The sequence below is a fragment of the Mesorhizobium erdmanii USDA 3471 genome, assembly GCF_000472705.1.
In the GTDB taxonomy this organism is placed as follows: domain Bacteria; phylum Pseudomonadota; class Alphaproteobacteria; order Rhizobiales; family Rhizobiaceae; genus Mesorhizobium; species Mesorhizobium erdmanii.
The window spans coordinates 1-57,671 of sequence record NZ_AXAE01000033.1 but is presented as its reverse complement, the minus strand read 5'-3'; the positions used below and the strand labels follow the sequence as shown (position 1 = coordinate 57,671).

The 57,671-nt window shown below is 58.0% G+C and carries 43 protein-coding genes and 5 pseudogenes (1 of these 48 running past the window's edge); 16 read left to right on the top strand and 32 right to left on the bottom strand.

Annotated features, from left to right (window positions below):
• Positions 1-124: the 3' end of a hypothetical protein gene (locus tag A3AU_RS1000000139100; protein WP_154674654.1), read on the top strand. It extends 332 nt beyond the left edge of the window; 124 of the gene's 456 nt are visible here — the last part of the coding sequence; the start codon falls outside the window, past its left edge; the stop codon is at positions 122-124.
• Positions 125-186: 62 nt separating this feature from the next.
• Here A3AU_RS1000000139100 and A3AU_RS01000000136020 read toward each other — a convergent pair whose 3' ends face one another.
• Together A3AU_RS01000000136020 and A3AU_RS0124515 are read right to left on the bottom strand one after the other, a co-directional pair.
• A complete protein-coding gene (locus A3AU_RS01000000136020) occupies positions 187-867 on the bottom strand; it encodes a response regulator transcription factor (RefSeq protein ID WP_154674653.1) in 681 nt (226 codons plus the stop codon).
• Positions 868-1,217: 350 nt separating this feature from the next.
• Positions 1,218-4,070: an ATP-binding protein gene (locus A3AU_RS0124515; RefSeq protein ID WP_245235560.1), complete on the bottom strand. Its 2,853-nt coding sequence runs from the start codon at positions 4,068-4,070 to the stop codon at positions 1,218-1,220.
• 375 nt (positions 4,071-4,445) lie between these two features.
• Here A3AU_RS0124515 and A3AU_RS1000000137335 point away from each other — a divergent pair, with 375 nt between their 5' ends.
• The 4 genes from A3AU_RS1000000137335 to A3AU_RS01000000135990 all read left to right on the top strand — a co-directional run bounded on the left by A3AU_RS1000000137335 (position 4,446) and on the right by A3AU_RS01000000135990 (position 12,634).
• A complete protein-coding gene (locus A3AU_RS1000000137335) occupies positions 4,446-6,788 on the top strand; it encodes a PAS domain-containing sensor histidine kinase (protein WP_051355452.1) in 2,343 nt (780 codons plus the stop codon).
• Positions 6,789-7,364: 576 nt separating this feature from the next.
• Positions 7,365-10,190, top strand: a complete 2,826-nt coding sequence (locus tag A3AU_RS1000000137330) for an ATP-binding protein (protein ID WP_027055234.1) — start codon at positions 7,365-7,367, stop codon at positions 10,188-10,190.
• The gene (locus A3AU_RS01000000135995) at positions 10,180-11,526 is read left to right on the top strand and encodes a spinster family MFS transporter (RefSeq protein WP_032918040.1); all 1,347 of its coding nucleotides are present in this window, start codon (positions 10,180-10,182) and stop codon (positions 11,524-11,526) included. The genes A3AU_RS1000000137330 and A3AU_RS01000000135995 overlap by 11 nt, the downstream gene beginning before the upstream one ends.
• A gap of 265 nt (positions 11,527-11,791) precedes the next feature.
• Positions 11,792-12,634: a sensor histidine kinase gene (locus tag A3AU_RS01000000135990; RefSeq protein WP_051355451.1), complete on the top strand. Its 843-nt coding sequence runs from the start codon at positions 11,792-11,794 to the stop codon at positions 12,632-12,634.
• A 57-nt stretch (positions 12,635-12,691) separates the two neighbouring features.
• On the opposite strand, the gene A3AU_RS1000000137325 is transcribed toward A3AU_RS01000000135990, so the two are convergent.
• From A3AU_RS1000000137325 to A3AU_RS0124400, 18 genes are all read right to left on the bottom strand, one after another.
• Positions 12,692-13,669, bottom strand: a complete 978-nt coding sequence (locus tag A3AU_RS1000000137325; RefSeq protein WP_051355450.1) for a helix-turn-helix domain-containing protein — start codon at positions 13,667-13,669, stop codon at positions 12,692-12,694.
• A 10-nt stretch (positions 13,670-13,679) separates the two neighbouring features.
• Positions 13,680-14,699, bottom strand: a complete 1,020-nt coding sequence (locus A3AU_RS0124480) for an NADP-dependent oxidoreductase (protein ID WP_027055233.1) — start codon at positions 14,697-14,699, stop codon at positions 13,680-13,682.
• 57 nt (positions 14,700-14,756) lie between these two features.
• Positions 14,757-15,179 carry an organic hydroperoxide resistance protein gene (locus A3AU_RS0124475; protein WP_027055232.1) on the bottom strand — a complete coding sequence of 141 codons (423 nt, stop codon included), beginning with the start codon at positions 15,177-15,179 and terminating at the stop codon, positions 14,757-14,759.
• Between the two features lie 119 nt (positions 15,180-15,298).
• Positions 15,299-15,949, bottom strand: a complete 651-nt coding sequence (locus A3AU_RS0124470; RefSeq protein ID WP_027055231.1) for a cysteine hydrolase family protein — start codon at positions 15,947-15,949, stop codon at positions 15,299-15,301.
• A gap of 18 nt (positions 15,950-15,967) precedes the next feature.
• Positions 15,968-16,513, bottom strand: a complete 546-nt coding sequence (locus A3AU_RS0124465) for a hypothetical protein (protein ID WP_032918038.1) — start codon at positions 16,511-16,513, stop codon at positions 15,968-15,970.
• A 77-nt stretch (positions 16,514-16,590) separates the two neighbouring features.
• Positions 16,591-17,886: an epoxide hydrolase family protein gene (locus A3AU_RS0124460; protein WP_027055229.1), complete on the bottom strand. Its 1,296-nt coding sequence runs from the start codon at positions 17,884-17,886 to the stop codon at positions 16,591-16,593.
• Between the two features lie 330 nt (positions 17,887-18,216).
• Positions 18,217-19,038, bottom strand: coding sequence for an enoyl-CoA hydratase/isomerase family protein (locus tag A3AU_RS0124455; protein WP_027055228.1), 822 nt, complete (start codon positions 19,036-19,038; stop codon positions 18,217-18,219).
• 135 nt (positions 19,039-19,173) lie between these two features.
• Positions 19,174-19,548 (bottom strand): response regulator, encoded by a 375-nt coding sequence (locus A3AU_RS0124450; protein WP_027055227.1) that lies wholly within the window; start codon positions 19,546-19,548, stop codon positions 19,174-19,176.
• Complete coding sequence (locus A3AU_RS01000000135980; RefSeq protein ID WP_081709650.1) at positions 19,545-22,247, bottom strand: PAS domain-containing protein; 2,703 nt, start codon at positions 22,245-22,247, stop codon at positions 19,545-19,547. The genes A3AU_RS0124450 and A3AU_RS01000000135980 overlap by 4 nt, the downstream gene beginning before the upstream one ends.
• 223 nt (positions 22,248-22,470) lie before the next feature.
• The gene (locus tag A3AU_RS0124440) at positions 22,471-23,127 is read right to left on the bottom strand and encodes a response regulator transcription factor (RefSeq protein WP_027055226.1); all 657 of its coding nucleotides are present in this window, start codon (positions 23,125-23,127) and stop codon (positions 22,471-22,473) included.
• Positions 23,128-23,315: 188 nt separating this feature from the next.
• Positions 23,316-24,353: an alpha/beta fold hydrolase gene (locus A3AU_RS0124435; protein WP_027055225.1), complete on the bottom strand. Its 1,038-nt coding sequence runs from the start codon at positions 24,351-24,353 to the stop codon at positions 23,316-23,318.
• Between the two features lie 315 nt (positions 24,354-24,668).
• A complete protein-coding gene (locus tag A3AU_RS0124425) occupies positions 24,669-26,960 on the bottom strand; it encodes an FdhF/YdeP family oxidoreductase (RefSeq protein WP_027055224.1) in 2,292 nt (763 codons plus the stop codon).
• Between the two features lie 536 nt (positions 26,961-27,496).
• The gene (locus A3AU_RS1000000136950; protein WP_245235558.1) at positions 27,497-28,162 is read right to left on the bottom strand and encodes an alpha/beta hydrolase; all 666 of its coding nucleotides are present in this window, start codon (positions 28,160-28,162) and stop codon (positions 27,497-27,499) included.
• Positions 28,163-28,481: 319 nt separating this feature from the next.
• Positions 28,482-28,715 carry a DUF680 domain-containing protein gene (locus tag A3AU_RS1000000138275; RefSeq protein WP_081709649.1) on the bottom strand — a complete coding sequence of 78 codons (234 nt, stop codon included), beginning with the start codon at positions 28,713-28,715 and terminating at the stop codon, positions 28,482-28,484.
• 357 nt (positions 28,716-29,072) lie between these two features.
• Positions 29,073-29,642 (bottom strand): YkgB family protein, encoded by a 570-nt coding sequence (locus A3AU_RS0124415; protein WP_245235557.1) that lies wholly within the window; start codon positions 29,640-29,642, stop codon positions 29,073-29,075.
• 265 nt (positions 29,643-29,907) lie between these two features.
• Positions 29,908-31,446, bottom strand: a complete 1,539-nt coding sequence (locus tag A3AU_RS0124410) for a DHA2 family efflux MFS transporter permease subunit (protein WP_032918054.1) — start codon at positions 31,444-31,446, stop codon at positions 29,908-29,910.
• Between the two features lie 97 nt (positions 31,447-31,543).
• The gene (locus A3AU_RS0124405; protein ID WP_032918035.1) at positions 31,544-32,719 is read right to left on the bottom strand and encodes an HlyD family secretion protein; all 1,176 of its coding nucleotides are present in this window, start codon (positions 32,717-32,719) and stop codon (positions 31,544-31,546) included.
• A gap of 186 nt (positions 32,720-32,905) precedes the next feature.
• Positions 32,906-33,382 carry a hypothetical protein gene (locus A3AU_RS0124400; RefSeq protein ID WP_027055220.1) on the bottom strand — a complete coding sequence of 159 codons (477 nt, stop codon included), beginning with the start codon at positions 33,380-33,382 and terminating at the stop codon, positions 32,906-32,908.
• A 649-nt stretch (positions 33,383-34,031) separates the two neighbouring features.
• Between A3AU_RS0124400 and A3AU_RS01000000135970 the strand changes: the two genes are divergently transcribed.
• Both A3AU_RS01000000135970 and A3AU_RS01000000135965 read left to right on the top strand, forming a co-directional pair.
• Entirely contained in the window at positions 34,032-35,276 is a 1,245-nt protein-coding gene (locus A3AU_RS01000000135970) for an epoxide hydrolase family protein (RefSeq protein WP_081709656.1), read from the top strand.
• 270 nt (positions 35,277-35,546) lie between these two features.
• Positions 35,547-36,662, top strand: coding sequence for a thioredoxin family protein (locus A3AU_RS01000000135965; RefSeq protein ID WP_051355449.1), 1,116 nt, complete (start codon positions 35,547-35,549; stop codon positions 36,660-36,662).
• 384 nt (positions 36,663-37,046) lie between these two features.
• Here A3AU_RS01000000135965 and A3AU_RS0124385 read toward each other — a convergent pair whose 3' ends face one another.
• Together A3AU_RS0124385 and terL are read right to left on the bottom strand one after the other, a co-directional pair.
• Positions 37,047-37,319, bottom strand: a complete 273-nt coding sequence (locus A3AU_RS0124385; RefSeq protein WP_032918034.1) for a hypothetical protein — start codon at positions 37,317-37,319, stop codon at positions 37,047-37,049.
• A 180-nt stretch (positions 37,320-37,499) separates the two neighbouring features.
• The gene (terL, locus tag A3AU_RS01000000135960) at positions 37,500-38,045 is read right to left on the bottom strand and encodes a phage terminase large subunit (RefSeq protein ID WP_027055218.1); all 546 of its coding nucleotides are present in this window, start codon (positions 38,043-38,045) and stop codon (positions 37,500-37,502) included.
• Between the two features lie 6 nt (positions 38,046-38,051).
• Between terL and A3AU_RS1000000139575 the strand changes: the two are divergent.
• The 5 genes and pseudogenes from A3AU_RS1000000139575 to A3AU_RS0124355 form a co-directional block, all read left to right on the top strand.
• Positions 38,052-38,261, top strand: a pseudogene (locus A3AU_RS1000000139575) (plasmid partitioning protein RepA); the annotation flags it as partial.
• Between the two features lie 76 nt (positions 38,262-38,337).
• Positions 38,338-39,303, top strand: a complete 966-nt coding sequence (gene repB / locus A3AU_RS0124370) for a plasmid partitioning protein RepB (RefSeq protein ID WP_027055216.1) — start codon at positions 38,338-38,340, stop codon at positions 39,301-39,303.
• A gap of 154 nt (positions 39,304-39,457) precedes the next feature.
• A pseudogene (gene repC, locus A3AU_RS1000000136945) lies at positions 39,458-40,664 on the top strand (plasmid replication protein RepC).
• A 160-nt stretch (positions 40,665-40,824) separates the two neighbouring features.
• Entirely contained in the window at positions 40,825-41,214 is a 390-nt protein-coding gene (locus tag A3AU_RS0124360) for an MbcA/ParS/Xre antitoxin family protein (RefSeq protein WP_027055215.1), read from the top strand.
• Positions 41,211-41,729: an RES family NAD+ phosphorylase gene (locus A3AU_RS0124355; RefSeq protein WP_027055214.1), complete on the top strand. Its 519-nt coding sequence runs from the start codon at positions 41,211-41,213 to the stop codon at positions 41,727-41,729. The genes A3AU_RS0124360 and A3AU_RS0124355 overlap by 4 nt, the downstream gene beginning before the upstream one ends.
• A gap of 39 nt (positions 41,730-41,768) precedes the next feature.
• Here A3AU_RS0124355 and A3AU_RS01000000135950 read toward each other — a convergent pair.
• Positions 41,769-42,311 (bottom strand): annotated as a pseudogene (locus A3AU_RS01000000135950) (tyrosine-type recombinase/integrase); the annotation flags it as partial.
• 236 nt (positions 42,312-42,547) lie between these two features.
• Here A3AU_RS01000000135950 and A3AU_RS1000000140470 point away from each other — a divergent pair.
• From A3AU_RS1000000140470 to A3AU_RS1000000140465, 3 genes and pseudogenes are all read left to right on the top strand, one after another.
• Complete coding sequence (locus tag A3AU_RS1000000140470) at positions 42,548-42,985, top strand: phosphoenolpyruvate carboxylase (protein ID WP_027055212.1); 438 nt, start codon at positions 42,548-42,550, stop codon at positions 42,983-42,985.
• Positions 42,940-43,041 (top strand): annotated as a pseudogene (locus A3AU_RS1000000140795) (phosphoenolpyruvate carboxylase); the annotation flags it as partial. The gene A3AU_RS1000000140470 and the pseudogene A3AU_RS1000000140795, both read left to right, overlap by 46 nt.
• Positions 43,042-43,080: 39 nt before the next feature.
• A pseudogene (locus A3AU_RS1000000140465) lies at positions 43,081-43,309 on the top strand (plasmid partitioning protein); the annotation flags it as partial.
• A gap of 292 nt (positions 43,310-43,601) precedes the next feature.
• Here the strand turns inward: A3AU_RS1000000140465 and A3AU_RS0124335 are convergent.
• From A3AU_RS0124335 to A3AU_RS0124295, 9 genes are all read right to left on the bottom strand, one after another.
• On the bottom strand, positions 43,602-44,186 hold the full coding sequence (locus A3AU_RS0124335; protein ID WP_027055211.1) for an OmpA family protein: 585 nt from the start codon (positions 44,184-44,186) through the stop codon (positions 43,602-43,604).
• A gap of 40 nt (positions 44,187-44,226) precedes the next feature.
• On the bottom strand, positions 44,227-44,679 hold the full coding sequence (locus A3AU_RS1000000139090) for a hypothetical protein (RefSeq protein WP_154674652.1): 453 nt from the start codon (positions 44,677-44,679) through the stop codon (positions 44,227-44,229).
• Positions 44,680-45,086: 407 nt separating this feature from the next.
• The gene (locus A3AU_RS0124330; protein ID WP_245235559.1) at positions 45,087-45,356 is read right to left on the bottom strand and encodes a hypothetical protein; all 270 of its coding nucleotides are present in this window, start codon (positions 45,354-45,356) and stop codon (positions 45,087-45,089) included.
• Positions 45,357-45,512: 156 nt separating this feature from the next.
• Positions 45,513-46,463 carry an AraC family transcriptional regulator gene (locus A3AU_RS01000000135945; protein ID WP_032918031.1) on the bottom strand — a complete coding sequence of 317 codons (951 nt, stop codon included), beginning with the start codon at positions 46,461-46,463 and terminating at the stop codon, positions 45,513-45,515.
• A 986-nt stretch (positions 46,464-47,449) separates the two neighbouring features.
• Positions 47,450-49,279, bottom strand: coding sequence for a mechanosensitive ion channel family protein (locus A3AU_RS0124315; protein ID WP_245235556.1), 1,830 nt, complete (start codon positions 49,277-49,279; stop codon positions 47,450-47,452).
• 69 nt (positions 49,280-49,348) lie between these two features.
• Complete coding sequence (locus A3AU_RS01000000135940; RefSeq protein WP_081709646.1) at positions 49,349-50,572, bottom strand: alpha/beta hydrolase; 1,224 nt, start codon at positions 50,570-50,572, stop codon at positions 49,349-49,351.
• 49 nt (positions 50,573-50,621) lie between these two features.
• Positions 50,622-51,590, bottom strand: a complete 969-nt coding sequence (locus A3AU_RS0124305; protein ID WP_081709654.1) for a formylglycine-generating enzyme family protein — start codon at positions 51,588-51,590, stop codon at positions 50,622-50,624.
• Positions 51,591-51,646: 56 nt separating this feature from the next.
• A complete protein-coding gene (locus A3AU_RS0124300) occupies positions 51,647-53,152 on the bottom strand; it encodes an arylsulfatase B (RefSeq protein WP_027055207.1) in 1,506 nt (501 codons plus the stop codon).
• A 77-nt stretch (positions 53,153-53,229) separates the two neighbouring features.
• Positions 53,230-54,147: a SphA family protein gene (locus A3AU_RS0124295; RefSeq protein WP_245235555.1), complete on the bottom strand. Its 918-nt coding sequence runs from the start codon at positions 54,145-54,147 to the stop codon at positions 53,230-53,232.
• 1,185 nt (positions 54,148-55,332) lie between these two features.
• Here A3AU_RS0124295 and A3AU_RS0124285 point away from each other — a divergent pair.
• Positions 55,333-55,998: a hypothetical protein gene (locus A3AU_RS0124285; RefSeq protein WP_027055205.1), complete on the top strand. Its 666-nt coding sequence runs from the start codon at positions 55,333-55,335 to the stop codon at positions 55,996-55,998.
• Positions 55,999-57,671: the final 1,673 nt, after the last annotated feature.

Here is a 57,671-nt window from a genome sequence, read left to right as displayed (position 1 = left end):
TGGTGTCGCATCTGATCCTGCTCCCAACCGGGATCGCGTCTCCGACGACCTGCTTGGGTGCGTTTTCTCGACAACATTGATGCGGTCGATTTTCCCACTACATTTTGCCAAACCACATCACTGACCTGTGAGCTGATTGCAGTCATGCTTGCTGATTGCGGGGGAATGACGCCGTACCACCCCGGATCAGGGTAGTGCCGATTGAGGCGAGGTGGTATGGTGACCCTTTCCGAGGATTGCTGCCATCTTGACCAATTCCGGAAGTGACTTCGCCTTCATTTTTCGCATTACCTGGCCGCGGTGAGCCTTTACGGTAATTTCGCTAATTCCAAGTTGGAACGCGATCTGCTTGTTCATCAGTCCGCCGACGACCAACGCCATGACCTCTCTCTCACGCCGACTAAGTGACTCGCAGCAATCACGCATCGCTTGTATCTTCGCGGCAAATCGGAGCACATCCTTGCTTCTCTGGAGCGCAAGCTCGATTGCGCGCACCAGCACCTCGCCACTGAATGGCTTCGTCAGGAACTCAAGGGCTCCGGCCCTCATTGCTTTGACAGCTAGCGGTATGTCCGCATGCCCTGTGATAAAGATTATCGGCATTTCAGCTCGCTCGACAGAGATGAGGGTCAGCAGATCCAATCCGTTGAGGTCGGGAAGGTTGAAGTCGAGGATCAGGCAGCTCGGGACAAGCGCTTTGGGGTGATAAAGGAACGCCGCTGCGGTTTCAAAAGTCTTTGGCAGCCAGCCAACTGAGCGAACCAGCGAGTCTAACGATTCACGGACCGAAATGTCGTCGTCCAACACGAAGACGACCGCCTTTTCACTCACGCAATGATCGTTGGGCGTCGACACATTCATATGCATAGCAAGGTTCTCCGCTATCCAAGGCTGAGGTTCGGTCCGCTTCGATGCAAAGACGTCCAACCGGCTCGCCGTGGAATGCATCGTCGGTTCGACTGCCTCTCCCCGATGCCAAACGTTCGCTGAAAAGAAGCGAGATGGCTTGTTATAAGTTGTTAAAAGCCGTTAAGGCGGGCCCGGCTAAAGAAAGCAGGGTCTCAGCAGTTCAGAAGCCGCCCCAGATCGTACGAACTGAGCAAAGCGTTGGTTCCTGCGATGCGGTGCTTCCAAGCTACGACTATGTGGTCGGTAGAATTCTCCTCCGTACCCAGGGCCACGTCTTGGCCGGTGCGGCAGTCAGTCTGGCCTCAAGGTCAGCCTTGCATATCTGCAGGTTTCCCAGTCAACTTGGCGAGGAGGTCGGTTGCAGCCCTAACATCCGCTGTCCCAAATCCCTCCGTGAACTGCTGAAGACGCCGGCCAAGTAGATCTTCTGCGCGAACCGTTTGCCCTTGCTTCTCCCAGAGCCGGGCCAGCGAAACGGCAGCCCTCAGTTCCCAGCCCACTGCGTTTTGCTTATTGGCCCAAAAGAGAGCTTGAAGGAACGTGTCCTCTGCTGCTCTCACATCCGAGGGCGAGCGCGCCAGATGAATTTCTGCTCTCACGCGCAGCAAATCCGGACGGTCATAGGTTTCACCGGCCTGCTCTGCCAAGCCTAGAGCTCGGTCAATCATCGCGGCAGCCTCATCGATCTGACCACATCTCAACGTCCCCTCTGCCAGCGCCCGCAAGAAAGTCGTTGCAAGAATATGGTGGCGCTCGGCGGTCAGTGTCGCTAACGCCCCTCGCAAGAGATCGACGCCCACCTTCGTTTCGCCTTTCAAAACCATAAGTTCGCCCTTTAGCCCGAGTCCAAGGGCGTGAAAGGGCGCCAGAGAATATTTGGTCGCGTGGGCCAGGACGCGCTCGATGCACTCTGCCGCCCGATCGAAATCGCCACTCCAGAGATAGACTGGCACTGTGTAACTCAGTGATATGCAGACCGTGACCGGATGCCGGCGCTTCATTGCCTCCTTGACGGCCATGTCCGCGGTACGAATGGCTTTCTCCGGCATTCCGAGCAGCCACAGGGCCCTCGCGTAGGCCACCAGCCCGCGGGCTCGGTGATCGTAGCCAAAGAAGTCGACTTGGGTCGCACCGGAGACGGATTCTAACTCCAACCCACGCTCGCAGTGTAATCGCGCAGCGGCTTGATTGCCGACAAGGTGGTGCGCCACGCCCAGCATCCATTCAGCCATGACTAACCCGGGCGGTTCCCCAAGCTCTCTCGCAACAAGCATGCTCCGCTCAGCAGAAGTGACTGCTCCTCGGAAATCGCCGATCCGAATGAGAAAGACATTCAGTCCAGCCAGGAGGTGCAATTTGTACTTTCCGTCACGCAGTGCCTCAGCAAGCCCAATGCCCCGCTCAATAGCCCGCCTTACTTCGTCGCCGTTACCTCGTGTGAACATCGCAGACATTGCCAATGCCGCCTGCAAAGACAGTTCGATGATTGTTCCGCAATCGGCCTCTCGCAAAGCGGACAAGCCGCGCCCGCACCACAGCTCGCACTCACCGAGAAGCGAGAACCCTAAGAACAACGGCGCCGCCTCGGCGGCGAGCTTCACGCCAATCTGCGAATCGCCGAGTTCCGAGAAGCTCCAAACAAGCGCGGCCCGAATATTGCCCATGTGTGGTTCGTAGGCCGACACGTCTCGGCTTCCGAAGGCGGTCGCGCTTGTCGCGTCGGACTTCAAGCGATCGATGTAGTGAAGTGCGTGTCGTCTCGAGAGCACTTCCTTTTCGACAGTTTCCGCCAGCCTTGTTGCCGCGTACGCTCGCGTTGTGTCCAACAGCCGATGGTAGGTTGCTCCCCCCAGCTCAGACATCCTAACAAGCGACTTATCAACTAAGCTCGCGACAGTATCGGCCAGCTTCGGCGCATCATCTTCATTTCCTGCCGCGACGACCAATGCGTCTTCCAGGGTAAAAGCTCCCACGAAGACAGATAGCCTTAGCAGGATCGTTCTTTCGTACTGCGAGAGCAGATTGTAGCTCCAATCAAGCATTGCCTGAAGAGTTTGATGTCGGGGAGGCGCGCTCCGCCGCCCGTGCCAAAGAAGCTTGAAGCGATTGTCCAGGAGATCGGCCGTTCCCCGAATTCCGTAGACCCCCACGCGGCCGGCCGCGAGTTCAATCGCGAGCGCGATCCCATCGAGTCGACGGCATATCGCTGCCAAGATAGGCGCATCTGCGTCACTAAGCCCAGTCACAAACCCCCCGGCGGCGGCCCGCTCCATAAAGAGTTGTACTGCGGGCGAGGCAAGCGCTTGGTCGGCAGTCAATCCGGCCTCCTCCATCGGACTTTCAAGCGGTCTCAAAAGGTGTACGTTTTCGCCCTCCACGCGCAATGCTTCACGACTGGTCGTCAGAAGGTGCACGAGCTGCGTCTCAGTGAAGAGCCGCTCAGCCAATTCGGCGACCGCGTCGATTACATGCTCGCAGCTATCGAAAACGAGAAGGATCGGCTTGTCGACCAGCAATGCGACCAAGTCACGCAACGGATCTTGCCCAGTTTGACCGATGAGCCCAAGCGTCGACGCTACCGCGCCGGCGACGAGCGATGAGTCACCAATAGAGCCGAGGTCCAGGAAATAGATCTTATTGGAGAACTCATCGCGCAACGCGTGTGCGATGGCCACTGCGACGGTCGTCTTTCCCATGCCTCCCGGTCCGACAACGCTGACGAACCGGCGGCTCGAAAGGAGTGAACACAAATCGGCGACTGTCCCGTCGCGACCGACCATTCTTTCAAGCTGCGGAGGTAGTTTTTGCGGGCTCCACTCCTGGTTGACGGGCGCGGCAGGCTGCCTCCGTGCGGAGCGTTTCACCGGCGCTACAAAGCTGTAGCCGCGACCTGGGATGTTGGTGATATAACGAGCGCCGTCTTTTCCGTCGCCCAAAGCCTTGCGGAGATTGAAAAGGTGTACCCGAAGGCTCGCTTCCTCCACGATCACGTCGGGCCAGACGCGCTCGATCAGTTGCTTTCGGCTCAGTACCTCGCCGGCGTGTTCCACCAGATCGACAAGGATATCTAACGCCCGTCCCCCAATAGCAACGGGTTCCTCGTCCCGCAAAAGGGACCTCTCGGCGGCGCTCAAGCGAAACGGGCCAAAAGAGACGATCACGTCATGCAAACTGCCCTCGACTGGCAATATGCCCCCCGCTCACGGTCAATGTATGACGGCTTCGCCTGTCGATAGTAGAGCAAACGTTGTGCGCGCACAATATCCCGTTCTGGGTCAGCGGCACGCACCTTGAAGCCCCGGGCGCATCAGCGCAGCCGCTTCGATAGCGAGCACGCAAAGCTACCCTGCAATAGGCGACAACCTAGCATGTCTTTGGAACCCCGTGGACCCAATGCGAGAGATCAACAAGCGGGATGTTGACCGCCTGAGGCAGATGCCCGACAGCGTATTCATTCCCACCGGGAAAGCGCCAAAATTCTCTGACCAATACCAATGTACTATTTTTGTTAACGACTGGACTGCCGCATTATAACGATGGATGGGGTCGCCTTCAGGCGCAACATGACCGAGCAATTGCTGATCTCCGATCCGACGCTGAGATCCCTGATGTTTAACATGCCGGGACCGATTTCGCTTTGGAACGCGAGCGGCGAGCCGGAACTGATGAACCGACTCTCCCTTGATTATTTTGGAAAGACTTTCGAGGAGCTCAGGCATTCGAAGGAGGTGCTGCACCCCGATGATTATCGAGCGCATATCGTCCGATGGGAGTCCGCGCTGAGCACCGGGATCGCGTTTGAAGAAGAAGCTCGCCTTCTCACTGGGGAGGGCGCCTATCACTGGAACCTCTTGCGCTGGTTTCCGATCGAAGTTGACAGCCGGCAAGCTCCTCGTTGGTGCCTCATCCAGACTGATATTCATAGCTTGAAGGAGTGGCCCGACAAGCAACGGTTTGCAAATGCTTTTCTAGAATCGATGATCGATGGCATCGGTGCTCCCTTTATGATCAACAGCTCGAACGGCAACCCCAAAGCTGCAAATCGTCTTCTTCTTGAGTACTCCGGAAAGACGCTTGAAGAGATCAAGAACTGGCAGAACAATGACTTTATACATCCCGGAGATCGTCAGCGCGGAGTTGACGCGTGGGAGTACTCAGTCACGACCGGCAAGCCGTCCGACTTCGAAGCGCGCCGGCGTCGCGCTGACGGCGCTTATCGGTGGTGGCATTCGCACGGCTTTCCCCTGCGCGATGCCGGCGGCACCATATCGCACTGGTGCGTGATCCATACCGATATCGAAGATAGAAAACAGATGGAAGCGAGGCTCTTGGCGAGTGAGCAGAGTCTGAAACAGATCATCGATTCGATACCGGGGATGGCATGGTCGGCCGATAAGGCCGGAAATGTGGATTTTTTCAGCCAATGCTTCGTCAACTATGTTGGCATACCGTTGGAGGAACTGACATCTGGGAGCTGGGAAGATGCAGTTCACCCGGAAGATATCGGTAATGTGCTCGCGACCTGGAAGAAGTTCACTGAGGCCGCGGCAACCCCAGGAGAAGTCGAAGCACGCTTGCGACGAGCGGATGGATCCTATCGCTGGTTTCTGATGCGCCGCCAACCGCTTCGAGATGAGACCGGCATAGTCAGACGGTGGTACGGACTCAATACCGACATCGAAGATCTGAAACGCGCCGAAGAAGCTTTGGCGACGAGCGAGCGAAACCTCGATCAGATCATCAATACGATGCCGGCGATGGCGTGGTCGGCCTACGTTGATGGAGCTGCCGAATTCGTAAATCAGACCTATTTGGAATACGTGGGTCTTTCGCTCGAGGAGGTTCAAGGTTGGGGGTGGACTTCGGCGGTTCATCCGGACGACCTTCCGAGGCTCGCCGCCGGCTGGCGGACGATCTTGGAGTCGAAAAGGGTCGGCGAACTCGAAGCCCGCATGAAGCGTCATGACGGTGCGTATCGTTGGTTTTTGTTACGTGCCAGCCCGCTTCACGGCGAAGACGGCGAGGTCATGCGATGGTTCGGCGTCAATACGGATATCGAAGACCGGAAAGGTGCAGAAGAAGCGATGCGCGATATCCAGTCCGAGCTCGCGCATCTGACCCGAGTGATGACGATGGGCCAGCTCACGGCCTCGATCGCACATGAGCTAAACCAGCCTCTTTCCGGCATCATCACTAATGCAGAAACCTGCTTAAGAATGCTTTCCGCCGATCCGCCGAACGTTTCCGGCGCGATGGAGACAGCACGTCGAACCATCAGGGATGGCAATCGGGCGTCGGAGGTGATTACGCGCCTTCGGACGTTATTCAAAAAGAAGACCGCTATTACCGAGACGGTGGGCCTCAACACTGCAGCCCGGGATGTCCTTGCGCTCGCTGCCGCGGAAGCGCAGCGGCACAAGATCCGGATCAACGCAGAGCTTTCAGCCGATCTCCCACCGATCCGGGGGGATCGCGTTCAGCTTCAACAGGTGATGCTAAACTTGGTCCTGAATGCCGTGCAGGCGACGCGCGGCGCCGCCGATGAGCATCGGCATGTAGCCGTATCGACGAGCAATGATGAGTTCGGGCAGGTGCGTTTTTCCGTCAAAGACTACGGTGTCGGGTTCGATCCGGACGCTATCGAAAAGCTCTTCAGCCCATTCTACACAACCAAAAGCGATGGCATGGGCATTGGGCTCTCGGTCAGTAACACGATAATCAAAGGACACGGCGGCGTGCTTTGGGCCGAGCTGAACAACGGCCCGGGATCGACGTTCCAGTTCATGATCCCAGCCAACGGCGCCGATCAGTTGGAACCCAGTGCTCTCATGACTTGGATGCCGGCACCGGGCTCCACCCGGCCGATGGATAATCGATGAGGCGGAATCGAACCAAAGTCGGGGTCATCGACGATCAATAATCCGTCCGGAAGTCCTTGTCGGACCTTCGTCGGGACTTTGGATACGGCGCGGAAACATTCGCCCCCTCGGAGGGTACTCAAGTCTAGATGGCTCATCGTCGGGTTGCCGCGGGACTACTCATATCACATCCCGTGTGCCCCTTCCGAACTGCGCCATCCTGGAAGTCGCGTTCCCGCATCTCAATGGCTCGGTCCGCACCACGAGATCGCGAACGAACGGGCCGCTGTGCCAATCATGGGCTATGGCGAAATTCCAAATAACAGCGCGCCATGAAGGACGGTGCCGTCCAGTTCTCGACGAAACTTATCGACGATGACGTGCTGGTCGCGGTCATCAGGGCGCGCCGACCTGGTCAACATCGCAACCCGGGCTAGAGATCTCCAAGTAACCCTGAAAGGACGAGCGGTATTCTGTGCTGGGCCGCGCGGCGACGGTCCTGCTGTCCCTCCTATCCGCACGCTTTTGGACAGCCGCGCTTTTTGCTAAGAAGGCGTCACATGGCATACCCGGAACTCGTTTTAGTGTGGACCCGCTTTGGATGGCGAGTTTGAAATCGACTACGCCCGCCGCGAGCTGCGCCGGGATGGGGTCGCCCTCCCACTAGGAGAGCGGGCGTTCGATGTACTTGCGCTCCTCGCCAAAGCCGACGGCGCTATCGTCGCCAAAGATCAACTCGTCGCATCGGTCTGGCTTAGTGCGGCAATCACGGATTCAGTTTTGCAGGCGAACATAGCTAAGCTCGTGGAGGCCCTCGACGGAAGCGACGTCGAGATAATTTCGTCTGACGCCGGTTTTGCCATACGTGCTGCTGAAGGTAAGCTCTCCGACCTCCTTTGGGAAAGCAACGACAGCGGGGAAACTGCCATTATCCGGCTGGCAGGAGGCGGCAACCTTCCCGCTGAGCGCAAGATATTGATCGGTCGATCCGAGGCTCTCGATGAGCTGAAATCGCTTCTACCTGCAAATCGTGCTCTCACAATCACCGGTCCGGGTGGCATCGGCAAAACCGCGCTCGCGGTCCGACTTGCACAAGAGCTCCGTTCTTCAATCCAAGACCAAGTCTATTTCGTCGATCTCGCGGTCGTAACCGACCCATCGCTTGTCGCTTCGGCTGTTGCCGTGGCAATCGGTGTCGCTGCCGGTGCCGAAACCATATCCCCTGAACTGGTGGCGCAGCGGGTTGGCGCTGCCAGAATCCTGCTTGTGCTCGATAACTGCGAGCACATGGCCGGCGCCGCTGCGGCCCTAACCAACGAATTGATTCAAACATGCGGCAAGGTCTGGGTTCTCGCGACAAGTCGAGAACCGCTCCAGGTGCAGCGCGAGCATGTGTACCGCCTGCCCCCCCTTGCGGTACCCACGGCAGACGTTATTGCTCCATCCATTATCTATGCGAGCCCGGCTCCTCAACTCTTCGTCGCTCGCATGGCTGAGAGCGACCGGCGCTCCATGGCCGCGACATCGGATCTTGCGCCCGTAATCGCGGGGATCTGCCGCCGCCTCGATGGCATCCCGCTCGCAATCGAATTCGCCGCAGCCCGCGCAGGTGCGTTAGGTGTTCCGCACGTCGCCGCGAACCTTGATGATCGCTTTCGGCTACTGGGCGCTGAGGGTGCAATCGAGTTTGGCCGACACCAAACCCTTCGGGCAACGTTAGACTGGAGCTATGACCTGTTGGCGGATGTGGAACGCATCTTACTCCGTCACCTCGCGGTATTTGCTGGCGGGTTCACCGTCGAAGGTGCCACGGCAGTCCTGGGGCGCGTCGGAGCGGCCCCGATAAATGTCCTTGAATGGATCGCAAGCCTCGTCACCAAGTCGCTAGTCATTCAAGAACGTATCCCGGGGCGCTGGCGGTTGCTCGAGACCACACGCGCCTACGGCTACGAGAAACTGACTGAGCTCAGTGAGAAGAAGGAGGCCCAAAGGCGACACGCCGAGTTCTTTCGGTACATGTGTTCGCCGGATAGAGGCGGTCGAATGGGCCTCTGGCCGCCTGGCCCACAAAATATCGGACGTCTCGTCGCCGAACTGGACAATGTGCGAACTGCCCTTGAATGGTGTTTCTCGAAAGATGGCGATCCGGTGCTCGGAGTCCCACTGACCGTCGCCTACGTACCTGTCTGGCACTATCTCGGGTTAATGGCGGAGAGCTCGGAAAGGTGCGAAGTCGCCATTGAAAGGCAAAATCCCGAGCATGATCATGACGAACGCCTCTTGATGCAGCTCTTGATGCGCAGTACTGGCGGCCTTGGCGCGTCACAACGGCGTCATAAAACTCATTCGACAGCAGCCAAATCCCTTGAGATCGCTAAGCGGCTCAAAGATCGGGACTGGGAGTCACGATCGCTTCGCCTAATATGGGCTTGCCACTTGTTTAATGGCGATGTGTCATCATCTTTGCCGATTGCAAAGCAGTTGTTAGATATGGCGATCAGTACCGAGGACGACGTCAGGATAGCCGAGGCAGAACGCACCCTGGGCTACTCGAAGCAGATGGCTGGTGAGAATACTGCGGCGCGTGCATTGTTCGAGCAGGCGATCGCAAGGTATCCCCCGGTCAAGCCTGAGCAATTCCAATGGTTCAGGTATAACGAGCGCGCCGTTTCTCGCGCGATGCTGAGCCTTGTGCTGTGGATCGAAGGCTACGCGGATAGAGCGGTAGCCGAAACGCGGCTAGCCCTCGAAGAGGCCTCCAGTGATAGGCTTGCGGCCTCTCAGTGCAATGTCTTGCGTGCAGCTGTCTGCCGCATCGAAATCCTCGCGGGAAACTACGAGGAGGCGTCAGCGTCCATCGCTTTGCTGAGAAATCTTTCGAAGCAGTATGGTTACAATGCGTTTTTCATGACCGGAGAACTGCTGCAAGGGGCGTTGCTCGTTAAACAAGGCAATCTGTCACGTGGGGTCTCCATGCTTCGCAAAACTCTAGACGACGTGCTTATGACCGAATGGACTGGCTGGTTCCCGGAGTTTCTCGCCATTCTCGCCGAGGGTTTGATTGGGATGGGCCGCCTCAATGAGGCTGCAGCAGCACTCGAAGAGGGCATCGTTCGCGCGGAACGAGGAGGGGAGCATTGGTATCTTCCGGAGCTCTTTCGGCTGAAGGGCGAGTTGGCAATTGCGAACGGGTTGGATGAGTCTCTGGCCGACCATTGCTTCAACCAAGCCGCTGAGCTTTCAGCGAAACAACGGGCAACGTCGTGGGAGCTTCGGATTGCCGTTAGCCGCGCGAGGCTCTGCCGCCAAGCTGGCCGAACGGACCAAGGCCGAAGTATACTCGAGTCTGTTTACCGCCGTTTCACCGAGGGATTGGACACGGCTGATCTTCGCAAAGCAAGGGAGCTACTCGATGCGCTCTAGTATCGACATCTCGGCTGAAGTACCCGCGCGAACCGGCTACATGGTCGTTGTGTTGGCCGCAGCCTATACGTTCAGTTTCATGGACAGACAGATCCTCGGACTCATGATCGGTCCAATTCGGCAAGATCTCGGGATCAGCGATGTCGAGGTAAGCCTTCTTCAAGGCTTGGCTTTCGCGCTTCTGTTCGGACTTGGTTCATTGCCGGCGGGGCGGCTAGCCGACCGAGGCAATCGTTCGGTTCTGATCGCGATCGGAATCTGCTTTTGGAGTCTGATGACAGTGGCTTGCGGCTTCGCGAGGAGTTTCGGAGGTTTGTTCATTGCACGTGCCGGAGTTGGCATAGGGGAAAGCGTGCTCTCTCCGGCCGCTTATTCGATGCTTGCCGATGCTTATTCGCCACGCGATCTTCCGCGTGCCATGGCAGGATTCATGATGGGCGGAATTGTCGGTGCCGGCCTTGGCTTCGTTGTTGGTGGGCTCGTCGTCAGTTATGTCTCGCAGGGCACGACGCTATACCTTCCAATCCTCGGTGAGCTTAAGTCCTGGCAAGCAGTCTTCGTGCTGATAGGGCTTCCAGGCTTGATGGTCAGTGCGCTGGCTCTTACCCTTCGCGAACCCACGCGCCGTGGTCTCCTGAAGGATGTACGCGACGGCCGGGTTTCCTCGCTGTCGACGGGCGGGGTCCTGCGACATGTGATGGGGCGTTGGCAGGGATATGTCCCGCTGACGTTGGGAGCAGCAGCACTTTCGGTGCTGGGTTATGGGTACCTTGGATGGTTTCCAACGTATCTCATCCGAGACCACGGTGTCAGTCCGGGCTCAGCAGGCGTAGTTCTCGGTGTGGAGTATCTTTGCGTCGGACCGCTTGGCGCGCTTGGTGGCGTGCGGTTCGCTCGCTACATGCAAGGGCGAGGGTATGTCGATGGGAATTTGCGGGCGGTTGCCATCATGGCATCTGCATTTGTCCCGCTGTCACTGGGAACCCTGGCGTCGAATGCCACGGTCGCGTTCATCGCAGCCGCGCCTGTAATTTTTCTCCTGTCGGCCTACATCGGGGTCGTAGCGGCGTCGTTGCAACTGGTTACGCCAAATCAGATGCGGGCTCTCGTCTCCGCTCTGTTTCAGATGACAATCAATGTGCTCGGCTTGAGTATCGGGCCGACGATCGTCGCAGCAACGACGCAGCACGTGTTCCAAAACGACCTCGCTGTCGGCAAATCCCTTGTCATCTCGGTCGCGGGAGCGGGTTTGATTTCGACGTGCCTCCTGACCTTAGCGCTCCCTGCCTATCGTCGAATGCTGGCCGAAAGCTCATCTTGGAGTTCCAGCAAATAGCCTCCAGCATCTACATCGGCTACGCAAACGGTTGAACCCGGAGCGGCAGAGTTGACAGGTTTGGCGGCGGGGAGAGCAACAGAATCGCTGCGCCGTGTCCCCAGGCAATCAGACAGAAGGCATCGATATAGACGAAACGCTCCAATGGAACCCTGAGCGTGGCTATGCAAAATGCGAAGTCGGCTCTTTTTCGCTTCCTGCATAGCGGCGAGGCGAGAACTTGCGTTCTTATACCCGAGCAAAATGGACAATTCGGGATGACGTCATGACAAGACGTGAACTACTCGCCTTCACAGCTGCTGCCAGGGCCCGGTCCGACCTCGCTCATGTGGCTCGTGTCGCCACTCTGAATACGATGACGACATCAATCGCACACGAGATTAACCAGCCTCTGGCCGGGATTCTGGCCAACGCCAACACATGCATTCGCATGCTTGCGGCCAATCCTCCGAATCTCGAAGGAGTTGCGGAGACCGTTCGCCGGACGATCCGCGATGCTGATCGTGCGTCCAAGATAATCAAACGGCTCCGGACGATGCTTTCGAAGAAGGAATCCTTCGCAGAGGAGGTCGACCTGAACATCGCTGTGAAGGAGGTGATCGCCCTTTCATCTGCCGAACTGCAGACAGCGGGCGCGCTCCTGCACACTGATTTCACTGACAACCTTCCCGTTGTCGATGCGGATCGAGTGCAGTTGCAGCAGGTCATACTTAATCTCCTCCTCAACGCGGCGGAGGCGATGGCTGGCGTCGACGATCGGCCGAGGAAACTCGTCGTCAAATCCGGGGCCGATGGCGAGGGTAACGTCGCGATTAGCATTCGTGACTCTGGTACTGGCATCGATCCTTCCGACACCGAAAAGCTTTTCGAGACATTCTACACGACCAAGCCGAACGGGATGGGGATCGGGCTTTCCGTATGCCGCTCGATCATTGAGGGCCATCACGGCCGAATATGGGCCACGGCCAACGATGGGCACGGTGCGACTTTCCACTTCTCCATTCCCGTGCACGGGCAAATCACACGCTACGAGAGACCGAGCGGAAACACGCGAGGTCGCAAGGTACAAGAAAGTCAGGATGAGAAGGGGATGATGTGCGTGGATTGAAGGCCGCGTAGGCGCGCGCCCGGCGCAACGCGCGACCTTAACATATTGCCCTATTCATCAGGGTTTGCGAACTCCCCGACCTCGCGCTAGCGTTGTCGACGGCGTTTCAGCGAAACGGTGGCGGTAGCGTTCAGCAAAGCGTCCTAATTCAAAGAAACCCAGATCCGTTGCTATCGCCGTGACCGTCGTCTCCGGTGTGGCCACAAGGAGCTTCTGCCTAGCCGCTTCAAGCCGCCGCCTAATGAGGAACTCGTACGGCGAACAGTCATGGACGCGCTTGAAGTACTGTTGCAGCGAACGGACCCCAACGCCAGTCGCGGCTGCAACCTCGTCGATTCCAATCGCATCTGTCAGATGCGCATCAATCCACTCTTCAGCGCGGCGGACTTGCGCTCGGCTGATATCCAGCACCGTCTCGAAGCCAATCGGCGAAGTCTCGGATAGACACTCAACAATAAGGCTCAAAAGAAGCCGCTGTGCATGCATTCGAGAGTTGCCAGGTGCAGCAATGGGAGAGCCATCCCTTTCTGCTTCGGATGCCATCCATTTGGCCATGGAACGCATGGTCGCAAGCCGGGCGCTATCCGGCAACGAGCCCACCCAGTTAGAAAATTCGGGCACCTTCCTGAACCGTTGCTGCATGCCTATCCTGATGACGCCGGCGTCAACCGTCAGAAGAAGCAGCTTGAATGGGTTGATGTCGAGATGGAGATCGGTGTCAGGCGCGTGCGTGACGGCGTTGCCGGCATGCGAGTCAAACTTCTTTCCATTTACGGTATGACCGATTGATCCATCCTCGTGAAAGAATATTCGGAAATGATCAGAGAGAGGGCCCTGTGCCGTAAGATCAACGGCACAGTCATGCTCTATGTAGGAGAAGCCGATCTTCTCCATATCGAGTTGGTTCCAGCGAATGCCGTATCGGAGATCGTCGGTCTTGATGCTCCGATTCCGTTCCCAAACTTGGCCGGCGAAATTCGCACCTTCGTCGAGATCGCCGCTCGCAAAGACACGATGTTTAGAAAGGAATTCCATGAGCGCGCCCTTAGCCGTTACGTGCCACGCGAACCAGAAGCTTCCCGAAGTTACCACCGGAAAGCATTGCGATAAACGCTTCGGGCGCATTCTCGAGCCCTTCAACGACATCCTCGCGATATTTGATTTCGCCCCTCGCGACGAGAGGACCGATCTCTTTCTGGAAGGTGTGGTAGTGCGTTTCGAGGAACTCCGTGTTGATAAACCCCCTTAAGTGAAGACTGCGTCTCAGAATCGCGGACATGTTCGCGGGTAACCTGTCGGATGCGGATCCGCCTGGACCATTGTACTGGGCGATCAGTCCGCACACCGGAACCCGCGCATACACATTCAGCAACGGAAGCACCTCATCCCAGACGTAACCGCCGACGTTCTCGAAATAGACGTCAATTCCGTCGGCACAGGCGCTCGCGAGCTCCGATGAGAAGGTCGGAGAACGATGATCCACGACGGCATCGAACCCTAGTTCGCTCTTCACGTAATCGCATTTGTCCTTACCGCCGGCGATGCCCACGGCGCGCGCACCTGCGCGCATTGCGAGCTGACCAACGAGCGATCCGACGGGACCAGACGCCGCGGCGACCGCCACAGTCTCTTTTCGCTTCGGCCGGCCGATTACCTTCATGCCGCCATAGGCTGTGAATCCTGGCATGCCGAGAACGCCGAGAGCAGTCGAGGTGGGGGCACCGTGCGTGTCGACATGCCTGACGTTGGCGGCGTCAACGACGGCATACGTGCACCAGCCGGTCATCGCCCGGACGATTTCACCCGATTTGAACCACTCGCTGCGCGACTGCAGGACTTCGCAGACCGCCTCGCCTTCCATGACGCCGCCGACAGGAACTGGCTTGGCATACGATTTTGCATCGCTCATTCGTCCGCGCATATAGGGATCCAGCGAAAGAAACAGGACGCGGAGGGTTATCTGGTTTTCTTCCGGTTCGGGGAGGTCGGTTTCCTCAATCCTGAAGTGCTCACGACCCGGCATTCCCTCCGGTCTACTTGCCAGAACGATCGAGATCGTTTCCATCGCTGCGTCCTTCGCTGGTATGTGATGACGGTCCCGAGGGAAGTCATAGTCGACGGGTCAGATAAGGGTGATGGTTACGTCGATGTTCCCACGTGTCGCCTTCGAATAGGGGCAAATCTGGTGGGCCTCGTCGATGAGCGCCTGCGCGACGTTCCGCTCCACGCCGGGGACTGCTACGGCCAGGCGAGCCGTCAAGGAGAATCCGGTCGCTTCGGACTGATTAAGATCAACCTCCGCGTCGATCGTAACGTCGCCGGACAAGCTGATCCGCTTCTTGCGCACAAGCAGGCCGATGGCGCTTTCGAAACATGCCGACCATCCAGCGGCAAACAGTTGTTCGGGATTGGTGCCCTTTTGCGCCGTGCCGGGAACCCCGAAATTCACATCGAGTCGCCCGTCTGAACTTCGCGCGACGCCGTGCTCGCGACCGCCGCTAACGTGCGTTTTGGCCGTGTAGAGAATTTTTGATTGCTGATCCACGATATGCTCCCTGGTTCTTGTATGGATGAGCCCAGACGCGCCGGCGGTCGGTTGTTCCTGTTCCGGCACGTTGGGGACGGTGAGACGTCCGGCTTTCGCAAGCCGGGCTGTTGCCCTGTCTATTCGGCTGCGGCCATCGTTTGCCTGGCCGACGATATCGCCTTGAGGATTTCGTTCGTCGTGACTATTGCGCTGGCGTAGTTTGGCATGTTGATCTCCAGCGCGGCATGCATCATCTCTTCGGAGTAGTCCGCAACGGCGTCCTTGACGACGGTGACGTCGTAGCCGAGTTCAGCCGCAAAGCGGACCGTCGCCTCGATGCAGGTGTGTGCGATCAACCCGATGACGATGAGCCGGTGGATGCCCTGTCTCTTGAGCTGGTTGTCGAGGTCGGTGTTGGCAAAGCCGCTGGAGCACCAGTGCTCCGATGCCACGGTCTCGCCGGCAACCGGTACGAATTCCGCTCGGAACTGGCCGCCCCAGGTGCCGTATTCGAAAGTTTTTCGTTGCCAAGCGAGCTTCTGGATCGGGGCGATGTACTTCCAACTTTCATAGTCGCCCTCGCGGTACCGATGATGCATGGCGAAGAAGACCCGAAGCTTCGACTCGCGGGCCGCCTTCAGGATTTGCTCCATGTGCTTGACGCAGTTGTTGGCTTCGGCAACCCCCTGGATGCGGGGCCAGATCTTGCCGCCTTCGGAAATGAAGTCGTTGTAAGGGTCAACCACCAGCAGGCCGGTGATCTCGGGGTCGTAGGACAGTAGTGTCATGACGCTCTCCCTGGGCCTTCAGGCAGCCTTTGATGACTGCTGGTTACGGTATGCAAAGCGCTCGATGCTCGCTGCGAAGAGCGGCGTTTCGCCCTTGTTGTGGGCGATCGACATCGGTTGGCGCTGCGCCCGGAACACTTCGAAGGGGATTCCCTGCCTGTCGAGGGAGGCCAGCATGTCGTCGGTCGCGAAGGACTGGACGCGATTGGTGAATTCGCAGCGATCCTTGTCGATGGCTTTGACGCTGAGTTCCCACTTCACATGGATCACCACGCGGCCGGTCGGCGTGAAGACGTCGGAATCAGAGTCCAGGACCAGACGGGTCTTTTCACCGAGTGTTTCGACATAGTGCTGTATCATCAGGCTGCCGCCGATCGTCTCAACGTTGATCGACATACGCGTCCCGTCGGGGGCGGTGGTGAAGCCGGCCGCGATATGGGCCGGCGAGCAACCTTGGTATTCCTTCTCCGGAAGCGAGAAGCACCAGGTGGGTATGTCGATCTTCTCGATCGGCGCGTTGATGATCGCGCTGAAGCTGGAATCGACGATTTGGTTGTCGCGCATTGTCATTCTCCTTGAAGATGAGTGTGTGTGAGACTGTGGGTGATAGAAATGCCGCGGCGTGCCGGAGCCGCGTCACATCAGATTTGTTCGCGTAGCGTCCTGAAGGAGGCGCGAAGTTCGGCGGTGAATAGCTCGGGCTGTTCCCAGGCCGCGAAATGCCCGCCCTTTGCCGGCCGCGCATAGTGGATAAGCTCCGGATAAGCTTTCTCCGCCCAACTTTTCGGCGCCTGGTATATCTCATCCGGGAAGGCGCTGACGGCGACCGGGATCTTGATGCCGCGTGGATCGAAGAAACCGCCCGTGGGGAAATGCGCATTGTCCCAGTAGAGGCGCGCCGACGAGATCGCTGTGTTCGTTAGCCAGTAGAGCGTGACGTTGTCCAGAATATCATCGGGAGACAGGCCCTCCTTCTCGCCGGCGATGGACCGAGCGATCATCCGATAGCTGCTGATATCGTGATCAAGCATCCAGGCGGCGAGCCCGATCGGCGAATCTACGATCCCGTACAAAGTCTGGGGCCGATTGTTCATCTCAATGGCGTACCCGAGACCGTTCTTATTGAAATCGTCGAGCTGCCCCCATGCTCTCATTTCGTCGGGGGACAGGTCCGCTGGCTGCAAACCCGCAGCGAGTGCCTTCGAGATCTCAGCAGGCACGGTGGCGGGCATGTTCGTGTGGATGCCGAGAAGTCCGACGGGTTCCTGCACGGCCATGTTTTCGGTGACTGCGTTGCCCCAGTCCCCGCCCTGGGCGACATACTTCTTGTAGCCGAGGCGCTGCATGAGGACGGCCCAAGCCTTGGCGATGCGCGGCGGGTTCCAGCCTGTCTCCCTGGGTTTACCCGAGAAGCCGTAGCCCGGCAGCGAGGGGATGACGACATGGAAGGCATCGGCCTCGGTTCCGCCGTAGAGGGTCGGATCGGTCAGCGGCTTGATGACTTTCAACTGTTCGATGACCGAGCCAGGCCAGCCGTGAGTGATGATAATCGGCAAAGCGTTCTCATGCTTCGAACGGACATGGATGAAATGAATGTCGAGACCGTCGATCTCGGTCATAAACTGGGGGAAGGAATTGAGACGGGCTTCGACCCTGCGCCAGTCATGGTCCTTCCAATGCCCGGCAAGCTTCTTGATGGTGTCCAACCGGACACCTTGGCTGTCGTCCGCTACATTTTCCTCATCGGGCCAACGCGTAGCGGCTACCCGGCGGTGGAGATCCGCGAGTTGCTCGTCAGAGGCCGAAAACTTGAACGGCTTCAGCTCAGACTTCGGATCAGTGGCGGCGCGCGCCTGCGGTAGCATGCTTACTGCACTTGCTGCCGCAGCGGCCGCGAGGAGTGTTCGACGAGTGACCGTTGGCTGTAGGTTGGACATGACATTCTCCTGCGTGTTTGCCTTGCTTTTGCGAGCAACAAGGTCACACCGAACGCGCATCGCAGCCATCGCACCTTGGTATCGTAGATACCTTGGTATCGGATATGCCCCGTCGGCGAGCGTGAGAGTGACGTGTCAATGCTTGATGACGCCACGCCGGTGAGGAGTGCGTGCTCAGAACTCGGCCGAGCAAAATGCCTGGGCAAGTAACACCCTCAGCGGGCTTAGATCGGGAAATGGAAGGCGAGTTGCGCTACTCGCTGGGCCAGGAGGATGCCGACCTCCCGCCTTGGTTGGGCGAGAGGTCGTCAGCGATCAGTGCGCCGACGCTTAAACCGCTGCGAGAGCCGGGAGATGGGCTGCGAGGTTCATTTCGAAATCGTTGTGCTTACCCATGCCGAGCTCGATGCTCTTCCTTCCTCGCGCCTGTGCTCCAGGCCACCCAGAGGCCAATGAGAAAGTCGCCTGCGATTCCTTCAGATGGTCCTCGCTCGGAATTGAGCCTCGATTAAGCAGCCGCTTGGCGGCGGTCAGTGCCTGCTTGTCGAACGACGCGATACGCCGGGCCAGATCCATGACAAAGCTATCCAGTTGCGCGTCAGGAAGCGCGCGGTTAATCCATCCGTAGCGTTCGGCGGTTTGCGCATCGAAGTCATTTCCCCCGAGCACGATTTCAAGCGCCCGTGCCCGGCCAGACAGCATGGGGAGACGCTCCAAAGAGCCTCCGCCGGGAACCAGGCCGACGCCGACTTCCGGCTGTCCGAAGATCGCCTTTTCGATGCTGGCGAACCGCATGTCGCAACCTAGGGCGATTTCGCTTCCTATGCCGCGCGCGCGACCCCGTATCGAGGCAATGCTGACTACTGGAGCATTCGCCAGACGGAGGCTAATCTGCATCCAGGAAGGTGCTTCCGATGCGGACGTGGAGGCAGGCGCTTTGCTCGCGATGTCCCAGTGCGCGAGGAAGAAGTCGGCGTTCGCGCTCTCGAAAACAACGACCTTCAGGTCTCCCGACTCCGCCATCTCGGATGTCAACCGATAAAGCTCTTGCAGTGTCTCGTGATTGACCATGTTGATGGGCGGATTGTCGAAAATGACACGCCACAATGATGGAGTCTCGAGTTGGACGGAAAATTGCTTGTAGTCATACATCGGATATCTCCATGTTCAGACTGCCGGTCAGGGGCGACCGCAGGAACTGAATCTTGATCGTGCAAAAGCAAAAATGAATTGCACTTTTGTATCGGAGCGGCTGAACACTTATCGCCGGATTGCGTGCCGGACCCTTCAGTCTGCGGCGCCAGCCAGCCGTAGCGCCTGATGCAAATCTTCGTCGGTGAACGGTTTGAACAGGCACTCCACCGCCCCGTCGCGCATCAGCCGCGTCCGCACGTCGTCGTCTTTGATTGCGGTGATGAAGATTGTCGGGATCTGCCTCCCACGTCTTACAAGCTCGTGTCGAAGTTCAGGGCCGGTCATGCCTGGCATCGCGATGTCGAGGACCATACATTGGGTGATCTCCAGCGCATTGGAGTTCAAGAATTCGTCCGCTGATGCGAAGGCTTCGACCGTTGCTCCAAACGATCGCAGAAGGTCAGGGAGGGCTTCGCGGACAGACTCGTCATCGTCGACTACCGAGACGTGTGTTGATCGACTTTTCATGAAATCCTCCCTGCTGTCTCGTCCGCCGTCAGCACGTCCCCTTCAACTGAACCATCACTCGTTCGGCGAACCGTGTGCGTTGGAACCGTGAAGCCCACTGTCACTCCGTGGCCGGCGTTCGCGATGGCCCATAGTCGGCCATTATGGCTTTCAATGATGGAGCGACTGACCGAAAGACCGATGCCCATGCCTTCCGGCTTGGTTGTATAAAACGCGTCAAATATCCCTGCCGCACCTTGCACACCGAACCCTGAGCCCGTGTCTTCGATTGACAATTTGATCTCGCCGCTGCTCGCTTGGGTCTTCAAGAGGATACGCCTCGGCCGGTCAGTAACGTCCGAAAGTGCTTCGATGGCGTTTCTTAGCAGGTTGGCGATGACTTGCTGGAGCTGAACCCGAGCGCCGGCGACCCGAGGCAGATTTGTTTCAAAGTCGGTCGTCATCGACGTTCGCGCGCGCTGAAGATGGCTCGACAATAGCGCGATCACTTCGCCAGCGACGTCATTGATATCGATTGCCTCCATGAGCGGAGGTTTCCTGCTGAACAATGCCCTTAGCCGGACGATGACGTCTGCAGCCCGGTTCGCGTCACGGATCATCCGCCGGGCCGTATCTCGCGCGACATCTAAATCTGGCGGGTCCGTCGCAAGTACCCTCAGATATGTGCTCGCGTTTGCCACAATTCCTGCGAGCGGCTGGTTCAACTCGTGCGCAATCGAGGCGGTGAGCACGCCCAAGCTCGTAACGCGCGTGACATACGACAGCTCGGATCGGGCCTTGTTGAGTGCATCCTCGGCGTTTCGGCTCTCGGTAATATCCAGCAGCGCTCCAATTAACTCTTGGTCGCCGTTCTTGTTCTTCGCACTGTGTGCGAGGACTCGAATATGTTTGAGCGTCCGGTCCAACGTCACCAAGGCGATCTCAAAATCGAAATCCGCGTCTCCTTCATGAGCCTTGGCGATAACACCCTCGACAGTTGGAAGGCTCTCGGAATTGAGGCTTGAAAGAACGGTATGGAGCGTTACTTGAGTGGAGGGATCGACGTCGAAGATACGATAGGTTTCGGCGGACCATATCAGTTCGCCTGTAGCAAGGTTCAACAAAAAGCTTCCCGTTTTGCTGAGCCGCTGGGCATCGGCAAGAAAAGCCTCATTGCGGCGGAGATGTTCTTCCGTCCGCTTTCGGTCGTCGATGTCCGTCAACAGACCGTACCACCGGTCGATCCGGCCGTCGGCATCCCGCAAAGGAAGCCCACGAAGCTGAAACCAGCGCCAGGCGCCATCATGCCTCAGGAAGCGAGTTTCATAATCATAGGGCTTACCAGTCGCGATCGAGGCCATAAAACTGTCGACGCAAAGCTGCAGGTCATCGGGATGCGTAATGCCATTGGTAGCCCAGTTGTTGAGGGTCGAGAGCGGAAGCTTGAAGTAATCGACTATCTGCTGGTTGCCGTCGATCAGCTGGCCGTCCGGGGCGAAGATCGCTATCATTCCCGCGATGCCGTCAACTATCAACCGGGATTCACGCTCTCGTTCCCAGAGCGCGCCTTCGGCTTGCTTTCGGTCTTCGATATCTATGTGCGTGCCATACCATTTAATGATCTTGCCATCACCGTCACGGAAGGGCATCGCGCGGAACAGGAACCATCGATATTCCCCATCGGAACCACGCATCCTCGCCTCGAAGTCAGCGGGAAGGCCGGAGGCGAGGCAAACGTTCCATGATGATGCGAGATGGCTGGCGTCGTCCGGATGAATAACTCCGGTCCAGCCCCACCCCTCCGCCTGGTCCGCGGTTAAGCCCACATAGGCCAGCCAACGATCATTGACAAAGTCACAGTAGCCATCGGGACGGCTCGTCCAGACAGTCAGAGGCAATGCATTGATGATTTTGCGGAGTTCCAATTCGTTGCTCTTGAGGGCTTCCTCGGCCTGCTTACGCTCATCAATGTCGATGTGCAGTGCGTACCAGCGGACAATGCCGCCGTTGTCGACCTTTAGAGGATGGCCAATCACCTGGAACCAGCGATATGCACCGTCGGCCCGTCGCAGGCGCACTTCGACGTCATAGGCGCTTCCCTTGGCGACCGCTCCTTTGACCGCTTCAGTCACGCGCGTCATGTCATCGGGATGAACGACGTCGCTATCGCCCCAATTGCGCAGTTCGTCCAAAGTTCGGCCGTAGTACTTTTGGAGGTGACCATTGATTGCCTTCACGTCGCCATCTGCACCGAGGACGCCGATGCCTGCGGGGATGTTTTCGAGGGTTAGCTTAGTCTCGTTTTCGGAGGCGCGGGACGCCTGCTCGCCCGTCTCACCATCGATTTGGGCGGCCCGCTCTGCACTGTGAGAGCGAGGCATAGACGTCTCTATCGCCCAGCCGCACCACTTCACTACTCGATCGTGTTCGCGCATTGGGTTGCAGCGGAGACGAAGGCAGCGGCTCCCTCCATCGGCGTGCGGGGTCGGCATAATAATTTCGAAGGCGTCGCCCCTCGACACCAGCGATTGCCAGCGCCGAGTGAGTTCATCCACCTCTTTTGCCGGGGCAGCAACGGGCCATGCTCTATCTGACCAACTGCCTGACAAGCCGATGTATTGTGTCAGGGCCCTGTTCATGAAATCGATGCGCCCATCCGCAAGGGCGGTGAACACCATTCCTGGCAACGCATCAAGAACCCGACAGAGCTCCACTTCCATACCTGTCCTTTCGCGGGATCCTCTTGCAGACCCTGCGACTTTCACAACTTCTCGTATACTATCCGATGGTATCGATTGAACTTGTATCGCGTAGAGGGCCTGGAAACATGCAGGCGCGTACTGGCGCTGGAGTGTGCTGGGTTCGAGCTTTTCTAGGTCGGCGAAGTTGAGGAGAGATGCAGCGCCTGGCTACGACCTTGCCCGACCAAGGAAGTACAGGACGCTATTCCAACTGGAGCCGGGCGGCCATGTTCACGAGGTCGGGAACGGTGCGCGCGCCCATCTTCCGCATGACCTGGCCTCGATGCGCCTTCACAGTAACCTCGCTAATATCCAGCTCGAACGCCACCTGCTTGTTGAGTAGACCCTTGATGACCCGCACCATGACTTCGCATTCGCGCTTCGTAAGCGCCCTATAGCGGCGCTGTAAACTTTGAAACGCCTCGAAGTCTCGCAACATCGCTTCGCTCTGCGCCAGGGCCGATCTGACAGCGTCCAGCAGTGCCGTCGTGTCGATGGGCTTCGTCAGGAAGTCCAACGCGCCGCCCTTCAGCGCCTTGACGGTGATCGGAATGTCTCCAAAGCCTGAGACAAATATGATCGGCATCCGGCTTCGGCTCGCCGATATCATGCTTTGAAGGTCAAGGCCGTTCAGTCCAGGCATGTTCACATCGAGCACAAGGCAGCACGGCGATGTCAGCAGCGGTGCTTCAAGAAAGGACTGCGCGGAATCAAACAGCATTGGTCGCCAGCCTTCCGAGGCTATCAAAAGCTCGAGAGATTCACGTACGGACACATCATCATCGACAATGAAGACGGTTGCCCGCTCCATCGAGATTTGAGAGCCCCCATCCGTCACAGTCGAAATCATGCGGTACATTCGCTCCTCCTCGAAGAAGGCACAAATCTCATCGTCCAATAAAGAAATCATAGCACATTGGGGCTTTGACGACACGGCCTCACCGAGTGTCTATGGCGAGGCCACCATCTGCCCCTAGCGCGCAAAGTCCATTGCACGATGGTATCGAAAAGCAAGTTTGGCTTATGAAAGAGGGGCCGGCAAACTCCTTATTTCCATGAATGGGTATCGACTATAGCCTTGGTGAAGGCGTCGGGCGCCTCCTGGGGCAGATTGTGCCCGATCCCGCCAGAGACCAGTCGATGCTCGTACAACCCCTTGAACTTGCCGGCATAGGCTTTCGGATCGGGATGAGGCGCACCGTTGGCGTCACCTTCAAGTGTGATCGTCGGCACCTGGATGTCGGGAGCCTTGGCGAGTTCGGCTTCGAACTTGTCGAACCTCTTCTCGCCCGGCGCCAGTCCGAGCCGCCAGCGATAATTGTGCATCACGATCTCCACATGGTCTGGGTTCGCGAAAGACGTCGCGCTTCGATCGAACGTGGCGTCGTCGAAGTTCCAGCGAGGCGATGCGAGCCGCCAGATGAGCTTCGAAAAATCACTGGTGTACTTCTCGTATCCCTGCCGGCCGCGTTCAGTGGCGAAGTAGTATTGGTACCACCATTGCAGCTCGACCGACGGTGGCAGAGGCGCCCGGCCGGCGCTTTGACTTCCTACGAGATAGCCACTGACCGACACCAGCGCTTTGCAACGTTCAGGCCAAAGAGCGGCGACGATGCACGCCGTCCTTGCACCCCAGTCGAAACCTGCAATTGTTGCTTTTTCGATCTTGAGGGCGTCCATAAGCTTGATGGTGTCGACGGCAAACGCGGCCTGCTGGCCATTGCGCTTCGTCCGTGGGGAGAGGAAAGTCGTAGCTCCATATCCGCGCAGAAACGGGACGATCACCCTGTAGCCTTGAGCCGCCAGCATCGGAGCGACCGCTGCGAAGCTGTTTATGTCGTATGGCCAACCGTGCAGCAATAAAACTGGATGGCCGCTGGAAGGGCCGAGCGAGGCATAGGCCACTCTGAGATCGCCTGCGTCTATAGGTTCGTTCACTTCCAACGCCGCGCCCTGTGCTCGGGCGGCGGGCTCCTCGGCTTGGGCTGTACCCGTTCTTCCGCCGAGGAAGCCGGCCGCGCTAAGCCCAAGTGCGACGCCGCCGAGGGATCGCCGAGTGAGGTTCGCAAATTCGACATTTTCTATCACCGAGTTTCTCCGTAGCCTGAGCCTGAAGGCCCTTCATCGTAAAAGGCCTCGTTGCGCGTTTGGAATGCGAGGGACTGTGAGATGATTGGACTGAAGGCGCTACTGAACCAAGGTATCGGCGATCGACGTCCGTTGGTACCTCAGCCATCGATGAGCCGCTGACCACGTTGCCGTCCGTTGAACGATCTCTACTGACGCGCCTACACGATGAATCTTGTTGCTCGAGCCGCCTGTTTTCGCTCTGGCGACGAACAGGTTTACGCTGATGGTCGACTGGTTCCTTTCGGTTTGGCCGCTGCAGATTCAGAGCAGCTAGGGCAATCCTTTCACAACGACCGGCACTCCTTTGTAGGACGGTGTGCCGGACTGACGGTCGAAGTGGCTGAGCGATATGACCGCATTCATTTCCGGGTAGTAGCCGGCAATTGAGCCTTTCGGAATGTCGTAGGCCACGGCTGTAAAGCCGCTCACCACACGAGGCTGATCGCCGTCGCCCATTACGCTGCGCACGTCGATCCTATCGCCGTCCTTAAGCCCGCGGCCAGCAAGGTCATCGGCGTTCATGAAAATCACGTCTCGCCTCCCGAACACACCGCGGTAGCGATCGTCGAGGCCGTATATCGTTGTATTGTATTGGTCGTGACTTCGTATTGTCGTCAGAACCAGCGTTTCCTCCCCGCAGAGCACCGGGTCTTCAATTAGGCCAGGAGCCAGGAGGAAATTCGCCTTGCCAGTTTCCGTGTTCCAGCGACGGAATGAGGCGGGCACATCGAGACGAAAGCCGCCGGGCATTCGCACGCGCCTATTGAAATCAAAGAAGTCTGGAAAGACCTCCTCGATCTTGTCGCGAATACGGTCGTAGTTCGCGATCATGCCATGCCAGTCGATGCCGTGCCGGTTGCCGAGCGTCGCCATGGCGATCCCAGCCACGATCGCGGGCTCAGATCGCAGCAGCTCGCCAGGCGGGTTCAGAAACCCCCGGGACGAGTGAACCATAGACATCGAGTCCTCGACAGTTACCGCCTGCGGGCCGGACGCCTGGGTGTCGAGATCGGTGCGGCCGACGCAAGGGAGGATAAGCGACGTCTTCGCCGTCAGCAGGTGAGACCTGTTGAGTTTCGTTGCGATGTGGACGGCGAGTTCAAGCTTGCGCATACCTGCGAACGTTGCTCGCTGATCGGACATCGCGACCGCCAGGTTTCCGCCAAGGCAGACGAGTGCCTTAGACCTTCCAGCTATGATGGCCTCAACCGCTTCGACCGCGTTGTGCCCTTTTTTGCCTACTGGCCGAAATCCAAAAGCCCGCTCGATACCTTTCAGAAGCGCCATGTCAGGGACTTCGGTGATGCCAACGGTCCGATCGCCCTGGACGTTGGAGTGGCCGCGAATGGGCGCGATCCCTGCGCCTTGGCGGCCGATATTGCCACGCAGCATCAAAAGATTGGCTATCTGCTGAACATTGTTTGTCCCCTTGGCGTGCTGAGTGATGCCCATGCCATAGCAAATGATGACGTTTTTTGCTCGGGCGTAGACCTCGGCGGCGCTTTCAATCGCCTGTCTGGATAGTGCGCTTGCCGAGGTGATCTCGTCCCAGGTTGTGGCATCGATGTCGGCGTACAGCGCCTCGAAGCCAGATGTGTGTTCGTCAATGAACCACCGGTCCAGGACACCTTGGCCGCCAGCAGCATAACTTTTGGCGTCGATGGCGAAGACCGCCTTCATGATACCTTTCAGGACAGCAAGATCTCCGCCGACGCGAACCTGGTGATAGGCCGAGGCGATCGGCGTCGAGGACAACGCCAACATTTCGGTCGGATCCTGAGGCGCCGCAAAGCGCTCAAGCGCTCGCTCCTTGAGCGGATTGAAGACGACGATCGGAACGCCCCGGCGCGAGGCGTCGTGAAGCGTCGTCATCATGCGTGGATGGTTTGTGCCTGGATTGTGCCCAAAACTGAAGATCGCATCGGCATGGTCGAAGTCTTCGAGAGTGACCGTTCCCTTGCCGACGCCGATCGACTTCGGCAGTCCGACACTGGTGGCCTCGTGGCACATGTTCGAGCAGTCGGGAAAATTGTTGGTGCCGTAGGCACGCACAAAAAGCTGATAGAGAAAAGCTGCCTCATTCGATGCGCGTCCGGAAGTGTAGAATTCGGCCTGATCAGGGTCGTCGAGCTTGTTCAATTTGGTGGCAATCAACGTGAAAGCGTCGTCCCATGAGATTGGTTCGAAGTGATCGTGTTCAGAGTTGTAGCGCAAAGGCAGTGTCAAGCGTCCGGCGTCTTCAAGCTGGTGATCCGTCCAGTTCCAGAGTTCTGAACAGCTATGCGTCTTGAAGAAGCTGGCGTCCGTTCTCTTTGCCGTGCACTCCCAGGTGACGGCCTTGGCGCCGTTCTCGCAGAATTCGAAGGACGAAGTATGCTTTGGATCGGGCCAGGCACAGCCAGGGCAGTCAAAACCATCCGGCTGATTGGCCTTGAGCAGGGTCCGGCTGCCCTGTGCGATGATCCGCTGGTGGGCAAGCGTCTTTGCCACCTCCCGCAGAGCATCCCAGCCGCCCGCCGGGTGGCTATAACGTGCGATACCATCTGGACGTCTGTTCTTCATGGAGAGGTCCTTCACTCGTCGTCGATCCACGGTCGAAGTCATCACCGTGGGACAATATGTGTATTGAGGCACAGGGTGCTCAAGTTATCCGAAGGGCTCGAGTTGGCTGAAGCTTGTCTGGCAGCTTCTGCGATGCAGCCCGTTTCGGTCATGCGCGATGATGGGAGCCGTTCGTCCGCGCCAAGTGTCTAGACACAGTGATTGTAAGGCCGTCTCCGAGGGGGCGGAGACGGCCTTGGCGGATCTGACGGATCCGCCCGGCTCCAGTGGAGGGGAGGGCACTGGAGCACTGTAGTGGTATTAGCCTGCCCTGCTTCATGATTCAGTTGGGTGTAAGCTCGGTTGGCGCCAGCCTTGTCCGCGAGAACCGGTTGGCAGATCCAACGGATAACACTCTCCGCCACCAGTTTGAGTTTGTGATGATTGCGATTTGGATCAGTGTACCGCCTTAGCCGCTTCAATGATCACGTTTGCGACCTGCCGTGGCTTCGTCCACATAATGACATGGTTGCCATCGAGCTCGGTTGTATGGGCACCTATGTTCTTCGCCATCGTCTCTCAATCTGAGGAGGGATCGCGCCGTCGGCTTTCGGCACAATGAACCAACTCGGTTTCGTTTCGTATGCCGCATGCAACAACCGGTCGTCAAAAACGCCACTGAACGTGGGAATTTGCGTCGCTGCAATTACGGCGACCTCCTGCCTGCTCACGTCCTGGGCGAAATATTTGCCCAGTGTTTGTTCAGAGAGCCATAGGTAACCGCCGCTGTCCTTTTTCAGTGAAGCAGCCCACGGCGCTGGCGGACTTCCGGCGGATGCGCTGTTAATAGATTGTCCAACCGGCAGAGCGAAGGCCGCGACGTAAACGAGGGCTTTGACCTTCGAGTCCATCCCTGCCTCGGTGATGACCATGCCGCCCCACGAGTGACCAACCAGAATTACCGAGCCGGGGACGGTTTCAATTGCTCGTTTGGTAGCGGCGACATCATCCGCCAGCGAGGTGAGAGGGTTCTGCACAGCAATCACCCGCAGTCCCTTGGCCTGAAGCAATGGGATCACTTTGCTCCAGCTCGATCCGTCGACGAAGGCGCCGTGCACCAATACCACTGTTTGTTGCGCGTCGGCGGCCGTGGCAGGCAAGGTCGCCACCGTGGCGTAGATTGACAAGGCAGCCGCAAAAAATGGATTCCAGATGTACGACATTGTCGGTTCTCCAATTTGGTTGCGACAATCGCTGGCGCGCATCGCTGGTTGGCCAATGTCGCAGCTGGTGATAGATCGCAAATTGTTCGGCCGCTTCGGTTAAGATACGAAAGGTCTTTCTGTGAATCGATTGGACGATGGTATCGTCGATACCTTGGGATAATATTGGCTGCGGTAAGTAGACCATCTCCTGGTGATGGATATTCGTCAAAAATGGCCTGGCATTTTCTCATCCCCGATCAGGAAGGAAGATGGACCTTTAGCACTGACAAAAGCGGTGGGCCGGCGGCCCACCGCTTGACGCTTCAGGGTGTGGGATTCAATTGCCCCAAATGCCTTGCCCGATTTCCGGCCAAGGTTTTTTGGTCGGTACGGCCGTCGTCTTGGGGGCGACTGTGACATGCTTGGCCATATGGGGCTTGTGGATCGATGCGGTGGACCTTGTGTCAACGAATGCCGACTGGTTGCTGACTGTGCCGTAGTGGTCGCTACCGGCAAACGCGGTGCTCGATCCGCCAAGAATTGAAGCTACTAAAAGTGCGATTTTGGTCATTCCGAGTAGTCCTGTTTCAGCGTTGTGTCCGTCAAGCGACGTATCTTGGGAGGAAATTGCGTCTCTCGGACCGCCGGCAAGTAGGGCGTCGTCGCGGGCGGTTCCAATATACAAAGGTATGTATTCGTAGAAGCGGCTTGGGCGGCGGGCGAGCGCCGACCTCGATACCTACGCGCTGGCCGTCAGCCGAGCATTGCGCGATGCCTACCAGACGAGGCCGCGTTGCCATCGGACCGAAACGACCAGGGGACTATCCCGCTCCGTTTCTCGGACTAGGAGCGCTCAACCAAATGCTCCAGCATCTCGCGGCAAGCACGTCACAACGGAAAACTCGTTGGCCAAACAGTCCAATTCCTACTAGCGAGCCGGTTGCCCCACGGAAGCGCGCAAAAGGCAAAGCGAGGCTGCGAGCAGAACGAGATCCTTAAGTAAGAACTGTCCGATCGGGGCGGATATTGCCGGAAACCCACCTGCTGTCTGCTCGGCAACGCCCGGCGTGGTGAGAAAGAACGACAGAGTTATCAGGTAGGTCACGCAGGACATAGCGGCGCCGAGCGCGGAGGCCAGCGGAGCGAAGGCGCCGACGATCAATGCAATTGCAGTTAAGAGTTCGAGCACCCCAATGATGTCGCTCGCGCCCCTAACGCCGAAGACGGCAATCAACCAGCTCAGAATTGGGCTGTGCTGGATAAACAGAGCGATCCCGTTCGCCTCGTAGCCGGTGAACTTCATGGCACCGAACCACAGAAAAACGACCACCAGCGTCCATCGCAGCAACGCCAGTCCATTCGTCCCGCCGGCGTCTTTCTCGGCGATGCGAAGCGCCGCGAGCCAATTGGCTGCCTTCTCCCAGAAAGGCGGTTGCGCCTGCTCGGACGCTTTGCCGCGCGGTTTCGTATCTATGTTCATGCAGTCTTCAGTCAACATTTGGGAGACTCCTCGAGATTGATTTTGTTGCACGATTGGACGGCACCGACCTCGATCCTTGCTCAATCTTCAAGCCGATCCATCCGGGCCGACGCAGAACATCGCCGATCTTTAAAATGACCGAGCAGTCGGCCAGGACACAATCGTACTAAGGTGTCCATGAACCAAAGTATCGGTACACAGAACAAAAAATGGAAATTTGCTTAAAAAATCTACATCTAGTCTTGGCTCAAATTTCTCTGCATGAAATAGAGTAGAACTTTCATTAGGTCAGTCGGATTTTTTTGGCAAAGGGAAGAGCAACTGCTGCAAGGCAGAGGACCGTGCCAATCACGGCGAAAGTGTCGCTGAAGCCTAGAATTAAAGCCTGGCGATGAACAATCGCGCCGATCGCAGCGATGGCCTTGTGTTGTGCAATAGCCGGATCCGTTACCCCGTGGGCAAGGAAATATTGCGTGAGATCGTTAATCCTGGCGCGCACCTCGTCCCGGGATAAGGTGACAGATTGGCCGATGAGATTCGAGTGGAATTGCTCGCGCTTGGTAAGCAAGGTTCCCAACGCAGCCGTTCCAACGGCACCACCGAGATTGCGTAGCATGTTCGATAGGCCTGACGCCGCACCCGCTTCGCTTGGACCAATGCCGGTGGTCGTGATTACCGTAATTGGTGTCAACACCAGCGCCTGACCTATTGCGCGCACCAGGTTCGGCACGAAGAATTCATCGCCAGCGCTGTCGAGGGACAAGTGGATGTTCATAAAGCAACTTGCCGCAAATATCGTGATCCCAATGAAACCGACAAGGCGGACGTCGAGCCGTGTCATCAGAGACGGTACAAACGGAATTATGATAAGCTGCGGCAGGCCAGTCCAGGCTAACACCAATCCGATCTGCTCGGCGTTATATCGCTGCACCTGGCCAAGATACTGAGGTAAGACGTACACCGTTCCAAACAACGCTACGCCGACCAGCACATTGACAATGATACCGATGCAGAAATTGCGTCGCCTCAAAAGACGCAGCTGAACGAGCGGTTTATCCACCTTCAGTTCGATGATAATAAAGGCAGAAAGGAATCCCGCTGCCGTCAACGCCAGTTTTAAGATGAACGGCGACTGGAACCAGTCGTCCTTGTTGCCTTCCTCCAGCGCAGTTTGTAGCGCAGCCAGCCCGATCGCCATCGTGCCGATCCCCGCCCAATCTCCTTCTCTTAAAAGCGACAGCTGCATCGGCCTCTTCTCGAGCGTGAAGTAGAGTGCCACGACCATTACCATGCTGGGTGGCGTGTTGACGAAAAAGACTGTCTGCCACCCATAGTTCTCGGTCAGAAACCCGCCGATGGTTGGGCCGATCGCCGGCGCGAAGGTGACAGAGAGCGCGAAGAGAGACAGTCCGAACGCTTGCTGAGACTTAGGCAATTTGGTGAGAACCATGGTGAATGCCATCGGAATGAGGACTCCGCCGACGAAGCCTTGGAGGCCGCGCAGCAGGATCATCGAACCAAGGTCGCGGGCGAATGCGCAAGCCGCTGAGAAGATCGGGAACAGCACGGCATTTGCGAGCATGAAACGCCGAAAGGAGAAGACGCGGCTAAGATAGTCAGTAAGTGGGATGACTACGATCTCGCCGATCAGATAGGACGTCGAAATCCAGGCGCCGTTATCGACGCCGGTGCCAATGCCGCCTTCGATTTCCAGCAGCGAGGCGTTCGTGATCTGGATGTTGAGGATCGCCATGAAGGCGCCGATCATGCCAGCAATCACTGCGATCCAGGAAGCCGTTGACGCTCTGTCGGACTGAGCCATGACAAGCGCAGTCGAGTCGCGAGATCTAATTGCTGCGGTTTGTGCCGTCATCATCACACCCTCTTGCCCGTGTCGGGATAGCCGGTACTCGATTGTGCTAGTTGATTGGTCCGGAGGCCGAGGCGAACTCGGCGGCAGATGGTTTGGTGTTGATGGTTGGGTAGACCGACATGCCGGGGCGTAACTCAACCAGCAGCCCCCGATCGAGAACGATCTTCACGGGGATGCGTTGAACGACCTTCGTGAAGTTGCCGGTCGCATTGTCCGGTGGCAGCAGCGCAAACTCTTGGCCGCTCGACGGTGACACGCTGTCAATGTGGCCCCTGATGACCTGACCGGGAAAGGTGTCCACCTCGATATCCACAGGTTGTCCAGGCTCTACGTTGGCGAGCTGAGTTTCCTTGTAGTTTGCAACAATATAAGCGGCGCCCGTCGGCACCACGGCCATTAATTGCGTGCCCGCCTGGACAAATTGTCCGATACGCAAGGTGCGATTTCCTATCGTTCCGGCGATGGGGGCGGTGATCTCAGTGTAAGAGAGATTGAGCTCGGCTTGATCCTGATCTGTCCTTGCGCTCGCGAGCGCCGCTCTGACTTGACCGAGTTCGGCATTGAGAACGTCGAGCTCGCTGGTGGCGTTGGCAAGTACCGCGGTGTCTCGGTTAACCGCAGCACGGGCGGCAGCGATTTGAGAAGCAGCCAGTTGCGCGTTTTGAATGCTGCCGAAGCCCTTCTTTGCCAATTCAGCGTGACGTTGGTCCTCCTGCTTGGCGAAGGTCTCGCTCGCCTGATCAACTGCGATTGTTGCCCGCGCCGCTTCGATCTGAGACAGTTGGGCCGCGAGAGCTGCCTGCTTGCTGACGATATCGGCCTCGGCCGCCTGGACGTGCGCCTTGGCTTGCTCAAGACTTACTACGAAGTCACGGTCATCAATGCGCGCAAGGATCTGTCCGTCCTTTACCGCCTCGTTGTCGCCAACGAGCACCGCTGCGATGTAGCCGGATACCTTGGGCGCAATCGTCGTACTGTCGGCCTTGACGTAAGCATCATCAGTAGAAACCAGGAAGCGACCAACGGTCCAGTAATGCCAGCCTGAATGAGCGCCACCGATAAGGGCTGCAACAGCTACCACGGCGAAAAGAAATACACGGAGCAGTCGTTTTCGAGGTTTGGTGTGCGTGTCGACCTCCGCCGCGTGGGGAGGGCTAGCATCCGCGTCTTGCGGAATCTCAAGATTGGGCACTGCTTCACTGATCGGAAAGGATTTGTCCATCGTCAAGACCTTTGATGCTTGCTCGCGGTCCGTTCCTTCGGATGCCGCGTGAGCGGAAATTCAGCCTTTGTCATCCAGGAAAATTACGCCTTCGCCGCACAACGGTAGGCCTGGCGCTACTACGATGTGAACGACTTGATCCAAGCTCAGCGTTCATTAAAGCAGTCTCGCCGTTCAAGCGGCGATTCAATCTCCGATGGCAGCCTGACCAATACTGGCTGCAAGATCTCCAGATTCGGGGGTCGGAAGGCATTGCAAACGGAACGCCTCGATTTCCATACTTTGCCCGTCGAGGAAGGCCATGAAAGCCTGCGAATTGCTTGATCGCAGGTCGTTTGTGAGCTCGGATATCCCGTCATCGAGAGCTGTCACGGCCACTTCCCATCGTATGTGGTTGGAAGTAGGTCCTGGGTCGGCAAACAGATCCGAATGCGACTCTAGTACAAGATGACCTTTGCGAACGCTTATCTCGACATAATATTGCGCTACCAGGCTTCCTCCAGTGCATTCGAAGCGTAACGAGATACGTTTGACATCCGGAACCGTCATCAATTCGCGAGCTAATTCTGTAAGGAGACGTCTGCCGTGTTCGGCCGCCTCGTAAAGCCACCTTACAAGGTCGATCTTTTCGGCTGGGTTTTGGATGATCGTCGTTCCGCTCATCGCGACAGCCAAGCGATCAAACTGCACCCGAGGCCTAGTGAGCGGGGCTGCCCTCTCTTCCTCCGTCCGCGACGGATATTGCTGCGACGGAGAGTTTCCGGGTGCACGCTTAACAGAGGAGGAACGTCCAACCGTGCGCGTTGTGGAACCACCCGATGTGGACGATGTGTGAATGGGGTGCATCTTGTCCTCCTGCGCCTTCGCGTCTGGTCTTCGAGCGAAAGTCGACCAGGAGCAGCGGCAAATCCATTACACGAAGGTGTCGGCAATGCCTTTGTATTGGCAGACCATGGTCAGATGCCGATAAGCTCTCCAACCGACGCCAAGGCATAGCAAGATCGGTCGCGGCACGGCACATCGTCGGTGCGCGCATCAAGCGGATTGGGACGGTATCGATTTTCGGCGGCCGCGAGCCCATCGTGCGCTGATGCCCACAGATGCGTCGACGGCAGGACCGCCCGAGAGAAGTGTGAAATCTGGTGCGCATTGAAAGGCCGGTGCCTTCGGCCCCATCCGAAAGTATCGCCGACACCTTCGTGTAATGGACTTCCCGCTGCTGACCTTCGATTTGTTGCTGACGTGGCCGCCGCGGAGCTTTTGGATTGATCCAAAGGGTGCTGCGCGCGGTGCAATTCACAAGGAGGAAAGAATGACCCAGTCAAATGCAATGAAGGTTGCCGGACAATCAGCCGACGATGTCACAATCCGTCCTTTTCATGTGAATTTTGCGGATCCAGATTTGGCCTTGCTGCGGCGGCGCATCAGTGAAACCACGTGGCCGGAGCGCGAAACCGTCACGGACACGTCGCAAGGCGTGCAACTCGCCACGATGCAGCAACTCGCGCACTATTGGGCGACGGAGTACGATTGGCGCAAGATAGAGGCAAAGTTGAATGCCTTGCCGCAGTTCGTGACCGAGATAGATGGACTTGACATCCATTTTATCCACGTACGCTCAAAGCATGAAGGCGCTTTGCCCCTCATCGTCACGCATGGGTGGCCAGGATCCATTATCGAGCAGCTGAAGATCATTGGCCCGCTAACCAACCCCACGGCGTATGAAGGGAACGCCGTCGACGCATTTGATCTGGTGATCCCCTCACTGCCAGGCCACGGCTTCTCTGGCAAACCAACTGCACCAGGCTGGCATCCAGGGCGCATTGCAGAGGCTTGGACAACGCTCATGCAGCGCCTTGGCTACACGAAATACGTGGCGCAGGGGGGCGATTGGGGTAATGCCATATCCGAACTGATGGCCCTGCAGGAACCGCCAGGATTGCTCGGCATCCACACCAACATGGCGGCCACCGTCCCGGCAAACATTTCGAAGGCGCTCGCTTATCACGAGGCGCCGCCGGCTGGTCTGACGGCCGAGGAGCGCAACGCCTGGGACCAGCTGAACCTCTTCTACAACAAAGGGGTCGGGTACGCCCTCGAGATGAGCAACCGCCCTCAGACACTTTACGGGATCGCCGACTCGCCAATCGGCCTCGCGGCTTGGATGATCGATCACGACGACAGCAGCGAGAAGCTGATCGCACGGGTTTTTGCAGGCCAGTCCGAAGGCCTGACGCGCGACGATATCCTCGACAACGTCACACTCTACTGGCTCACAAACACCGCCATTTCCTCGGCTCGACTTTACTGGGACGCGACGCAAGTCTCGACGGGGGGCGGCTTCTTCGATGTGAGAGGCGTCCAAATCCCTGTCGCTGTAAGCGCCTTCGCTGATGAGATTTACCAAGCCCCGAAGAGTTGGGCGGAGAAGGCCTATCCCAAGCTTATCTATTACAACAAGATTGCCAAAGGCACTCACTTTGCCGCCTGGGAACAACCGGAAGCGTTCTGCGCGGAGTTAAGGGCAGCGTTCCGCCCGCTACGTCAGCAGGTCTGACCAAACAGCGCAACGACCGAGGAACTCAATCTCGATCCGCGGCGCAAACGGCGGTGTGGTCACAGCATTGTCGAACAGGGAATAACCCATGCACGCTCTACTGAAAGTGATTGCAGTAGCGACCGACGCCTCATCTGGCATCGGCTCCGTACATGCACCGGCTGACGGGTTAGGGGTCCTCCGAACCCCGCGGCCCAAAAGCTTCAGCCTCCTTCGTTGCAGGCCACGGTGGATGAGCACGCTTGAATTTAGACCGGAAGGTGCGGTCCGATGAGCAAAATGAAGCTGATGTTTTCCGTTCTGCTCGCGACGACAATCGGACTATCGAGCACTGGCCTGGCTGGGGAGAAGACTATGGTGCAGCCCGAAATTACACCGCAAGGTGCATCCCTTCTAGAATGGATATCTAGCCGAAAATCTACTGCTCTATCGGAGCTGGCTGCTCTCGACAATGAAGGCGAATGGCTCAACTCACCGGCGCTGACTGCATCGACGCTGAAGGGAAAGGTGGTCCTTGTTGATTTCTGGACGTACACCTGCATCAATTGGCTGCGTACGCTTCCTTATCTCCGGGAATGGGACAAGAAGTATCGCAACCAAGGGCTCGTCGTAATCGGTGTCCACGCCCCGGAGTTCCCATTTGAAAGAGACCCGACCAATGTGCGCCGAGCCGTCAAGGAGATGGGGATCGAATACCCAGTCGTTCTGGATAATGACGAGGCCGTGTGGCGAGGATTCAGCAATCAGCTCTGGCCAACGCTGTATTTCATCGATGCGCAAGGGAAGGTTAGATATCAGCACGCCGGTGAACGGTCCTATGAAGGGTTGGAAAAGACCATTCAAGAGTTGCTGGCCGAAGCCGGAAACACCAAGATCGATTCCGACCCCGCGCCCGTCAGTGGCACCGGAGTTGAAGCGGCGGCCGATTGGAGCAACCTCAAGTCGTCAGAAAACTATGTCGGGTACCAGCGCACCAGAGGCTTTGCGTCCCCCGACGGTGCAGCGCTGGACAAGCCTCGCGCGTATGAAATGCCAACGAGACTACGCCTGAATGAATGGGCGTTGTCGGGCGACTGGACGATGAAGCAGCAAGACGCCTCTCTCAATGAACCTGGCGGAGGGATCTCGTACCGTTTTCACGCCCGCGATCTGCACCTCGTAATGGGGCCGTCAACGCCGGGAAGTTCCGTAAAATTTCGTGTTCTGATCGACGGACACCCGCCGGGCGCGGCGCACGGGTTGGATGTCGACGAGCAAGGGCAAGGTACAATAACCGAACAGCGTTTGTATCAGTTGGTTCGCCAACCGACACCGATCATTGATCGAGATTTTGAAATCCAATTCTTGGGCGCCGGCGCAGATGTGTTTTGCTTCACATTCGGCTAGGTATTTCGCCAGCATGTCGCGCTCTTGACGGAACGTCGTTACTCGATGGGTGCGATGGGAGGCTATGCTATCGGTAGCTATCAGGCCCCTTATAAGGGCGCAGTCATCGACGTCCCTTGAATTTGCTTTGCCTTATCCCGCCGCCGTAGCACCTGCCAAAAACGGCCGTTGGTGATGGGTGCTAGGTTTTCCGGAGACCTCGATCATATCTACGGCGGGGCGGAGGAAAGTCACCGACGGCTCAAATTGCCCGGACTGATTGCGGCGCCATTATTCGGCGAGCGTAGCGTCGTTGCAAATGCTCTGGCAAACGACGGCTAAAAGCCGCCGTTCCAGTGATATAGCCGTCGTCGTAAATCACCGACCAGGGGCCGCTATCGTCACTTATTGGTTGCCGCCGAAGGGCATCAAGTTCGCGCAGAATTCCGCGTATGGCTTGCTCATTGCGGCGTCCTGACATTCTTTCATCATGGCGCTCCGCTTTTCCATCGGCATGGCATACCATGCCGCTTTCATGTCATCGTGCGATTTCATCGTTTTCATGCTGACGTCGGTGTAGAAGGGCGCCATGTTGTCTGGTTCATCTAGGGCGCCCGCAAGAGCGGAGCCGTTTAGTGTCGCGAACATCACCACACTCGCCAATAGCATCTTTTTCATGATTTGGACCTTTCCTGTTGGATGTATTCGCCCGCATCGGGCATTCTTTCTTAACTTTGTAAGAATATGGCGGTCCATTACACCATGGTATCGTCAGTACTTTTGGATAATCCGTAGGTAATCGTTGAGTCATCACTGAATTGACATTCGGCGGCGTGCCAGCATCAGGCTGATCGAACTTCAGAATGTGCCATAGTAGAATCCCCCCGTCGGACGATCGTCCTTCATCCAGATAAGCGCTTGGGTCATGGAATCTACCTGGTCGTCATGTCGGCCGTGCGGGAAAGCGAGCACCTCCAACAGGAAGTCGTCTCTCCAGTGGGTATCTCTCGGTAGATAGACGTTGCCGTTTTCGATCATGGCAGCCACGCGCGAAAGGCGACTTTCCTTGTCGGTCCGAGCTTTAACAGGAGTGGTTGCAATGCCGTGGCTATCCAGGTCGGCAATCAAGCTCGATCCCGAGCCGGCGTCTTCAATGAGAATGATGTCGGGGTTGTACTGTTCAAGCGCGCCTCTGACTGACCTCACTAGATCTGGATAGGCCGCCCGAATGCGAACGATATCGATTAGATAGTAGTTCGACCCATCCTGCGCCCAGGTCGTTCCAACAGAGTAGTCGCTGCTGGGGTCGCCCTTGAGAGCAGTGTCCCAGCTCTGGACGATGGTCATGCCGGCGACATCGAGTTGTTGCGGGTCGTAGTCGCGAAACCACACCCGCTTGACCATGTTGCCTTCGGCAGGTGCATGCTTGCTGGCCAGATCCTGGAAAACCCGATGTTGAAATCGACGGCGATTTCTGATGCGGGTCTGACCAAACAGACGCTTTACGAGGTTGAGAAGTCGGCCTTTACCCGCTCGACATATGACCGCGCATTGGAGTCGCTCGACGCGGTGAACGCCGAAATCGTCACCCTGATCCATCGTGCGTGGGGGCGGTCATGATAGCGGACTTTACGGCAGTAAAAACCGGCATTTTTTTCAGTGAAATCAGGTCGCTAACCACGCGCGGAGGCTATTGATGGCCCGCAAGGACATTTTTGGCAGTGTCATGGGCCCGGCTGTGGCAGTGGCCGATAACCAAGACGTATCGGGGTATGCCGTTCGCGGTGCATCCCGCTCGATCATGCAGTCGTTTGAGGAGCTCTCCAAGAGTTCGGTCGTCGATCTCGATCCCGCCACGGTCGACACCTCGTTCGTCTCGGACCGCCTGGATGAAGACGATGAGGCGTATCAGGACTTGCTATCCGCCATCCGGGAAAGGGGACAGGACTCTCCGATACTGGTCAGGCCGCATCCGGAGGTCTCGGGACGCTTCCAGACGGTCTTTGGCCATCGCCGCGTCAAGGTTGCCCGCCAATTGGGACGGCCTGTGCGCGCCGTGGTCAAGAAGATGGGCGACGAGGACCATGTCATTGCCCAAGGCCAGGAAAATGCCGCAAGGGCCAACCTGTCGTTCATCGAAAAGACGCTGTTTGCCGACCGCATTCTCAAGCGTGGCCACACGGCAGACACGGTGAAGTCGGCTTTGGCGCTCGATGATACGACCTTCTCGAAGATGCGATCCGTAACCAGCAATATCCCCGAACAGGTCATTGTGGCGGTCGGCGCCGCCAAAGCCGTCGGTCGCGACCGATGGTGGCAGCTGGCCAAGCTCATGGAGCACCCAGGCAGCGCGGGCAGGGCGGCTGACTATGTGAAGGGCGCTGAGTTCGCCGAGCCAAGCAGTGACGCACGATTTGCCCGTCTCTTCGACTTCCTGAGCGCGCCGGCGAAGCGTTCGCCTGCAGCCTCGAAGACACAGGGGGCGGCTTGGGCGCCACAAGACCGGTCAGTGCGCGCCAAGATCACCGACACCGGAAAGGTGTTTACGCTTGCGCTGAAGGCCAAGGAAGCCTCGCCATTCGGCGCGTTCATCACCGAGCGGCTGGACGAGCTTTTCGAAGCCTTCCGGCAATCGGAAATGTCCAAGAAAACGGGAGACTGAAACCGCAAAAGAAAAAGGCCCCCGAACGTCGCCGTCGCGGAAGCCCTTCTCTGTCTGTAGCAAGCTGAGAATCGCACTTCCCCGAATCACTGTCAAGAGTCGTGGCGCCGTTTCGGCGAGCCGTTTTCTGTTGCCTTCTTGAAAGGTGAGGGAAATGGAGAGTGGATTTGCGACGACGCCCTTTGGGCGGCGGCCGATGACGCTTGCCCTGGTGAAAGCCAACGCAGCGTCTCGGCAGATCCCGCAAGGGGCGGTCGTTGAGAAATGGCAGGTATACCGGTGGCTGTGCGAGGGCAAGTCGATCGTCGGCGTCGGCGATCGCGCCCTGGCGGTGCTGAGCGCGTTGTTGACGTTCTATCCTGACGATCAAATCAGCGAGGAAAACGGCTTGATGGTGTTCCCGTCGAACGCACAACTATCGCTACGGGCGCATGGCATGGCCGATTCCACGCTGCGCAGGAACCTGGCCGAGTTGGTGAGCTGCGGCCTCATCATTCGCCGCGACAGCGCCAATGGCAAACGCTTTGCCCGCAAAGGGCAGGGCGGGGTCGTGGTGGAGGCCTTCGGTTTTTCGTTGGCTCCCTTGCTGACGCGTGTCGCGGAGTTTCAGCAGGCGGCCGACCAGGCTCGAGCCGACAGCCGCGCGCTCAGGCTGATGCGCGAACGTGTCACGCTGCATCGCCGCGACATCCACAAGCTGGTCGAAGCAGCCGTTGAGGGGGACGTCCCTGGGGATTGGGGACCCCTCTTTAACCGCTTCCGGGCCATTGTCGATGCAATTCCACGCCGGGCCACGCTGCCGGAGCTGGAGGCCATCGTTGCGAAGCTTACAGTCCTGCACGATGAAGTGGACAGGATGCTGGAAAGTTTCACTAATTCCACGAATCCTAGCTGCAATGAGTCCCAAAATGAGCGGCAGCAATCTGATTCAAACACCGAATCCTTTTTTGTATTTGAACCGGCTTTGGAGAAAAGCAGGGCGGCCGTCGAGCCAAGACCGGGACCGGACGAGCGGTTGAAAAGCTATCCGATTGGATTGGTGCTGAAGGCCTGCCCCGAAATTGCGGACTATGCAGTCAATGGGATCACGAGTAGGCGCGATTTGATGCTTACGGCAGCCCAGGTGCGCGGCTACCTCGGTGTTTCACCTTCGGCCTATGAGGAGGCTTGCCATGTGATGGGTCAGGAAGTCGCCGCGATCGTGATTGCGTGTATTCTGCAAAGGGCGCAGCACATCAACTCAGCGGGCGGCTATCTGCGCGTACTGACGGAGAAAGCGAGGGAAGGGCAGTTCTCGGTCGGACCGATGCTGGATGGCCGCGCTCAAGGCCAATGGCGCTGCAACGAGGATGACGGGATGAGTTGGATACAGCGGTTCGCGTGGCTCAGTATCGGTCGGCGCTACCCATGGGAACTTTGAGTAGGGGCCAGCTACGAAGCGGCTACCGAGCTTGAAAGCTGTCGAGAAATGCCATATCTTTTGCACAAGAAACATGACTCTTGATATGGTGGAGGAAGGCTATGGGCCAAGCACTCAAGATAGCTGAGCACAATGGACCGCTTATCTTGTCCTATATGGATCGGAACGGGAAGATTGGGATCGAGCAGGTCGCGGATGGCTTTGGCATGTCCAAGGGTCAGTTGGCCCAGACCGCTGGTCTTGCGCGCGAGACCCTTTATCGATCAGAGCGAAGTGCCGCGGTAAAGACCCAGGGGCGTCTGCGCGAAATGCTCGAGATCATCAGCCGCGTGAGCGATTGGGCGGGCGGCAAGGAACAGGCGATGGCCTGGTATCGGGCACAACCGCTTCCAGCATTTGGCGGACGCACTGCCGAAGCGCTGGTGAAGGATGGCAAGGCCGCCGCGGTCCGTGATTATCTCGATCACATGGCCGTTGGTGGTTTTGCTTGAGATTCGTCGAAACCTGTTACAGGGCACACGATCCACGCTGGGCATTCAAGCCGATTTCCGGTGACGGAGCGGCGATCAGAGGCGCCCGGTTCAATCCCAAAGGCGTGCCGGCGCTCTATCTGGGACTGACGATCATGACGGCGGTCAAAGAAGCCAACCAGGGCTTTGCGCACCGGATAGATCCCTGTGTCCTTTGCTCCTATGAGGTCGACTGCGAGGACATCGTGGATTTGACAACGCAAGAGGCCAGGGGCGAATTCGCTATCGCGTTCGAGGACATGGCCTGCGCCTGGGCGACGGCTCTGGGGGACGCCCAGCGCCCGGCGTCCTGGTCCATCTACGATCGGCTGCGGTCTCGCGATATTGCCGGAATTGTGGTCCCAAGTTTCGCGCCAAGCGCCCAGGATGAGGACCGTAACCTGGTCCTTTGGGACTGGGGGCCTCACCTTCCGCATAAGGTAACTGTCTACGATCCGAGCGGCCGGTTGCCGAAGGACCAGTTATCCTGGTCGTAGGGCGCTCGCGGGAGGGCAGGGGAGGGGGCCTTGCCCGGCCTACAATCCGCTTGCCTTGGTGAGGTTGACACGGAAACGGTCACGTCGGCGCTGATAACGGCGGGTCATCTCGGCGGAGGCATGGCCAAGCTGTTTTTGCACATATCGCTCGTCTGCCTCGGCCGAGGAGGCCAGACCAGCGCGCAGCGAATGGCCTGAAAACTTCAGTTGTCGCTCGCTTTCGGACAAATCGCCCCGCACGCCTGCGGCCAGTGCCGCGCGCTTGACCAACCGAGCCACTTCCTGCGCGTTCAGCCGCTCGGCGCCAACTGACGACTTGCCCTGGCCAGTGACGCGCCGGAACAAAGGCCCGTGCGCGATACGCGCCAGTTTCAGCCAGGTCTTCAAAGCAACCACGGGGCAGGTGCTGTCGGCCGACCCAAGGCCGACCTCAACTTCGCGCCAACCAGTCTTGCCACGCATGGTCACCAGAATGCCCTTGTCCAGAATCTCGACCCAGCCGGACGAATCCCCATTTTGTTCCCTGGCGACGTCGAGGCCGACGATTTCGGAGCGCCGCAGCCCGCCGACCTTCGCCAGAACTCGATGGTTGTCAACCGTGTCCTGCAGGACATCCTCAAAATCGCTCGCGATATCTCTTGTGTTCCTGGCACGCGAGGCTGGTCTGACCTTCTTCGGCAGCTATTGCGAGAACGTCCTACGGTCGATCTCGATTTTCCAGCTTTGCAGTCTGAAAGCAGGGAACTGCTGGATCTCTTTAAAGTCGTGGGGAGGGATGGCGTCAAAATCCACAATCCATCGGCGCGTTTATCCGGAGCATGACTCGCTGGGCGGATGATTTGATAGCGGTTTACCTTCTTGTAAGATGGGCAGGAATCCGCGTCGCTGAAGACGAGAGCGGTACGGTAGGCATCAAAATCGTTCCGTTGTTTGAAACGATTGCCGATCTTCAAGCGGCCCTCTCTATATTGAGCGAGCTGTTTTCGACCCCCTTTGTTCGCAGATCCGTCGCCCAGCTTGGGAATGTTCAGGAAGTGATGTTGGGGTACTCGGATTCAAACAAGGATGGAGGCTTTCTGGCCTCAAATTGGGAGCTGTCAAAGGCGCAGAAGCGGATTGCGAAGGTGGGAGAAAAGTATGGCCTCCGGATAGTTTTTTCCACGGTCGCGGTGGTTCGGTCAGCAGGGGTGGAGCGCCGACAGGCCGCGCCATTGCTGCCCAACCCCCGGGAACAGTCTCGAGCGCAATGCGGGTGACAGAACAGGGCGAGGTCGTATCCGCAAAATTCGCCAACCGGGGCACCGCCCTGCACAACCTGGAAATACTCTCGGCTGCCGTGCTTGCTCATACCATGAAGTCGGAGGACGAGGCCGCACTGAAGGATCCGCGATCGCTCAAGGACAATCCCGATAGGAACGCCGTGCCAAGTCCAGCCCCCAGGCCGACGCCTGCTGCTGGCCACCATCAAGGCTGTCGGCATCGTGCAGCCGCCTGTTTTCGCCGCCGACAGTGACGAGGGCAACGGCTTCGTCATCGACGAGGGCCAGCGTCGAGTGAAGGAGGCGATGGCGGCCGGACTGAATCTGACGTTCCGGAGGACGCCCGCTTCTCGCCTGGATTGTCGAGGAGGCACTCCAAGATGAGGGGCCGCTACGCCACTCATCGCCATTTTTTCGCAGAGATAGGATCCGTTACCCGCTGCTGCTTTGACGGGCAGCCCACGCGGCTAGCGACACGCGCCTTGTGTTCTAGACTCGCTCAGATATGAGACCATGCGTTAATCGACCATTGGAAAGACTTTGCCGCATCGCGCGTAGCAGTAACGCTAATGTTGCAGCATTTCTCCTCATTCCGGCGGCATCCGGTCATCTTTCACTTTGGTCCGATGTTGAACAACTCGACGCGGCGGTTCACATCGTCCGCAGGGTTATTGGCATCGAAGGGGTTTTCTTCACCCAGCCCCAGAGGAAGCAGTCTCGCCTGTTCAACGTGGAAGACAGTTACAAGCATTTCGGCGACGGCGTCTGCCCGCCTCTGGCTAAGATTCAGATTGCTTTGCCGCGAACCGGTGTTGTCGGTGTTGCCAGCGATCACGAACCGATTGCCCAACAGGAGCGGGTTGTGGAGCGCATCGGCAACTCGCCCCATGGTGACCCAAGACTCGGGTCGAATAACGTCGGAGTTTAGGTCGAATTGGATTTGCACGATGAAGTGTGGAAGTTTGGCCAACGCAGCCATCATCGGTTCGGGTCCACTCGCGTTCGCGTTGATCCGGGTCTGGATGTCGGCCCGGATCGCCGCGGTATCGATGCCTACTTTGCCAGCAGCCTTACCGGATTGCACGAGACCCTGGACGGCTTGGCCATAAGTAATCTGATTTTGCGTCTGCCCTGTTCCGCCGCCAAGCATCGACGCCGTCATACATACAGCGACGTATCTCAAATATCTCATGTTCATGTTGTCCCTCGAATGTTTACGCGCCCTGATCGACTGTTGCCTAATTCGACTTTTTAGAAACAACGTCCAGCCAGCCCGCATCAGTCATGGCTTGTTTGCATGAATTCATCAGTCGACGAAAGTTCTCACCCGTCGTCAGGCATCTCAGGATCTTGGCCTGGCCCTTCTTCTGCGTCGAACAGTAGCGCTTGACGTCGGAGGCACATAATTTCGGCGCGGCTGCTTGGGCAGTCAGACGTGCATTCATATTGGCCAAAAACGCAGTTGTCGCAGCCTGGCAAGCCGGCGATGCCTTGGCTGAGATACAGGGGACTAGTTGTCCGCTGCCCGGCCGAATGCCCTTGCACACGTTTGGCACCTCAGCGCCACAAGCTTGCGCCCAGAGCCCAACCGCATCGCCAAAACTCATCGTTGCGGCACCGACGAGACTTGTGAAAGGAAGCACCAGAATAACCGACACGGCAAGCGCGCGTATTTCCATTTTTAATGTCATGTACTGCTCCTGGCCTGGGCATCGAGATTGTCAGACTGCCTGGACGCTGGTGGCCGATGCAGCCACGTTGGTGCAGCAAGCAGTTTCTGGAAATGACCGACACCCCGGGTCCGGCGTACGTCAGCCGGGCCTGGGAGATGGCGTTTGTTGAAACCAGAGTTCGCCGCATGCTGCGCGGATATCGGCGAGTTCGCCGGTCCAAATCCGGTTGGGAACGTCAAGGACGAGACCACGGTCGCTATCTCTGTGTGGAAGTTGAGGACGCGCTCACCTTCTTGGAGGTACTGAGTTCTGAATATGTGGTTTGCCGTATTCAAGGAGGGCACCTAAGCCAGAGAAGAAAGGTGGAAGCGGTATGCCGCGCCCAAGCCGAGCCCCCAGCACTCGCCTCCGTTACCGCATCTCAGCTAATGTACGGAGACGACGACATAACGTCCGCCGGAGGGCTGATAATAGGCGCCGCCGCAGTGCCATAGCAGGATGCCATTGACCGAGGTCCTCGCACAGGCCGCAGGCAGCTTTGTCACGTACACAGTTGAACGGCGGATCACTCGGCGTGTGGTGCGTCTGGCGACCCCGGCGGCGCTGCCAGGCGTGAGCGGATGCCCCACTCTTGCTTGAGCGTAGCCGACGAAGGGGGCGAACGGCGCAACCGGATCGAGCAGGCCGACAAACATTATTGCGGCAACCCCGGCAGCGCCGGTTAACTTCAAGCTGATTTTCTTCATTGTTGATCCTCCCAAGAGGGAGGAAATACCTTTCGAGTGAACCCGCCGCTATCCGAATTGCGCAACTCCGATAAAACTGATTATCCGTCTCGTGATGGCATAGGCCTATTCGATCGGCGCAGGACGGCAATCCGTTGCATCGGTCGGCCTCTGGCGCGGCCAGGATATTCCCGCTCGAAGGAATGTTTCCTTGGGGGATTCACCGAACAGTTGCCGATAGCTCGTCGCGAAACGTCCAAGGTGGGTAATCCCAACATCCATCGCAACCTTCGTGACATTCAGGCCATTGGCACGTGCAGTCGTCAGTTGCCGTCTGGCTTCGTTTAGGCGGAGAGTGCGTATGAATTCCAATGGACTTGCCGCGAATGTCGCACGAAATGCGTACTCCAGTTGACGACGACTCACGCCGACTTCCCTGCACAACCGAACGATCGGTAGGTCTTCTCGAATGTGGACGCGGATGAAATCCTCGGCCGCCCAGGCCTGGCGGAGATATCGACGTGGCGAATGATCGATCGTAAGTGCACGACCGTCTGCAATAGCCCAAGCCCCACCCAGTGCTCCCAAATATTCCAGGAAGGCATCGGGGGGCTGCTCCAGTTGAATTGAATCGCCAGTGGCTGCCACGAGATTGTTCGCAGTCGCCTCTACCTGGTACCGGAGAATTCGTGCTTGGTTGATTGAGAGCCTGACGGCCTTGGGATGATCGGCGACCTGCTCCGCGAACATTCCCACGGCAAGCGCCTGAATTTCAGCCCAGAGGGCGGTCGGAATCACGGAGGCCGCATAACTAAGACCGGGCTGGATAGTTGCGGCTATCATCGTGCCAGCGGGGATTGTGACGACCATGCCGTCCTCAAGTGGAATGCGGCAGATTGTCGATGCGCAGGCGCGCTCCACGGCCAACACGACCACTGAGTCGCTATCCAGTCCGCCATTGGCATGTACGGTGCAATTGAAGTTGGCCAAGTCGAGCGCCCACTTGCCATGAGATTGAATTTGTCGGATGCGTGACGGCGCCCCGCCGGCCGAAAGTTGGTCAATTTTCACCAGCATTCCCGAGGCTGCGCTTCCAAGTTGGTCCGGGCCAAGCTGCACATCCCTGTGCGAAGGCGATGAAGGCCACGAGGTCAAGAACCTGATCCTTTGCTCAAAGCGGATAGCAACGCCCTTATATTAGGGACAGCTTAATCTTAAATTGCGCCAAATCAATCGGCGCGAAAAACGTTGCCGATGCGAAACTGAGAGGCACAACTCCGCGGCTACCGGGCACAGATCGCGACATACGCGCTGGCCAGGGCAAGCCTAGAGTGGGCAGGGACGTCGATCTGCTGTCGATCTGGAATAATCAGGGTTTACCAGCGCACTTGCAGCAAAGGTTGGGAGACACGTCCAAGCGCGTGGATGAGATCATCCGCGTCGGTGCAGGCAAGTAGTATATAAGCCAGTGGTGTAAGCGCGTCGCTTGCTGGGAGGCAGTCCGAGCCACATCGCACATCAGGGAGCCTGCATGAAAGCGGCCAATGCCTCGCCCCTAAACTATAGCTTTCTCGCTAGCGACCAAGCGCAGACCGGTAGCCTGCCGCCCGGACTCATCGCCAGCCTGGAGGCATTACCCGTCAAGCCGCGTACTTCGACTTGTCCGAGCCGCATCAGATTACACCGCTCGACGAGCTCGTAGCATCGCGAGCCACAAAGGCGTGGGGAACGCGAACCTGTTCATGAGGCAGGCGCGGCTGGTGAGATAGCTGCGAGCTCCCTTAATCTTGCGATTGAAGCGTCGGCGCAACCGCCTATGCGGAAAGCATGAGGGCATGGTCTGCGCCGATCTGAACCTAGTCGAGCAGGCCTTTGGCGCCGAGATCGACTATGATGCGATGCTGATCAAGCGGTGCGGCTAACCGGAAGCGCCATAGCCCTACAGCCGGCCGTCTGCACCGGCGCGGCTACGACGGCGATTGAAAGCCAATCCTGATTCGAGCGTGTCAGCACTTCCCATATCAAGCGCGCCAATCTTACTATGCGCATCGCAAACCGCGGCTTTATCCCGCGGGATTAGATGTTAGTGGCTTTGGGACGGCCTGAATGCCGTTTTCCTGAAATGCCTGCTGCACGGCGATCAAAACGGCACGGCGGATCATGAAGTTTCTGCCCGCTTTCGCCTTGAATTTGGCCCGGATGACCAGCGTGCCGTCCTCGACCTCGGCAATTCCCTGGCTTTTGAACGGCTCGAGCAGATCTCCAGCAAGTTCCTGGTTGGCCGAAATATCCTGGCCGATCTTCTTGAAAATCTTGCGAACTTTGTCGACATCGGTGTTGAATGCAACGCGAAAGGTAAGTTTCTCGATCATCCAGTCGCGGCTGAAATTCTGAATCTTGCCAATCGAACCATAGGGGACTGTCGCCAAGGCGCCGCGCTGATGGCGCAGGGAAACCGACCGCACCGAGATTTTTTCCACGGTTCCTTTCGCGCCTGACGTTTCGATATATTCGCCGAAGCGGAATGCGTCGTCGATCAGGAAGAATAGCCCGGAGACCAGGTCCTTCACCAGCGTCTGCGAGCCGAAGCCAATGGCTAGCCCAAACACACTCATGCCGGCGATCAGCGGCCAGACATTGATCCCGATTGTCACTAGGATCGAGAGCAGCGCCAGGGCCAGAATGCTCGATTTGGCGACCGCGTTGAGCAGCGGCACCAGCGTGCCCAGCCGTGAACGCGGCGCACCCTGAACCTCCTCGTCACCCCCTACGGCGGGCAATTCCGCGCGCAAGGCACGAGCCGTCCCCGCTCCGACCACGTTCCATAGAAACGACGCCACCAACATGATCAGCGCCACCCCAAATGCGCCCTTGGCGACCTCTCTTAAATCTATGCCGAACCCAGCAGCCAGCGGTGTCGCCCATAGCGTTCCCAGCATGGCAACAATTAGAGCCACGACGGTGAAGCGGGCGGTCTGGCGCCCTGCCGCCGCCAGGATCGAGATGTCAGGCGACTCCAAACCGCGCTGCGCCCAGTTGCCAATCATTGCGTCGACATGCGGCGCCGCGAGAAACAGCAACGCGGTCAGCAGAACGGCCGCCCCACCAAGCGATGCTCCCAGGGTCAGCGCGGCCTGAGTGCTAAGAAAGGTGACTATCACGAACGCGATCACGATTGCCGGCCACGTTTTGGCGAAACGGGTGCGCCAGCGACTTCGGGGGCGCGGCCCGGCGACGGCGGCTGCCATTGTGCGTCTGTGGCGCCATACGGTCCATGCAAACAGAAGGTAGATCGGAATTGCCGAGCCGGTTCGCAGCAGATCGTCCAAGGCCGCCCCGCCGCGGCAAAGCCGCAACGTCGCAAGCAGCGTAACGGCGATGACCGCCACGCCAATGGCAAGTGAGAGGTCGCGCACGAGCGCCACCAGATGGGCGGAGTGTTCTGCGAATTCTGTTCGGCGCGATGCCATCAAGACCGATCTGACAGTGGCGAGGACGAGGAAGCCGAGCACGGTCGCTACCGTCCAAAGGCGAAGGGTCTGCAAAGGCACGCCAGAACCGGCCAGCAGCCGCGCGGCAATGAAACCGACCACCAATGCCACCACGCCCGCGAAGAATCCGCGCCATGCACTGCTTGTGGCACTCGCCGTATTGAACCGCCGGGCGAGCAGGATGAACACGCCCGCGACCAGCGCAACAACCAACACAATCTCGGACAGGAGCACAAGGAGAGATGTTCCCCCCGCCGCAAGCGAGGCCCTCAGGTTTTCAAGGTCTACGGGGACGTGGCTCAAAGCGGCAAACCGCGCGAACAGTCCGGAGACCAAACGCTCGACGAGCTGTTCGAAGCCCGAAATCAACGAAGTAACGTCCGTTTCCGCCGTCGTGTCCACAATTTCTTCCCCCTCAGCACTTCGCCCGTAGCAGCCAACAAGTCCTGCGCGTCGGTTCTCCGGCACGGATCACTCGGTGGTCGAATCGCCCTTCAGGATCGTCTCGAGTTCGTCGGCGGGTTTGTCCGCTTTTCGCTCGATTGTCGTGATTGACGCACTGACCGTCGCTGCCGCGGCGTTGCCAACCGTGTCGACGGTGCCGGCAACCACCAAACCAAGTTCGTCGCCAAGGCCTACTCGCGAGTCGGTGAGGGTTTGGCCGGAGGCCAATTGTGCCCCCAGCAGCTGCACGATTTCCGGACTTTCGGCGAATTTGCTATGGTTCAAGCGATCGTCGGTCTTCACGTTGGTCAGGTCGAGAACCGTTATTCCGGCCGCCTCCAGCTTAGATTTGTACGGCTCCTTTGACGGATCAGCCTGCCCAACCCGATCGACATTGCCTGCAATCAGACGCGAGACAGCAAGTGCCCGATCGTCGCGCGAGACAGTGATGGTGAATTTCGGCTTCTTCAACCCGAGCTCGGTCCACTGGCGACCGAAGACATCTACGTCGAGATCGGGAGATGCAAGGATGACGTTCCGGATCTTGGGCGAAACCTGCCCGTCCTCCAAAGCCATCTGCCTCAGCGATTCCATGGCAAGCCATGTTCCCATCGAATGGGCCATGACGGTGATGTCCGTCACGCCGCGGTCGTCCACCAAAGCCTTTAACGTTCGCTCGAACGCCGTACGCGAGAAATTGGTGCTTTCCTTGTCGTAATTGTAGCCGAACACGCTGGCGCGCGACGGCCACGTGAAAAGGATCGGCACGACCTTCGCCCGCGAGTCGTGCACAAACTGCGCGAAACGAAAAACCGAATCCTCGTAGCGGTTGTTGAAGCCATGTACGAATACGAGAACGCGGCCATTCGAATTTTGAGAATGCAGCCAGTCGTGGGCTTCGTGAATTGACAGGTTTTTCGCGGCAACGACAGCGAATTCCTTTCGGGGATCGGGCGGCAGCTTTTTCGGCCATTCGACGGTGCCGGGTGCACGGTTGGGTGGAATGGAGATGGTCAGGTCGGTCAAGGAAAGCGTCGGGCTGCGCTCTCCTGTAAACAATGTTGCCGGGTCGCCGGATGGCTTGCGGCTGGTCGCGACCAGCATTGTCACGTCCGATGCCGACGATGACACCTGGCTCGCAGAAATTGGCGCAAGGACGCCTTCTGGTCCTGTTCCGCACGCCGTCAGCGTGAGGAACAGAGCCGATGTACTCACTACAGTCTGCCTGCACGCCCATTTAGACTGTGCCATTATGCACTTTCCCCTGCGGGTTATGCCAGCGGAGCTTCGGCACGCTTCCTCATGCCGGACGCACGATGCAACGGAAGCCGAGGTGGCAAGTGGAAGTGTCTATCGCCTGCGCCATGCGCGCGGCGGGACGATAACGCCGGCAGTAGCTGGGCGCGCAGAGGAAGGACCCGCCCTTGGTGACCTTGCGCGGAATCCTCATGTCAGGCGTCAACGGATCGTAGCTCGCGTCCCGCTCGCCGCCGCGCGGATTGGTCATCGTGCAACATGGGCTATCGATCTGGCGGTGCTCCTGGTACCAGTCCGTGGTCCACTGCCAGACGTTGCCTGCCATATCGTGGAGCCCATAGCCGTTTGCAGGAAACGAGCCGACCGGAGCGGTCCATTCGTAGCCGTCCTCGCAGGCATTTCGGTACGGGAATTCACCTTGGTAAGTGTTGGCCATATGCTGGCCGCCGGGGGTCAGTTCGTCGCCCCATACGAACTCGGCGCCATCCAGCCCGCCGCGCGCGGCAAACTCCCATTCCGCCTCGGTCGGGAGCGCCTTTCCCGCCCAAGCCGCATACGCCTCGGCGTCCTCAAATGCGATGTGGACTACAGGATGGTTGTTGAGACCTTTGATAGAACTCGCAGGGCCACGCGGATGGCGCCAATTGGCGCCCTTCACATAAGCCCACCACCGGTAATGGTCGCTTCGGTTGGTGCCAGGCGGCGGCCGGACGAACATCGCTGATGCGGGAGCGAGCATCTCCGCCGGGGCGCTTGGATAGTCGGCTGCACGGGCAGGACACTCCGCCAGCGTTACGTACCCTGTCGCTGCGACGAACTTCGCAAAATCATTGTTCGTGACAGTCGTCACATCCGCCCAGAAACCATCGACCACGACGCGGTGAGTTGGGGCCTCTTCCGGATAATGGTGGTCTGATCCCATCAGAAATTCGCCACCAGGTATTCGCACCATGTTTGGAAATGGCAGGCTGTCCCGAGGAACGGAACGAACATGCGTAGATGGCACAGCCATGCCTGCATCATTCATAACTACAGTTCCACAGGACGCGAACTTTGATCCGAGCGCCGCTAGTCTCCGAGTTGATTGAACATCGACGATGGATCCGCCGCTATTGGCGGCGCACCGAAGGTCAGCTTAATCGCCTCCCCGATCAGCAGCGGCGGCGCCATTTGCTTGGCGATATCCACGATTTTCGCCTTCATTTCCTTGACGGTGTCAGGCTTCTTGTCGGCCAGGTTGGTGGTTTCAGATTTGTCGGCGGCAAGGTCGAACAGTTCGACGCGCTCCAACACGCCGGCCGACCATACAAGCTTCATATCTCCCTCCCGGATTGCGCCGCCTGTCGGGTCGACATTGTAGACCATCTCGGTACGGGGCGAGGGTTTGCCTTCGCTGATCGTCCCCCAGACATCCATGCCGTCGAGCGGCTTGTTCTTGGTCGATTTCGCCCCGGCAAGTCCGGCGAGAGTCGGATAGATGTCCGAGACATGTATCAGGCCGTTCACGTCGCCGGCCTTAACGTTGCCTGGCCAGTTCGCCAGAGCGCAAACACGGGTGCCACCCTCATAGAGCGTGCCCTTGCCGCTGCGATAAGGCCCATTGTCGGCCGGAAGGCTGTTGCCGACCTTCGATTCACCCGCAAACATTGCGTCCCGCACGCCGCCATTGTCGCTCTGGAAGATGATGATGGTATTGTCGCGCATCTTCTTCTTCTCGATCGCGGCAACAACGCGTCCGATCTCGTCGTCCATAACGGAAACCATGGCCGAGTAGAGCCGGCGCTGCTCGTCAGCGACGTGAGCGTATTTCTGGACATATTCGTCGGGCGCCTGAAACGGTGAATGCGGCGCGGTGAATGCCAAATAGAGAAACAACGGCGCCTTCCCGTCATGTTTGTCGATGACGTTGGCCGCTTCCTTGCCGAACAGAGTGTTGTCGAAGCCACGTTCCTTCAGCGGCTTGTTATCGCGATACCAGTCCTTCACGCCATGGGAAGCGTGCTCGAAATGGTCGATCTCGCCAACCAGGGCGCCATAGAACGAATCGAATCCGCGCTGCCGCGGCCAGTATTCAGTCTTTGCATGCCCCAGATGCCATTTGCCCACCATCGCGGTCTTGTATCCGGCGTCCTTGAGCATCTGCGGCAGGAGATACTCGTCGGTGGCGAGCCCGTAGTGCCCACCCGACGGGATGACCCCCATCTGCAGGCCGTAGCGCAACGGATAGCGCCCCGTCATCAGCGCCGCCCGTGTGGGCGTGCACATCGGTTGGGCATAGAACTGTTCCAGGCGCGCGCCATCGGCGGCGAGCTTGTCAATGTTGGGCGTCTTGATGTCCGAGCCGTGGAAGCCGACGTCCTTCCAGCCCTGGTCGTCGGAGATGATATAGACGATGTTGGGGCGTGCCGGTTGGGCCGCCGCTTGCTCGGCGCCAGCGAGGCCAGCGAGCGCGCCCGAAAGACCGACCGGTGCGGCAAACCGCGAAACGGCAGCCGCCGTGCCGGCCATCAATGCGTCGCGCCGCGTGATTTTGGTGCCTATACCGGCTTCCGGCAATTCCTGATTGTTGTTCACTTTTTAGCCTCCCTTGTTTTGTCGGCGCTAACCTGGCTTTGGCGTGGACCAAAAGAATGTGCGCGCCCTTCTGCCGATCAGTGCCCCGCCACCCAAAGCGGCATGGCAACCGTTAGAAAGACCGAATCGCCTTCGAGACGATTTTTGGCATCGAATTCGTGGAAATATTTGATCCGGGTCGAGACCGGCAGCTTGCCGACCTGGAAATTATAGCCGGCAGTGGCGCCGATCGCCGCCACCTCGCCTCTGAAACCGCCAACCACCGGGGGAACTCCAGACCCGGTGTCATCGGTCAGCTGGTTGTAATAGTAGCCAACCAGGCCGACATCGAAGGCCTTGCTGAAGTGTTGGTCGATCGTTCCCTCGAAGTGGAAGTCCGTGCCGTTCTTGTAGTGGGTCGCCGGATCCTCGCCGTTGAAGGTAATGCCGGTTGCCGCCGACAGTTCAAGGCCGGTAGCCGGGCTCAGCCATGTGCCCGATGCGTAAATGTCCGCGGCCCAGTGGTTGAACGACAGATTGGCGATGTCGCCCTCGTGATAATCTCCGACCGGTACGTTCACGCTCACCCCGGTCTGCCAGTGAAAGTCTCCGTTGTGCCAGCCGACGAAAGTTCCAAGCACCGGATCGCCCAGGGTCGTGATGCTATCGGACACCGAAAATGGGCTCGGGACAATTCTCCCCGTAATATCGGGTCCGCCGATCGGCACGGTCGCCGTGAATGCCAAATTGCCACCCATTACCTGCCAGGGAGAAACCCAAAGGGCGGTAGAGAGGTTGATAAGGGCCTTCGCGTGCACGTCCGCGACCAGCTTTCCGCCGAGGTCGAGATCTACCCGCGCATTGCCGGAATAGATGTAAAAATCGTTCTGGAAATAGACGCCGGGCGGTGGGGTAAAGCCCGCCATGGGTCCGCGCGAGCCGAGCAGATAGAAGCTTGCGCCGCCTTCCGCCGCGTGGACGCTTGGAACGATCACCAGGTTGGCGAGCGCAGTCATAGCAACGCCCAGCAAACCCTTGGCGCCGCACCTCATCGTAGCCCCGGCGAAGGTGCTGGATGCCCTGAGCACACTTATCCGGAATACGTCTTGTCTATTCATAGTCCCCCGCCAGCCGTGAGTCGGCAATGTTGCGCCAATTGATTTCGCGCAATTTCGTCAGAGGCTATATCCAACATAACTGGCCCACTATCCGCTTTGCGCACAGGAGCCATGTTTTGAGAAAATGGCGCCTTGCCTTCGTATGGAGACGTGGTGCGTGGCTCGGCCGAGCTTGAGGGCGTAATCATCTGGTTGACTATAGGCGCCTTCGGAAGCGACCAGACCAATCCCGCCACGTTGGTCTCGCCCAGCACAACCATCTGGCCGACCGCCCGCGGAGCGGTAAAGGCTTATCGTGCAGTCACGATCAATCTGGGATGCGGTGGGCCATGCACTCCCAGTCTCCTCGGTCCGGTTCGGTCATTGACCCTACGCTCTCGCACGGGGCGTGGCCTTGTGCGGCCAGATCGCCATTTACGGGCCAGAGTCCGCGACACCGCCGATCAGGAGCAGTGGAACGGCTGCTTCCACCTGCGATACCTGTAACTGACCTTCCGCAAGCGGCCAGAAACTGCTGGCCATGGTCTCGCGCTGAACGGCTGTATGTCCCGACACATGAAAGGGCCCATTGCTCATGGTCGGCGCTACCGAACGCTGTCGTATGCGCCTGTGAAGTTCCTACCACGAGGGGTGCTGACGAGCCTGCTCATGCTCCCATTCGCATCAGTGAAGGACGTATCGCCGAGGTGGTCAATGAGGTCGCCTATCTCGACGTCATCACACTCATTTACTCGATGTCCCCAGCGCCTTGGTACATCTTCCGTTGCCAGAGCCTGCCGAATATCTTGTCCACATCCGAATCCTCGAGCGCCCGGCAGAGGACACAGCGCATCAAGGGATAGTAGAGCGGGTGATGAGTGCTTCGATGCGCGCACGCGGGGCAGGACCGGCCGCTGCCGCCGCGCTTAAAATGGCGTCGTTCCCAACTGCCATTGCAGCGTTGGCGACTCTCGCGCCGCTGCCTCAAGATTCGATTCAAGTCAAGACGATAGCGGCTTGCGAGCCGGGTATTTTGCTGACATGCTGACTTTCTTATATATGGGGTTTGCACTTTAGCAGGTGTTCAAACGGAAGGGCAAAAGCATGGCAAAGGAATCTTCGAATTCCGTGTCTTCAGACAAGAAGGCGGACGGAAATCTGATAGGTAACGTTGAGGGAAACGGTCTGAATTTCATGGGGGTCCAGGCTCGCGAAAACGGCGGCTCTGGCGACCCTGTAGGTGTCGACAAGATACGTGATCTGCTGTTCGGCAACCAGATGCAGGACTATGACCGCCGCTTCTCCAAGCTCGAAGAACGGGTCCTGCAACGCTTCAAGGATGTCGAATCCGAGGCCAAGCGCAATCTCGACATGTACGAGTCAAATGCAAAGAAGCAGGTCGATTCGCTTGCGGGGCAATTGCGGAACGAAAAAGATTCACGAGCCGATGCCGACAAGGAGATCGACCGGAATCTCCGCGAGCAAAACCAGGCACTTGAAAAGCAGGTGCGCGGTTTGTCCGATCAATTGAGCGCGCTTGAGCGCGATGTTGCGGACCGGATAAATCGGAACGATCATTCACTGCGTGAGGAAATCAAGCAGAAGAATGAAGGCGTTCAGATGCTGATAGAGAAAATGTTTGCCGATCTCAGCAACGTCAAGACCGACCGAAATCTTTTGGCTGGCCTGTTTGTCGAGGTTGCAAAATGTCTAAATCAGGATCCCGTCGGCAGCAAGAGCAACTCGGACCGTAGTTGGAAAGCGAGTTGATGGGACCTTGACGTCGACCGTCGACCCGATCAGCCTTCCGCGACGAACAGCCTCGAACGATACAGAGATTGATCGCGAGGCTCTGGCCCGTCTTTTGATCGAAATTGCCCGGAACGTTGATCCGGATTATCGTGCGCGTTTCGACGGAGTTCCAACCGCCGATCCTCGCATGGAAACGCTGCGCCAGTTGCTGGTCAGCCGCGAAATTTCAGAGCTTTCACGAGTTACGCATCTGCTAGACGAACCGGAGCGGCTCGCGGCAGCCGTAGGCGACGTTCTTGCCAGCGCGGCCGCGCGCGCACCTCACGCGCAACTCGGCGAGGCCCTTGCGCCAGCTGTTGAAAGGGCTGTGCAACGGTCGATCCAGAAGAGCCCGCGCACGCTGACTGATATATTATACCCGGTGTTTTTACCGGCAATTCGCAAGTCGATCGGGGAAAAGATCGACCAGACCTTTCAGTCGCTGAATGAAACTTTAAGACATATATTTACGTGGCATGGGCTCAAGTGGAGAGTTGAATCGTGGAGAACCGGTGCTAGCTTCTCAGAAGTTGTTCTGAAGCATTCTCTCGTATATCGCGTAGAACATGTCTTTCTCATTAGCCGGAATTCCGGACTTTTGATAGCGCATGTAGCTGCCGATAATGCAACGAGCGAGGACCCGCAACTCATTTCGTCGATGCTTAGTGCAATTCAAGATTTTGTGAAGGACTCATTTAGCGAAAAAGAACAGAGCAGTCTGGACACGATCCGTCTTGGTGACCTTCGCCTTTGGTCAGAAGTTGGCCAGTTTGCGACCTTGGTTTCGGTGATCCGAGGAAATCCGCCAGAGGAATTACATGAAATAGTTCGTGATGTACTACTCCGAATCCATGAGGAGTGCTCACAGGCTTTAGGGGAGTTTGACGGTGACAGTTCGCGGTTAGCCAGCGTAGAGGCGCAATTGCGGACGTGCGTTGAGCTGAAGCAGGAGGAGTCAAACCAGGGATTCCCGTGGCTGGTAGCGGTTGCAGTCCTGCTGCTTTTGATTCCGGCAGGCGGTTGGTTCTTTCTTTCCTGGCAAGCCGGGCAGCGCTGGCAGGCCTATGTGTCGCAACTGGAGACCCAGCCGGGCATCATCGTCGCCCAGCAAACGGAGAGGGGCGGACAGTTCTACATTTCCGGCCTGAGAGACCCGCTTGCCGCCGACCCGCAGTCGCTGTTGTCTGGGACGCAGGTCGATCCCGCCCGCGTTCATTCGCAGTGGCAATTCTATCAGAGCCTTGAGCCGCAGTTCGTGTTGAAGCGCCTGACCGCATCGCTGTATCCGCCGCATACAGTGCGATTCTCGATCGTCAATGATCGCATCGTTGCCGAGGGTGAGGCTCCCGACACCTGGATCGATAAGGCGCGCGCAGCGGCCCGACAGCTTTCGGCAGGCGGACCGGAATTCGACATCTCCAAGGTTCGTGACGTGAGCCCCGAAGCACGCGCGGCGGAGCNTTGGCAGTATTATGTGTCGCGACTTGAGGCCCAACCGGGAATCATCGTCGCACAGCAGACGGAGAGGGGCGGACAGTTCTACATTTCCGGCCTGAGAGACCCGCTTGCCACCGACCCGCAAGCTCTGCTGCACGGAACGGAGATTGATCCTGCCATCGTTCATTCGCAGTGGCAATTCTATCAGAGCCTTG

Bases quoted from the DNA above. Each gene is read 5' to 3' on its own strand.
- A3AU_RS0124305 (WP_081709654.1), bottom strand. From the start codon at position 51,590: ATGGCTGTGCCATCTACGCATGTTCGTTCCGTTCCTCGGGACAGCCTG.
- A3AU_RS0124400 (WP_027055220.1), bottom strand. From the start codon at position 33,382: ATGAGCGGAACGACGATCATCCAAAACCCAGCCGAAAAGATCGACCTT.
- A3AU_RS01000000136020 (WP_154674653.1), bottom strand. From the start codon at position 867: ATGCATATGAATGTGTCGACGCCCAACGATCATTGCGTGAGTGAAAAG.
- A3AU_RS01000000135990 (WP_051355451.1), top strand. From the start codon at position 11,792: ATGACAAGACGTGAACTACTCGCCTTCACAGCTGCTGCCAGGGCCCGG.
- A3AU_RS01000000135945 (WP_032918031.1), bottom strand. From the start codon at position 46,463: ATGCTGGTGAAAATTGACCAACTTTCGGCCGGCGGGGCGCCGTCACGC.
- A3AU_RS0124425 (WP_027055224.1), bottom strand. From the start codon at position 26,960: ATGAAGAACAGACGTCCAGATGGTATCGCACGTTATAGCCACCCGGCG.
- A3AU_RS0124470 (WP_027055231.1), bottom strand. From the start codon at position 15,949: ATGACACTACTGTCCTACGACCCCGAGATCACCGGCCTGCTGGTGGTT.
- A3AU_RS1000000140470 (WP_027055212.1), top strand. From the start codon at position 42,548: ATGACTCGCTGGGCGGATGATTTGATAGCGGTTTACCTTCTTGTAAGA.
- A3AU_RS0124450 (WP_027055227.1), bottom strand. From the start codon at position 19,548: ATGAAAAGTCGATCAACACACGTCTCGGTAGTCGACGATGACGAGTCT.
- A3AU_RS0124465 (WP_032918038.1), bottom strand. From the start codon at position 16,513: ATGCGCGACAACCAAATCGTCGATTCCAGCTTCAGCGCGATCATCAAC.
- A3AU_RS0124455 (WP_027055228.1), bottom strand. From the start codon at position 19,038: ATGTATGACTACAAGCAATTTTCCGTCCAACTCGAGACTCCATCATTG.
- A3AU_RS0124360 (WP_027055215.1), top strand. From the start codon at position 40,825: ATGGGCCAAGCACTCAAGATAGCTGAGCACAATGGACCGCTTATCTTG.
- A3AU_RS1000000139090 (WP_154674652.1), bottom strand. From the start codon at position 44,679: ATGACATTAAAAATGGAAATACGCGCGCTTGCCGTGTCGGTTATTCTG.
- A3AU_RS0124285 (WP_027055205.1), top strand. From the start codon at position 55,333: ATGGCAAAGGAATCTTCGAATTCCGTGTCTTCAGACAAGAAGGCGGAC.
- A3AU_RS0124295 (WP_245235555.1), bottom strand. From the start codon at position 54,147: ATGACTGCGCTCGCCAACCTGGTGATCGTTCCAAGCGTCCACGCGGCG.
- A3AU_RS1000000137325 (WP_051355450.1), bottom strand. From the start codon at position 13,669: ATGGAATTCCTTTCTAAACATCGTGTCTTTGCGAGCGGCGATCTCGAC.
- A3AU_RS0124410 (WP_032918054.1), bottom strand. From the start codon at position 31,446: ATGGCTCAGTCCGACAGAGCGTCAACGGCTTCCTGGATCGCAGTGATT.
- terL (WP_027055218.1), bottom strand. From the start codon at position 38,045: ATGGTCAAGCGGGTGTGGTTTCGCGACTACGACCCGCAACAACTCGAT.
- A3AU_RS0124460 (WP_027055229.1), bottom strand. From the start codon at position 17,886: ATGTCCAACCTACAGCCAACGGTCACTCGTCGAACACTCCTCGCGGCC.
- A3AU_RS0124335 (WP_027055211.1), bottom strand. From the start codon at position 44,186: ATGAACATGAGATATTTGAGATACGTCGCTGTATGTATGACGGCGTCG.
- A3AU_RS1000000137335 (WP_051355452.1), top strand. From the start codon at position 4,446: ATGGATGGGGTCGCCTTCAGGCGCAACATGACCGAGCAATTGCTGATC.
- A3AU_RS0124415 (WP_245235557.1), bottom strand. From the start codon at position 29,642: ATGTTGACTGAAGACTGCATGAACATAGATACGAAACCGCGCGGCAAA.
- A3AU_RS01000000135965 (WP_051355449.1), top strand. From the start codon at position 35,547: ATGAGCAAAATGAAGCTGATGTTTTCCGTTCTGCTCGCGACGACAATC.
- repB (WP_027055216.1), top strand. From the start codon at position 38,338: ATGGCCCGCAAGGACATTTTTGGCAGTGTCATGGGCCCGGCTGTGGCA.
- A3AU_RS0124385 (WP_032918034.1), bottom strand. From the start codon at position 37,319: ATGAAAAAGATGCTATTGGCGAGTGTGGTGATGTTCGCGACACTAAAC.
- A3AU_RS01000000135940 (WP_081709646.1), bottom strand. From the start codon at position 50,572: ATGGCACAGTCTAAATGGGCGTGCAGGCAGACTGTAGTGAGTACATCG.
- A3AU_RS0124440 (WP_027055226.1), bottom strand. From the start codon at position 23,127: ATGTACCGCATGATTTCGACTGTGACGGATGGGGGCTCTCAAATCTCG.
- A3AU_RS01000000135980 (WP_081709650.1), bottom strand. From the start codon at position 22,247: ATGGAAGTGGAGCTCTGTCGGGTTCTTGATGCGTTGCCAGGAATGGTG.
- A3AU_RS0124330 (WP_245235559.1), bottom strand. From the start codon at position 45,356: ATGTTTGTCGGCCTGCTCGATCCGGTTGCGCCGTTCGCCCCCTTCGTC.
- A3AU_RS1000000136950 (WP_245235558.1), bottom strand. From the start codon at position 28,162: ATGTCGTACATCTGGAATCCATTTTTTGCGGCTGCCTTGTCAATCTAC.
- A3AU_RS0124480 (WP_027055233.1), bottom strand. From the start codon at position 14,699: ATGGAAACGATCTCGATCGTTCTGGCAAGTAGACCGGAGGGAATGCCG.
- A3AU_RS01000000135970 (WP_081709656.1), top strand. From the start codon at position 34,032: ATGACCCAGTCAAATGCAATGAAGGTTGCCGGACAATCAGCCGACGAT.
- A3AU_RS1000000138275 (WP_081709649.1), bottom strand. From the start codon at position 28,715: ATGACCAAAATCGCACTTTTAGTAGCTTCAATTCTTGGCGGATCGAGC.
- A3AU_RS0124405 (WP_032918035.1), bottom strand. From the start codon at position 32,719: ATGGACAAATCCTTTCCGATCAGTGAAGCAGTGCCCAATCTTGAGATT.
- A3AU_RS01000000135995 (WP_032918040.1), top strand. From the start codon at position 10,180: ATGCGCTCTAGTATCGACATCTCGGCTGAAGTACCCGCGCGAACCGGC.